General features: G+C 62.6%; 54 protein-coding genes (1 of these 54 only partly in view). 25 read left to right on the top strand and 29 right to left on the bottom strand.

From position 1 onward, the window contains the following. The 5 genes in view from metW to M5C56_RS27910 are tightly spaced (at most 59 nt apart) and all read left to right on the top strand, a layout consistent with a single transcriptional unit that may run on beyond the window. Positions 1–253: the 3' portion of a methionine biosynthesis protein MetW gene (gene metW / locus M5C56_RS27930; protein ID WP_103494442.1), read on the top strand. 368 nt of this gene lie to the left of the window's left edge; only the last 253 of its 621 coding nucleotides appear in the window; its start codon lies off the left edge, out of view; it ends in the stop codon at positions 251–253. A gap of 26 nt (positions 254–279) precedes the next feature. Further along, positions 280–714, top strand: a complete 435-nt coding sequence (locus M5C56_RS27925; RefSeq protein WP_103494443.1) for a DUF4426 domain-containing protein — start codon at positions 280–282, stop codon at positions 712–714. After that, positions 711–1,307 (top strand): RdgB/HAM1 family non-canonical purine NTP pyrophosphatase, encoded by a 597-nt coding sequence (rdgB, locus tag M5C56_RS27920; RefSeq protein WP_103494444.1) that lies wholly within the window; start codon positions 711–713, stop codon positions 1,305–1,307. The genes M5C56_RS27925 and rdgB overlap by 4 nt, the downstream gene beginning before the upstream one ends. A gap of 59 nt (positions 1,308–1,366) precedes the next feature. Continuing rightward, positions 1,367–2,506: a radical SAM family heme chaperone HemW gene (hemW, locus tag M5C56_RS27915; RefSeq protein ID WP_247263402.1), complete on the top strand. Its 1,140-nt coding sequence runs from the start codon at positions 1,367–1,369 to the stop codon at positions 2,504–2,506. A 9-nt stretch (positions 2,507–2,515) separates the two neighbouring features. Further along, positions 2,516–2,839, top strand: coding sequence for a DUF3392 domain-containing protein (locus M5C56_RS27910; RefSeq protein WP_060781995.1), 324 nt, complete (start codon positions 2,516–2,518; stop codon positions 2,837–2,839). A gap of 269 nt (positions 2,840–3,108) precedes the next feature. Here M5C56_RS27910 and trmB read toward each other — a convergent pair whose 3' ends face one another. The 4 genes from trmB to M5C56_RS27890 form a co-directional block, all read right to left on the bottom strand. Then, positions 3,109–3,834, bottom strand: a complete 726-nt coding sequence (trmB, locus tag M5C56_RS27905; protein ID WP_103494446.1) for a tRNA (guanosine(46)-N7)-methyltransferase TrmB — start codon at positions 3,832–3,834, stop codon at positions 3,109–3,111. Positions 3,835–3,843: 9 nt separating this feature from the next. Continuing rightward, positions 3,844–4,638, bottom strand: coding sequence for a thiazole synthase (locus M5C56_RS27900; protein ID WP_100944605.1), 795 nt, complete (start codon positions 4,636–4,638; stop codon positions 3,844–3,846). A gap of 65 nt (positions 4,639–4,703) precedes the next feature. Continuing rightward, entirely contained in the window at positions 4,704–4,904 is a 201-nt protein-coding gene (thiS, locus tag M5C56_RS27895) for a sulfur carrier protein ThiS (RefSeq protein WP_100944604.1), read from the bottom strand. Between the two features lie 86 nt (positions 4,905–4,990). Then, on the bottom strand, positions 4,991–5,368 hold the full coding sequence (locus tag M5C56_RS27890; protein ID WP_103494447.1) for a DUF423 domain-containing protein: 378 nt from the start codon (positions 5,366–5,368) through the stop codon (positions 4,991–4,993). 70 nt (positions 5,369–5,438) lie between these two features. On the opposite strand from M5C56_RS27890, the gene mtgA reads away from it, so the two are divergent. Further along, a complete protein-coding gene (gene mtgA, locus M5C56_RS27885) occupies positions 5,439–6,161 on the top strand; it encodes a monofunctional biosynthetic peptidoglycan transglycosylase (RefSeq protein WP_103494448.1) in 723 nt (240 codons plus the stop codon). Between the two features lie 186 nt (positions 6,162–6,347). On the opposite strand, the gene rpoH is transcribed toward mtgA, so the two are convergent. The 4 genes from rpoH to ftsY all read right to left on the bottom strand — a co-directional run bounded on the left by rpoH (position 6,348) and on the right by ftsY (position 10,521). Beyond that, positions 6,348–7,202, bottom strand: a complete 855-nt coding sequence (rpoH, locus tag M5C56_RS27880; RefSeq protein WP_100944601.1) for an RNA polymerase sigma factor RpoH — start codon at positions 7,200–7,202, stop codon at positions 6,348–6,350. Between the two features lie 129 nt (positions 7,203–7,331). Continuing rightward, positions 7,332–8,354 (bottom strand): permease-like cell division protein FtsX, encoded by a 1,023-nt coding sequence (ftsX, locus tag M5C56_RS27875; RefSeq protein ID WP_103494449.1) that lies wholly within the window; start codon positions 8,352–8,354, stop codon positions 7,332–7,334. Next, the gene (gene ftsE / locus M5C56_RS27870; RefSeq protein WP_100944599.1) at positions 8,351–9,022 is read right to left on the bottom strand and encodes a cell division ATP-binding protein FtsE; all 672 of its coding nucleotides are present in this window, start codon (positions 9,020–9,022) and stop codon (positions 8,351–8,353) included. Before ftsE ends, ftsX begins: the two co-directional genes overlap by 4 nt. After that, positions 9,019–10,521, bottom strand: a complete 1,503-nt coding sequence (gene ftsY / locus M5C56_RS27865) for a signal recognition particle-docking protein FtsY (protein ID WP_103494450.1) — start codon at positions 10,519–10,521, stop codon at positions 9,019–9,021. The genes ftsE and ftsY overlap by 4 nt, the downstream gene beginning before the upstream one ends. A gap of 174 nt (positions 10,522–10,695) precedes the next feature. Between ftsY and M5C56_RS27860 the strand changes: the two genes are divergently transcribed. The 6 genes from M5C56_RS27860 (at position 10,696) to M5C56_RS27835 (ending at position 18,186) form a co-directional block, all read left to right on the top strand. After that, the gene (locus M5C56_RS27860; RefSeq protein ID WP_103494451.1) at positions 10,696–12,048 is read left to right on the top strand and encodes a pitrilysin family protein; all 1,353 of its coding nucleotides are present in this window, start codon (positions 10,696–10,698) and stop codon (positions 12,046–12,048) included. Next, the gene (locus M5C56_RS27855) at positions 12,045–13,535 is read left to right on the top strand and encodes a pitrilysin family protein (protein WP_103494452.1); all 1,491 of its coding nucleotides are present in this window, start codon (positions 12,045–12,047) and stop codon (positions 13,533–13,535) included. Before M5C56_RS27860 ends, M5C56_RS27855 begins: the two co-directional genes overlap by 4 nt. Further along, the gene (gene rsmD, locus M5C56_RS27850; protein ID WP_103494453.1) at positions 13,535–14,149 is read left to right on the top strand and encodes a 16S rRNA (guanine(966)-N(2))-methyltransferase RsmD; all 615 of its coding nucleotides are present in this window, start codon (positions 13,535–13,537) and stop codon (positions 14,147–14,149) included. Before M5C56_RS27855 ends, rsmD begins: the two co-directional genes overlap by 1 nt. A gap of 112 nt (positions 14,150–14,261) precedes the next feature. Then, a complete protein-coding gene (locus M5C56_RS27845) occupies positions 14,262–15,608 on the top strand; it encodes a pitrilysin family protein (RefSeq protein ID WP_103494454.1) in 1,347 nt (448 codons plus the stop codon). Further along, positions 15,601–17,052 (top strand): pitrilysin family protein, encoded by a 1,452-nt coding sequence (locus M5C56_RS27840; protein WP_103494455.1) that lies wholly within the window; start codon positions 15,601–15,603, stop codon positions 17,050–17,052. The genes M5C56_RS27845 and M5C56_RS27840 overlap by 8 nt, the downstream gene beginning before the upstream one ends. A gap of 78 nt (positions 17,053–17,130) precedes the next feature. Next, on the top strand, positions 17,131–18,186 hold the full coding sequence (locus M5C56_RS27835; protein ID WP_103494456.1) for a hydrolase: 1,056 nt from the start codon (positions 17,131–17,133) through the stop codon (positions 18,184–18,186). Positions 18,187–18,213: 27 nt separating this feature from the next. Here M5C56_RS27835 and M5C56_RS27830 read toward each other — a convergent pair whose 3' ends face one another. From M5C56_RS27830 to M5C56_RS27820, 3 genes are all read right to left on the bottom strand, one after another. After that, positions 18,214–18,645 carry a hypothetical protein gene (locus tag M5C56_RS27830; RefSeq protein ID WP_247263393.1) on the bottom strand — a complete coding sequence of 144 codons (432 nt, stop codon included), beginning with the start codon at positions 18,643–18,645 and terminating at the stop codon, positions 18,214–18,216. 75 nt (positions 18,646–18,720) lie between these two features. Next, positions 18,721–19,575, bottom strand: coding sequence for a sulfurtransferase (locus tag M5C56_RS27825; protein WP_103494458.1), 855 nt, complete (start codon positions 19,573–19,575; stop codon positions 18,721–18,723). A gap of 147 nt (positions 19,576–19,722) precedes the next feature. Beyond that, a complete protein-coding gene (locus tag M5C56_RS27820) occupies positions 19,723–20,394 on the bottom strand; it encodes a TetR/AcrR family transcriptional regulator (protein WP_103494460.1) in 672 nt (223 codons plus the stop codon). Between the two features lie 174 nt (positions 20,395–20,568). On the opposite strand from M5C56_RS27820, the gene M5C56_RS27815 reads away from it, so the two are divergent. The 5 genes from M5C56_RS27815 (at position 20,569) to M5C56_RS27795 (ending at position 25,201) form a co-directional block, all read left to right on the top strand. Then, on the top strand, positions 20,569–21,999 hold the full coding sequence (locus M5C56_RS27815; RefSeq protein WP_103494461.1) for a coniferyl aldehyde dehydrogenase: 1,431 nt from the start codon (positions 20,569–20,571) through the stop codon (positions 21,997–21,999). Between the two features lie 28 nt (positions 22,000–22,027). Then, a complete protein-coding gene (locus M5C56_RS27810; protein WP_103494462.1) occupies positions 22,028–22,570 on the top strand; it encodes a twin-arginine translocation pathway signal protein in 543 nt (180 codons plus the stop codon). 50 nt (positions 22,571–22,620) lie between these two features. Beyond that, the gene (locus tag M5C56_RS27805) at positions 22,621–24,216 is read left to right on the top strand and encodes a GMC family oxidoreductase (protein WP_103494463.1); all 1,596 of its coding nucleotides are present in this window, start codon (positions 22,621–22,623) and stop codon (positions 24,214–24,216) included. A gap of 117 nt (positions 24,217–24,333) precedes the next feature. Next, complete coding sequence (coaD, locus tag M5C56_RS27800) at positions 24,334–24,813, top strand: pantetheine-phosphate adenylyltransferase (RefSeq protein ID WP_100944586.1); 480 nt, start codon at positions 24,334–24,336, stop codon at positions 24,811–24,813. Positions 24,814–24,949: 136 nt separating this feature from the next. Continuing rightward, the gene (locus M5C56_RS27795; protein WP_103494464.1) at positions 24,950–25,201 is read left to right on the top strand and encodes a YfhL family 4Fe-4S dicluster ferredoxin; all 252 of its coding nucleotides are present in this window, start codon (positions 24,950–24,952) and stop codon (positions 25,199–25,201) included. A gap of 38 nt (positions 25,202–25,239) precedes the next feature. Here the strand turns inward: M5C56_RS27795 and M5C56_RS27790 are convergent, their stop codons facing one another. The 3 genes from M5C56_RS27790 to M5C56_RS27780 form a co-directional block, all read right to left on the bottom strand. After that, entirely contained in the window at positions 25,240–25,578 is a 339-nt protein-coding gene (locus M5C56_RS27790; RefSeq protein WP_103494465.1) for a multidrug transporter, read from the bottom strand. Positions 25,579–25,647: 69 nt separating this feature from the next. Next, entirely contained in the window at positions 25,648–26,460 is an 813-nt protein-coding gene (mutM, locus tag M5C56_RS27785) for a bifunctional DNA-formamidopyrimidine glycosylase/DNA-(apurinic or apyrimidinic site) lyase (protein ID WP_100944583.1), read from the bottom strand. 49 nt (positions 26,461–26,509) lie between these two features. After that, entirely contained in the window at positions 26,510–27,322 is an 813-nt protein-coding gene (locus M5C56_RS27780) for an HDOD domain-containing protein (RefSeq protein WP_247263401.1), read from the bottom strand. Positions 27,323–27,521: 199 nt separating this feature from the next. Here M5C56_RS27780 and M5C56_RS27775 point away from each other — a divergent pair, with 199 nt between their 5' ends. From M5C56_RS27775 to ilvD, 4 genes are all read left to right on the top strand, one after another. After that, complete coding sequence (locus M5C56_RS27775) at positions 27,522–28,718, top strand: class I SAM-dependent rRNA methyltransferase (RefSeq protein ID WP_103494467.1); 1,197 nt, start codon at positions 27,522–27,524, stop codon at positions 28,716–28,718. Positions 28,719–29,110: 392 nt separating this feature from the next. Next, complete coding sequence (locus M5C56_RS27770; RefSeq protein WP_247263392.1) at positions 29,111–30,184, top strand: SagB family peptide dehydrogenase; 1,074 nt, start codon at positions 29,111–29,113, stop codon at positions 30,182–30,184. Continuing rightward, positions 30,184–31,371, top strand: coding sequence for an MFS transporter (locus M5C56_RS27765; RefSeq protein WP_103494468.1), 1,188 nt, complete (start codon positions 30,184–30,186; stop codon positions 31,369–31,371). Before M5C56_RS27770 ends, M5C56_RS27765 begins: the two co-directional genes overlap by 1 nt. Before the next feature lie 294 nt (positions 31,372–31,665). Next, positions 31,666–33,507: a dihydroxy-acid dehydratase gene (gene ilvD / locus M5C56_RS27760; RefSeq protein ID WP_103494469.1), complete on the top strand. Its 1,842-nt coding sequence runs from the start codon at positions 31,666–31,668 to the stop codon at positions 33,505–33,507. A gap of 80 nt (positions 33,508–33,587) precedes the next feature. Here ilvD and M5C56_RS27755 read toward each other — a convergent pair whose 3' ends face one another. Next, complete coding sequence (locus M5C56_RS27755) at positions 33,588–34,226, bottom strand: hypothetical protein (RefSeq protein ID WP_103494470.1); 639 nt, start codon at positions 34,224–34,226, stop codon at positions 33,588–33,590. 466 nt (positions 34,227–34,692) lie between these two features. On the opposite strand from M5C56_RS27755, the gene M5C56_RS27750 reads away from it, so the two are divergent. Further along, positions 34,693–36,084 (top strand): L-cystine transporter, encoded by a 1,392-nt coding sequence (locus tag M5C56_RS27750; protein ID WP_103494471.1) that lies wholly within the window; start codon positions 34,693–34,695, stop codon positions 36,082–36,084. Between the two features lie 118 nt (positions 36,085–36,202). Here M5C56_RS27750 and M5C56_RS27745 read toward each other — a convergent pair whose 3' ends face one another. Beyond that, entirely contained in the window at positions 36,203–36,715 is a 513-nt protein-coding gene (locus M5C56_RS27745; protein WP_103494485.1) for a dihydrofolate reductase, read from the bottom strand. Between the two features lie 140 nt (positions 36,716–36,855). Here M5C56_RS27745 and M5C56_RS27740 point away from each other — a divergent pair, with 140 nt between their 5' ends. Next, positions 36,856–38,235 (top strand): DUF2868 domain-containing protein, encoded by a 1,380-nt coding sequence (locus M5C56_RS27740; RefSeq protein WP_103494472.1) that lies wholly within the window; start codon positions 36,856–36,858, stop codon positions 38,233–38,235. Next, positions 38,228–39,601 carry a DUF3482 domain-containing protein gene (locus tag M5C56_RS27735; protein ID WP_103494473.1) on the top strand — a complete coding sequence of 458 codons (1,374 nt, stop codon included), beginning with the start codon at positions 38,228–38,230 and terminating at the stop codon, positions 39,599–39,601. Before M5C56_RS27740 ends, M5C56_RS27735 begins: the two co-directional genes overlap by 8 nt. 10 nt (positions 39,602–39,611) lie before the next feature. Here the strand turns inward: M5C56_RS27735 and M5C56_RS27730 are convergent, their stop codons facing one another. The 13 genes from M5C56_RS27730 to M5C56_RS27670 form a co-directional block, all read right to left on the bottom strand. After that, positions 39,612–40,148 (bottom strand): hypothetical protein, encoded by a 537-nt coding sequence (locus tag M5C56_RS27730; RefSeq protein ID WP_247263391.1) that lies wholly within the window; start codon positions 40,146–40,148, stop codon positions 39,612–39,614. 117 nt (positions 40,149–40,265) lie between these two features. Then, entirely contained in the window at positions 40,266–41,654 is a 1,389-nt protein-coding gene (locus M5C56_RS27725; protein ID WP_103494475.1) for an efflux transporter outer membrane subunit, read from the bottom strand. Beyond that, positions 41,651–42,661 (bottom strand): hypothetical protein, encoded by a 1,011-nt coding sequence (locus M5C56_RS27720; protein ID WP_103494476.1) that lies wholly within the window; start codon positions 42,659–42,661, stop codon positions 41,651–41,653. The genes M5C56_RS27725 and M5C56_RS27720 overlap by 4 nt, the downstream gene beginning before the upstream one ends. Further along, positions 42,658–44,823: a peptidase domain-containing ABC transporter gene (locus tag M5C56_RS27715; protein WP_103494477.1), complete on the bottom strand. Its 2,166-nt coding sequence runs from the start codon at positions 44,821–44,823 to the stop codon at positions 42,658–42,660. The genes M5C56_RS27720 and M5C56_RS27715 overlap by 4 nt, the downstream gene beginning before the upstream one ends. Beyond that, positions 44,820–46,100, bottom strand: coding sequence for an HlyD family efflux transporter periplasmic adaptor subunit (locus M5C56_RS27710; RefSeq protein WP_247263390.1), 1,281 nt, complete (start codon positions 46,098–46,100; stop codon positions 44,820–44,822). The genes M5C56_RS27715 and M5C56_RS27710 overlap by 4 nt, the downstream gene beginning before the upstream one ends. A gap of 194 nt (positions 46,101–46,294) precedes the next feature. Continuing rightward, the gene (locus M5C56_RS27705) at positions 46,295–46,447 is read right to left on the bottom strand and encodes a hypothetical protein (RefSeq protein WP_177100966.1); all 153 of its coding nucleotides are present in this window, start codon (positions 46,445–46,447) and stop codon (positions 46,295–46,297) included. Positions 46,448–46,658: 211 nt separating this feature from the next. Then, positions 46,659–47,222 carry a phosphonate degradation HD-domain oxygenase gene (locus M5C56_RS27700; RefSeq protein WP_103494478.1) on the bottom strand — a complete coding sequence of 188 codons (564 nt, stop codon included), beginning with the start codon at positions 47,220–47,222 and terminating at the stop codon, positions 46,659–46,661. Beyond that, positions 47,219–48,355 carry a TIGR03364 family FAD-dependent oxidoreductase gene (locus tag M5C56_RS27695; RefSeq protein WP_103494479.1) on the bottom strand — a complete coding sequence of 379 codons (1,137 nt, stop codon included), beginning with the start codon at positions 48,353–48,355 and terminating at the stop codon, positions 47,219–47,221. The genes M5C56_RS27700 and M5C56_RS27695 overlap by 4 nt, the downstream gene beginning before the upstream one ends. Positions 48,356–48,503: 148 nt before the next feature. Then, positions 48,504–49,526: a putative 2-aminoethylphosphonate ABC transporter substrate-binding protein gene (locus tag M5C56_RS27690; RefSeq protein ID WP_103494480.1), complete on the bottom strand. Its 1,023-nt coding sequence runs from the start codon at positions 49,524–49,526 to the stop codon at positions 48,504–48,506. A gap of 53 nt (positions 49,527–49,579) precedes the next feature. Further along, on the bottom strand, positions 49,580–51,304 hold the full coding sequence (locus M5C56_RS27685) for a putative 2-aminoethylphosphonate ABC transporter permease subunit (RefSeq protein WP_103494481.1): 1,725 nt from the start codon (positions 51,302–51,304) through the stop codon (positions 49,580–49,582). Between the two features lies 1 nt (position 51,305). Next, on the bottom strand, positions 51,306–52,382 hold the full coding sequence (locus tag M5C56_RS27680; RefSeq protein ID WP_103494482.1) for a putative 2-aminoethylphosphonate ABC transporter ATP-binding protein: 1,077 nt from the start codon (positions 52,380–52,382) through the stop codon (positions 51,306–51,308). 273 nt (positions 52,383–52,655) lie between these two features. Next, a complete protein-coding gene (locus M5C56_RS27675; RefSeq protein WP_103494483.1) occupies positions 52,656–53,519 on the bottom strand; it encodes a LysR family transcriptional regulator in 864 nt (287 codons plus the stop codon). 17 nt (positions 53,520–53,536) lie between these two features. Further along, positions 53,537–55,936, bottom strand: a complete 2,400-nt coding sequence (locus M5C56_RS27670; protein WP_247263389.1) for a heavy metal translocating P-type ATPase — start codon at positions 55,934–55,936, stop codon at positions 53,537–53,539. Positions 55,937–56,019: 83 nt separating this feature from the next. On the opposite strand from M5C56_RS27670, the gene cadR reads away from it, so the two are divergent. Continuing rightward, complete coding sequence (gene cadR / locus M5C56_RS27665) at positions 56,020–56,466, top strand: Cd(II)/Pb(II)-responsive transcriptional regulator (RefSeq protein WP_103499658.1); 447 nt, start codon at positions 56,020–56,022, stop codon at positions 56,464–56,466. Positions 56,467–56,613 lie beyond the last annotated feature (147 nt).

Below are 56,613 nucleotides of genomic sequence, written 5' to 3'. Positions count from 1 at the left end.
GAGCAAGGGTCGGATGCCGGTTTCGGAATTCCTCCCGTACACCTGGTACAACACGCCGAACATCCACTTCTGCACCTTCGAGGACTTCGAGGCACTGTGCCGCGAGCGAACCGCCAAGGTGATCAACCGGCTTGCCGTGGATCAACAGCACCGCCATGGGTGGGCCAGTAAGCTATGGCCTAATCTATTAGGTGAGATCGGCATTTATCGCGTCAGCAGCCCAGGTCTCAGCGATCACCAGATCGCGGTATAAACCGCACTGTCTCGAGGAGAATGATCATGCTGCGTTCAATTGTGTTTCTAGTGGCGGCCTGCTTCGGCGTCACGGCCATGGCCGCCGATGCCATCAAGGGCGAGCGCCAGGAAGTCTTCGGTGACCTCACCGTGCACTACAACACCTTCAACTCTACCTATATTCAGCCGGACACTGCCCAGCGTGCGGAGTTGGTACGCAGCAAGGACCAGGGTGTGATCAACATCTCGGTGGCCAAGGCCGGCAAACCGCTGGTCGCCCAGGTCAGCGGCAATGTGAAGGACCTGACCGGCAAGAGCGTCACACTGAACTTCAAGCAGATTACCGAGCAGGGCGCCGTCTACTACCTGGCGCAATACCCGGTACCGCAGCAGGAAAACCGCATCTTCGAAATCACCGTCACCGCCGGCGGTGATGCCCACACTTTCAGCTTCAATCAGGAACTTTTCCCAGGCGAATGATGAACTTCAGCCAACTGGTACTGGCCAGCCACAACGCCGGCAAACTCAAAGAACTCCAGGCCATGCTCGGTGGGTCGGTGCAACTGCGCTCGATCGGTGAGTTCAGCAGCGTCGAGCCGGAAGAAACCGGTCTGTCGTTCGTCGAAAACGCCATCCTGAAAGCCCGTAATGCGTCACGCATTTCCGGCCTGCCGGCGCTGGCCGACGATTCCGGGCTGGCGGTGGACTTCCTCGGCGGTGCGCCGGGTATCTATTCGGCCCGCTACGCCGATGGCCAGGGCGATGCGGCGAACAACGCCAAGCTGCTCGAGGCCCTGAAGGACGTCCCCACCGCCGAGCGCGGCGCGCAGTTCGTCTGCGTGCTGGCCCTGGTGCGGCATGCCGATGACCCGCTGCCGATTCTCTGCGAAGGCCTGTGGCACGGGCGCATCCTCACCGCCGCCAGCGGCGAGCACGGTTTTGGCTACGACCCGTTGTTCTGGGTGCCGGAGCGTGACTGCTCCAGCGCCGAACTGGGTCCGGTCGAGAAAAACCAGCTCAGCCACCGCGCCCGCGCCATGGCCCTGTTGCGCCAGCGCCTGGGCCTGAAATGACCCAGCCCCACGTAGCGCCGCCGCTGATCCACGGCAGCGCGCCAATCCCTCGGGCGGCCATGGCGCAGTTGCCGCCCCTGGCGCTGTATATCCATATCCCCTGGTGCGTGCGCAAATGCCCGTATTGCGACTTCAACTCCCACACCGCCAGCCCGGTGCTGCCGGAAGAGGAGTATGTCGACGCACTGCTGGCCGACCTCGACCAGGACCTGCACGCGGTGTATGGCCGTGAATTGAGTTCGATCTTCTTCGGCGGCGGCACGCCCAGCCTGTTCAGCGCCCCGGCGCTGGGGCGTTTGCTCAAGGGCGTCGAGGCGCGTATTCCGTTTGCCGGCGATATCGAAATCACCCTGGAAGCCAACCCCGGGACCTTCGAGCAGGAAAAATTCATCGCCTATCGCCAGTTGGGCATCAATCGGCTGTCCATCGGTATCCAGAGTTTCCAGGAAGACAAGCTCAAGGCCCTCGGCCGCATCCATACCGGCGGCGAAGCCGTGCGGGCGGCGGATATGGCGCGCCAGGCCGGGTTCGACAACTTCAACCTGGACCTGATGCACGGTTTGCCGGAGCAGTCCCTGGAAGATGCCCTGGCTGATCTGCGCCAGGCCATTGCCTTGAAGCCCACGCACCTGTCCTGGTACCAGCTCACCCTGGAGCCGAACACGGTGTTCTGGAACCAGCCGCCGACCCTGCCGGAAGACGACACCCTGTGGGATATCCAGGAAGCCGGCCAGGCGCTGTTGGCCGAGCACGGCTACGCCCAGTACGAAGTCTCGGCCTATGCCCAGCCCGGGCGGGCGGCGCGACATAACCTCAACTACTGGAGCTTCGGCGATTTCATCGGTATCGGTGCCGGCGCCCATGGCAAACTCAGCCACCCGGACGGGCGCATCGTCCGGACCTGGAAAACCCGCCTGCCGAAGGACTACCTGAACCCGGCCAAGGCCTTCCAGGCCGGGGAGAAAGCCCTGGCCAACGAAGAGCTGCCGTTCGAGTTCCTGATGAATGCCCTGCGCCTGACCGAGGGCGTTGACGCCGTCTTGTTTGCGCAACGTACCGGGCTTAGTCTCGACAGCTTGAACGAAGCACGCGCCGAGGCCGAACAAAGTGGCCTGTTGCAGGTCGAACCGTCACGCCTGGCGGCCACCGACCGCGGGCAGCTGTTTCTCAACGACCTGCTGCAATACTTTTTGACCTAAGGAAACCCCATGGACCTGGTACTCGACCTGCTCGCCACGGTGTCACGCTGGAGTCGCAGCAACCTGTCGGAAATCGCCCTGGCGCTGGTGGGCTGCCTGCTGGTGCTGTTTGGCGCGGATATCAAGGGTTGGATCGATCAACGCCTGGGCAGCATCGCCGGTGCCTTGCGCGTACCGCTGCTGGCCCTGCTGTGCATGATCGGCAGCGGCGCGGCCTTGATCTACGCCACGCCCTGGGTGGTGCGCGGCTTGAGCCAGTTCAACAACTACAGCCTGGCGCCGGTGTTGTTGGTGGTGCTGGTGTTGATCGGGGTGGTGGCGGATCGGCGCTGATTGGAAAGCACCACAGCCTGTAGGAGCGGCCGGTCGACGCTCGATTGGTCCGGAGCCTTTAGCGGCCTCACGGGCCTCTTCGCGGGCAAGCCCTGCTCCTACAGTACGGTGTCGTACACAAATCCTGCGCACACCAAAAATCTGTAGGAGCAGGGCTTGCCCGCGAAGCTTTTGGCGATGCCGAGGGCCTCATCGCTGGCAAGCCAGGCTCCTACAAGGGTTGCGATATGAGTGAGCACAGGCTCCGGCTCACCTCACCGCCATAGGCCTCAGGCCAATTTCTCGAACTTCAGGTCCCACACCCCATGCCCCAATCGTTCGCCACGGCGTTCGAACTTGGTGATCGGGCGCTCCGCCGGACGCGGCACGCATTTGCCGTCTTCGGCCAGGTTGCGATAACCCGGGGCGACGCTCATCACTTCCAGCATGTATTCGGCATACGGCTCCCAATCGGTGGCCATATGCAAAATCCCGCCGACCTTCAGCTTGCTGCGCACCAGCTCGGCAAAGGACGCCTGGACGATACGCCGCTTGTGGTGACGGCTCTTGTGCCACGGATCCGGGAAAAACAGCATCAGCCGATCCAGGCTGTTGTCCGCCACGCAGCGGTTGAGCACTTCAATGGCGTCGCAGTCGTAGACCCGCAGGTTTTTCAAACCCTGGGTCAGCACGCCATTGAGCAGCGCGCCAACACCCGGACGGTGCACTTCCACACCGATAAAGTCCTGCTCGGGTGCCGCCGCCGCCATCTCCAGCAGGGAATGGCCCATGCCGAAGCCGATTTCCAGCGAGCGTGGCGCGGAACGACCAAACACCTGGTCGAAATCCACCGGCGCATCGGCCAGCGGCAGGACGAACAGCGGCGTGCCCTGCTCCAGGCCCTTCTGCTGGCCTTCGGTCATGCGCCCGGCGCGCATCACGAAACTCTTGATACGGCGGTGTTGGCGCTCTTCGCCTTCTTCCGGCTGGATTGGCGTGTCGTTCGATTCAGTCATCAAAGGCTCTTACTTGATCAGACCATCCAGCGGCGAGGAAGCGCTGGCATAGAGTTTTTTCGGCATGCGACCGGCGAGGTAGGCCAGGCGACCGGCAACGATGGCGTGTTTCATGGCTTCGGCCATCAGGATCGGCTGCTGGGCGTGGGCGATGGCCGAGTTCATCAGCACCGCCTCGCAACCCAGTTCCATGGCAATGGTGGCGTCGGAGGCGGTACCGACACCGGCATCCACCAGCACCGGGATCTTGGCTTCTTCGAGGATGATCTGCAGGTTGTACGGGTTGCAGATCCCCAGGCCCGTGCCGATCAGGCCGGCCAGCGGCATGACCGCGATGCAGCCGATTTCCGCCAGTTGCCGGGCGATGATCGGGTCATCGCTGGTGTAGACCATCACGTCGAAACCTTCCTTGACCAGCACTTCGGCGGCCTTGAGGGTTTCGATCACGTTGGGGAACAGGGTTTTCTGGTCGGCCAGGACTTCCAGCTTCACCAGGTTGTGGCCGTCCAGCAGCTCACGGGCCAGGCGGCAGGTGCGCACGGCTTCGATGGCGTCGTAGCAACCGGCGGTATTCGGCAGGATGGTGTAGCGATCCGGCGGCAGGATATCCAGCAGGTTCGGTTCGCCCGGGTTCTGCCCCAGATTGGTCCGGCGCACGGCCACGGTGACGATCTCGGCCCCCGAGGCCTCGATGGCCAGGCGGGTTTCTTCCATGTCGCGGTATTTGCCGGTACCCACCAGCAGACGGGACTGATAGGTACGGCCGGCCAGCACGAAGGGCTTGTCGCTGCGAACAGTGCTCATTCGGAAATCCTCTTGAAAGGTTGAGGGCTTGCAGGGTGGATCAGGGCGTGGGACTGCAGGGGCGATTAACCGCCACCAATAGCGTGTACCACTTCGACCTGATCGCCTTCACGCAGGGCGGTGTCGGCATGCTGGCTGCGCGGGACGATATCCAGGTTCAGCTCCACCGCCACCCGCCGCCCGACCAGGTCGAGCCGGGCCAGCAACGCCGCGACGGTCTCGCCATCGGGCAGTTCAAAGGGTTCACCGTTCAATTGAATGCGCATGCGCCGGCTGCCATCATTTTTAGGGGTCAGCATTCTAGCCCGATCAGTCCGGGCGACCCAAGCCATTCGTCGACCTGGCGGTCAGCTCAAGCCGCCTGCAGGCGCCAGGCGGCCAGACCGAGGCAGAACCAGCCGATCAGGAAGCCCAGGCCGCCGAACGGGGTGATGATGCCCAACTTGCTCACACCGGTCAGGGTCAACAGATACAGGCTGCCGGAGAACAGGATAATCCCGAAGGCGAACGACAGGCCGGCCCAGGTGACCAGACGCCCCGGAATATGGGTCGCCAACAGCGCCACGCCGAACAGCGCGAGGGCGTGCACCAGCTGATAGGTCACCCCGGTGTGGAAGATCGCCAAGTACTCCGCGCTCAGGCGGTCTTTCAGGCCGTGGGCGGCAAAGGCACCGAGGGCGACGCCGGTAAAACCGAAAAAGGCGGCCAGCAGCAAAAAACCACGCAACATGACGAACTCCATTCAGGGGGCACAGGGTCTGTATAATGGCCCGCTCCCACGCCCCGGCCAAGCCATCTCTATGTTGTCATTCCTTTTCCGCCGCCTCGTCACCGTCCTGAAATGGTTCGCCATCGGCAGTGTGTTGCTGGTGCTGCTGTTTCGTTGGGTGCCGCCGCCCGGGACCGCGCTGATGGTCGAACGCAAGATCGAGTCCTGGACCGATGGCGAGCCCATTGACCTGCAACGCAGCTGGCGCCCGTGGGAACAGATCTCCGACGAGTTGAAAGTGGCGGTAATGGCCGGCGAGGACCAGAAATTCCCTGAGCACTGGGGGTTCGACTTCGATGCGATCCAGGCCGCGTTTGAACACAACGAGCGCGGCGGTTCGATTCGCGGCGCCAGCACCTTGAGCCAGCAGGTGTCGAAGAACCTGTTCCTGTGGTCGGGGCGCAGTTATTTGCGTAAAGGGCTGGAAGCCTGGTTTACCGCGCTGATCGAACTGACGTGGCCCAAGCAGCGGATTCTCGAGGTGTACCTGAACAGCGTGGAGTGGGACGACGGCGTGTTCGGCGCGGAAGCGGCGGCGCGGCATCACTTCGGCGTGAGCGCGGCGGGCCTGTCGCGCCAGCAGGCCAGCTTGCTGGCGGCGGTGCTGCCCAATCCGCGGGAATGGAGCGCCAGTCACCCGAGCACCTACGTGGCGCGCCGGGCGGGCTGGATTCGCCAGCAGATGAGCCAGTTGGGTGGGGATGAGTACCTGAGCGGGCTGAACAACTCGCGCAAGGCACCCTGGGCGTTGTGATCTCCACGGCCTCATCGCGAGCAAGCTTGCTCCTACAGTGTTGGCGGCGAGCCACAATGTTGTGAACGACGCTGGCCCTGTAGGAGCAAGCTTGCTCGCGATGAGGCCTGTCCAGACGCCGAAAATTTCGAACGTCGAAACAAAAACGCCCCGATCAGATCGGGGCGTTTTTTATTGCTTCAGTGCTCAAGCGGCAATCGACAACTTCAGCTTGTTCATCGCGCTCTTTTCCAGCTGGCGAATCCGCTCGGCCGAAACGTTGTACTTCTGCGCCAGGTCGTGCAGCGTGGCTTTCTCTTCCGCCAACCAGCGCTGGTAGAGAATGTCGCGGCTGCGCTCGTCGAGCACTTCCAGGGCTTCATGCAGGTTGCTGTTGGAGTTTTCGCTCCAATCGGCATCCTCCAGCTGACGCGCCGGGTCATACCGGTGGTCTTCCAGGTAATTGGCCGGAGACTGGAAAGCACTGTCGTCGTCGGCTTCCGCCGCCGGGTCGAAGGCCATGTCCTGGCCGGTCAGCCGGCTTTCCATCTCGCGCACTTCACGGGGTTCCACGCCGAGGCTTTCAGCCACGCGGTGGACTTCCTCGTTGTTCAGCCAGGCCAGACGCTTTTTCTGGCTACGCAGGTTGAAGAACAGCTTGCGCTGGGCCTTGGTGGTGGCCACTTTCACAATGCGCCAGTTGCGCAGGATGAACTCGTGGATTTCCGCCTTGATCCAGTGCACGGCAAACGACACCAGGCGCACACCCATTTCCGGGTTGAAGCGCTTCACGGCCTTCATCAGGCCGACGTTGCCTTCCTGGATCAGGTCAGCCTGGGCCAGCCCGTAGCCGGAATAGCTACGGGCGATATGGACGACAAAACGCAGGTGGGCGAGCACCATCTGCCGAGCCGCCCCAAGATCCTGCTCATAATAGAGACTCTCGGCCAGTTCACGCTCCTGCTCCGGCGTCAGCAAGGGAATGCTGTTCACCGTGTTCACGTAGGCTTCCAGGTTCGCACCCGGGACCAACGCGTAGACAGGTTGCAAAGAAGTGGTCATACGAAAAAACCTCCGACTCACATAACTCGTGCAGTGATGCACTGCGAAAATTGACCGGGAACCGTAGGACAAGTTCCCTAAACCACCAATACGGTCAATACAAACGAAACCACATTAATCTGACATTAACTACTTCGGTGCCAGCTCACGTAAATGCCGTGCGACCGCAATCCAAGCACCGATATACCCCAAGAGCACCGCCCCAAGCAACAATGACAGACCATCGGCCACCGGCACACCGGCCAGGGAAAAGTCGCTGCCGTAGAGACCGGCCAGCCCGACCACCGCGTCATTCAGCCAGTTCAGGCCGTAAGCCAGCACTCCCCAGGACAAAAACCCGGCACCAAAGCCATAAAGCGCGCCCATATAGAGAAAAGGCCTACGCACATAGCTATCAGTGCCGCCGACCAGTTTAATCACTTCGATCTCGGTGCGGCGGTTTTCAATATGAAGACGAATGGTATTGCCTATCACCAAAAGTAATGCAGACACCAGCAGCACCGTCAGGCCGAAGACAAAGCGGTCGCCCAGCTTGAGAATAGCCGCCAGACGCTCGACCCAGACCAGGTCCAGTTGCGCCTGTTGCACCTTGGGCAACTCGGCCAGGCGCTGGCGCAGGGCTTCCAATGTCGCCTTGTCGACTTCGTTCGGCGTCACCAGCACCACCCCCGGCAGGGGGTTCTGCGGCAATTCCTTGAGGGCTTCGCCCAGGCCCGACTGCTGCTGGAACTCGTCCAGGGCCTTTTCCTTGCTGATGTACTCGGCATCCGCGACGCCGGGCATGGCCTTGATCTGTTCGCTGAGGTGCGCGCCTTCGGTCGGGCTGGCATCCAGTTGCAGGTACAGGGAGATCTGCGCCGCGCGCTGCCAGGAGCCACCCAGTCGCTCGACATTGTTCAGCAGCAGCGACAAGCCCATGGGCAGGCTCAGGGCCACGGCCATCACCAGGCAGGTAAAGAAGCTGCCGATCGGCTGCTTGCCCAGGCGGCGCAGGCTGTCCACCAGGCTGGCGCGATGGCTTTCGATCCAGGCGCTGAGCAGGGTGCCGAAGTCCGGACCGTCGTCTTCGTTGCGTTTTTTCTTCGGCGGCTGCGGGTCGCTGGCTTTCGGGGCCACGCGTTCGGCTACCTTGGGGCTGCGAGTCGCACTCATTCGCCGGCCTCCCCGTCGCCGATCAATCGGCCGCGTTGCAGGGTCAGCATGCGGTGGCGCATGCGGGCGATCAGGGCCAGGTCGTGGCTGGCGATCAGCACGCTGGTGCCCAGGCGGTTGATGTCTTCGAACACGCCCATGATTTCCGCCGCCAGGCGCGGGTCGAGGTTACCGGTGGGTTCGTCCGCCAGCAGCAAGGCCGGGCGATGGACGATGGCACGGGCAATACCGACACGCTGTTGCTGGCCGGTGGAAAGATCGCCGGGGTAGAGGTCGGTCTTGTCCGACAGGGCCACGCGCTCCAGGGCCGAATCCACCCGCTTGACGATCTCGGCCTTGGACAGGCCGAGGATCTGCAACGGCAAGGCGACGTTGTTGAACACGGTGCGATCGAACAGCAACTGGTGGTTCTGGAACACCACGCCGATCTGCCGGCGCAGGAACGGAATCTGCGCGTTGCTGATCTGACCCAGGTCCTGCCCGGCCAGCAGCAGTTTGCCAGTGGTCGGACGCTCCATCGCCAGCAGCAGGCGCAACAAAGTACTTTTGCCCGCGCCGGAATGCCCGGTCACGAACAGGAATTCACCACGACGCACCCGAAAGCTCAGTTCATGCAAGCCGACATGACCGTTCGGATAGCGTTTACCGACCTGTTCGAAACGAATCATGAATGCTCCCGCTCAGCGAAAAGGGCCTGGACAAAGGGTTCGGCTTCGAAGGTACGCAGATCGTCGATCCCTTCGCCGACGCCGATGTAACGAATCGGCAGGCCAAACTGCTTGGCCAGGGCAAAGATCACCCCGCCCTTGGCGGTCCCATCGAGCTTAGTCAATGCCAGGCCGGTCAGCTGGACCGTCTGGTTGAATTGCTTGGCCTGGTTAATGGCGTTCTGCCCAGTCCCGGCGTCGAGCACCAGCAGCACCTCGTGGGGCGCGTCTACGTCGAGCTTGGCAATCACCCGACGGACCTTCTTCAGTTCTTCCATCAGGTTGTCTTTGGTGTGCAGGCGACCGGCGGTGTCGGCGATCAGCACGTCGATACCGCGGGCCTTGGCCGCCTGTACCGCATCGAAGATTACCGAAGCCGAATCGGCACCGGTGTGCTGGGCGATGACCGGAATCTGGTTGCGCTCACCCCACACCTGCAGTTGCTCCACCGCCGCCGCGCGGAAGGTGTCGCCCGCCGCCAGCATGACTTTCTTGCCGTCGAGCTGCAGCTTCTTCGCCAGTTTTCCGATGGTGGTGGTCTTGCCGGCGCCGTTGACGCCCACTACCAGGATCACGAAGGGTTTGTGCTGCGAATCGATCTTCAGCGGCTGTTCGACCGGCTTGAGCATCGCGGTCAGCTCGGCCTGCAACGAGGCGTAGAGCGCGTCGCTGTCGGTCAACTGCTTGCGGGCGACTTTCTGGGTCAGGCTCTGGATGATCACCGAGGTGGCTTCAACACCCACGTCGGCGGTCAGCAGGCGGGTTTCCAGCTCTTCGAGCAGGTCGTCGTCAATGGCCTTCTTGCCCAGGAACAGGCTGGCCATACCTTCGCCAATGCTGGCGCTGGTCTTGGACAGGCCCTGTTTGAGGCGGGTAAAGAAGCCGACCTTGGTCTCTTCGGAAACGGGCTTGGCCGGTTCGGCAGTCACCGGTTCAGCCACCGCAACCGGCGCCGGAACAACCACAGGCGCCACGACCGGCGCGGGTGCCGGGACTGGTGCAGGTGCAGGTGCAGGTGCAGAGACTGGAGCTGGAGCTGGAGCTGGAGCTTCGACAATCGGCGCAATGACCGGCGCTGGCACCGGTCCGGCGATGAACGGTTCAGGTGCGGCCACTTCAGCGACCGGCGCAACAGCCGTCAGCGGGATCGGCGGGGTGATATGCGGTGCCTGAACATCCTCGACCAGGGCCACCGGCTCCTCGGCCACGGGCAGGCTCGGCCAGGGCTCATGCACCGGGGCAACCGGCGCGACGGCCGGCGTTTCAACCACCGGCACGCTGAACGGCAACGGCTCGGCAGCCACCGGCAATGCCTCGCTCACTGGCGCGGGCGTGGCCTCGGGGGTAGGTTGTGGCTGTTCGACGACGGCTTCCTGCGGTTTTTTACGCAGCCAGCCGAACAGGCTTTTTTTCTCGCCAGCCGGGGCTGGGGTCTTCTTGTCGTCGTTGGAACCAAACATGGAGGACGGCTATCTCACGGTAGCGACGCGCCAAGGTGGCGCTTCGGCAAATAATATTCTGATGCGCAACAGACTGCCTTTTGACCAGATTGTTCGCGCGCAACGCAGTATCCTAGCACCTCCTCGCCCGCCGACGCTAAGATCACGCGGGCCGTACTACAGGTTTGAAAACGAATGAATGCTCTAGCCCGCCGTGCCGCTGGCCTGTTGCTCAGCACGCTTTGCCTACCCCTGGCCGCCTTGGCCGCCGACCCGCAACCGACCCACGAATTCACCCTCGACAACGGTTTGAAGGTCGTCGTGCGCGAGGATCACCGCGCGCCCGTGGTGGTCTCGCAGATCTGGTACAAGGTCGGCTCGAGCTACGAAACCCCGGGCCAGACCGGCCTGTCCCACGCCCTGGAACACATGATGTTCAAGGGCAGCTCCAAGGTCGGCCCGGGCGAAGCCTCGCTGATCCTGCGGGACCTCGGCGCGGAAGAAAACGCGTTCACCAGCGACGACTACACCGCCTATTACCAGGTCCTGGCCCGCGACCGCCTGGGCGTGGCCCTGGAGCTGGAAGCCGACCGCATGGCCAGCCTGCGCCTGCCGGCCGACGAGTTCAGCCGGGAAATCGAAGTCATCAAGGAAGAGCGCCGCCTGCGCACCGACGACAAGCCCATGGGCAAGGCCTTCGAGCGCTTCAAGGCGATGGCCTACCCGGCCAGCGGCTACCACACGCCGACCATCGGCTGGATGGCCGACCTCGATCGTATGAAGGTCGAAGAACTGCGCCACTGGTACCAGTCCTGGTATGTGCCGAACAACGCCACCCTGGTGGTGGTCGGCGACGTCACCCCGGATGAAGTCAAAACCCTGGCCCAACGCTATTTCGGCGCCATCCCCCGGCGTGACACACCGCCGGCGAAGATCCCGCGGGAACTCGACGAGCCCGGCGAACGCCTGATCACCCTGCATGTGAAGACCCAGTTGCCGAGCCTGATGCTCGCCTTCAACGTGCCGAGCTTCGCCACCGCCGAAGACAAGCGTTCGGTCACCGCCCTGCGCCTGATCGCCGCCCTGCTCGACGGCGGCTACAGTGCGCGCCTGCCGTCGCAACTGGAGCGTGGCGAAGAGCTGATCTCCGGCGGCTCGTCGAGCTACGACGCCTACACCCGTGGCGACACCCTGTTCCTGCTTTCGGCCACCCCCAACAGCCAGAAGAAAAAAACCCTGGCCGACACCGAGGCCGGCCTCTGGCGCCTGCTCGACCAACTGAAAACCCAGGCACCGAGCGCCGAAGAGCTGGAACGCGTACGTGCCCAGGTGATCGCCGGCCTGGTCTACGAACGTGACTCCATCACCAGCCAGGCCAGCGCCATCGGCATCCTGGAAACCGTCGGCCTGTCCTGGAAAATGATGGACACCGAACTGGCCGACCTGCAAAGCGTCACGCCGCAGGATCTGCAGAAAGCCGCCCGTACCTATTTCACCCGCGAGCGCCTCAGCGTCGCCCATGTATTGCCCGAGGAGAGCGCCCAATGAGTCAGTCCAAGGGGCCACGTTTCGCCCTGCTCGCCCTGACCCTCGCCGTCGCGGCGGGCGGTATCGGCTTTTATCTGTTCGATGCGCGTAATACCCAGGCCAGCCAGGCCCTGGACGCTGCCAAGTCCGGCCACAAGCTGCAATCGCTGGCGGAGCTGGACGGCAAGGCGCCGGCGCACCGCAGCCTGAACGTACAGACTTGGAAAACCGCCGAAGGCGCCAAGGTGCTGTTCGTCGAAGCCCATGAACTGCCGATGTTCAACCTGAACCTGACCTTCGCCGCCGGCAGCAGCCAGGACGGCAACGCCTCGGGCCTCGCCGCGCTGACCAACGCCATGCTCAACGAAGGCGTGGCCGGCAAGAACGTCGGTGCCATCGCCCAGGGTTTCGAAGGCCTCGGGGCTGACTTCGGCAACGGTTCCTACAAGGACATGGCGATTGCTTCGCTACGCAGCCTCAGCGCCCCGGACAAACGCGAGCCGGCACTGAAGCTGTTCGCCGAGGTGGTGGGCAAGCCGACCTTCCCCGCCGACTCCCTGGCGCGGATCAAGAACCAGCTGCTGGCCGGCTTCGAATACCAGAAGCAGAATCCCGGCAAGCTGGCGAGCCTGGACTTGTCCAAGCGCCTGTATGGCGATCATCCCTACGCGCATCCCAGCGAAGGCACGGCACAGAGCATCCCGCCGATCACCCTGGAACAGTTGCGCGCCTTCCACGCCAAGGCCTACGCGGCCGGCAACGTGGTGATCGCGCTGGTCGGTGATCTGTCTCGCAGCGAAGCCGAAGGCATCGCCAGCCAGGTCTCCGCCGCCCTGCCCAAGGGCCCGGCCTTGCCGAAGATCGCCCAGCCGGCCGAACCGAAAGCCGGCGTCGGGCATATCGAGTTCCCGTCCAAGCAGACCACCATCCTGATGGCCCAACAGGGCATCGACCGCACCGACCCGGACTACGCGGCCCTGTCCCTGGGCAACCAGATCCTCGGCGGCGGCGGTTTCGGCACCCGTCTGATGAGCGAAGTGCGGGAAAAACGCGGCCTGACCTATGGTGTCTATTCGGGCTTCTCGCCGATGCAGGCCCGCGGCCCGTTCCAGATCAACCTGCAGACCCGCGCCGAAATGAGCGAAGGCACGCTCAAGCTGGTGGACGACGTGATCGCCGACTACCTGAAAAACGGCCCGACCCAGAAGGAAGTCGACGACGCCAAGCGCGAAATGGCCGGCAGCTTCCCGCTTTCCAATGCGAGCAACAGCAGCATCGTCGGCCAACTGGGCCTGATGGGTTTCTATGACCTGCCGCTCGACTACCTGGAAAACTTCGTGCAACAGACCCAGGCGCTGACCGTCGAGCAGATCAAGTCCGCCATGAACAAACACCTGAGTGTCGACAAGATGATCGTCGTCACCGCAGGGCCCACGGTGCCGCAAAAGCCCCTGCCGCCACCGACTGACAAACCCGCCGAGCAGCCGCTCGGGGTTCCGGAGCATTAATGGCCAGCCCATCGCGTCCCAGCAAGAAACCCGCTCACCCCCATAACGGTGTGAATCAACTGCGTATCATCGGTGGCGAATGGCGCAGCCGACGCCTGAGCTTCCCGGATGTCCCGGGGCTGCGGCCGACCCCGGACCGGGTGCGCGAAACCCTGTTCAACTGGCTGGCGCCCTATGTCGCCGGGGCCAAGGTGCTCGACCCGTTCGCCGGTAGCGGCGCCCTGTTCCTCGAGGCCCTGTCCCGTGGCGCGGCCATGGGCCAGGCACTGGACGCCAGCAACCTGGCGGTGGCCAACCTGCGCGAACACCTGGGCACCCTGCGTTGCAGCGTCGGCCAGGTGCAGACCGCCGACGCCATGCGCTACCTGGAAACCCAGGCGGCCACGGCCTTCGACCTGGTGTTCCTCGACCCGCCGTTCAACCAGAACCTGCTGCCCGGCATCTGCGCCCTGCTGGAAGAGCGCCAGTGGCTGGCCGACGACGCCTGGGTCTACACCGAGAGCGAAAACGCCCCCTCGGGCCTCGGCCTGCCGGGCAACTGGCGCCTGCACCGCGAGCAGAAGTCCGGGCGTGTCCACTACGCGCTATGGCACCGCAGCGTAGCCAGCCAATAACCTGAGCGGCGGTTCGAGCCAAGCCTCGGGCCGCCCTCACTATCCCGCTACCGCCAGACCCTCCGTCATCCGGATCAAGGTGTTCCTTTGCAATTCAAAAGGCCCCTGAAGGATGAAACGCCCCTCCTCCCGGCGTGCACTCGGCTTGCTTTTCCTGCCAGTCATCGCCCTCGCCACCCCCTCGTCCAGCACCCACGAACGGATGCTCGCCAACGGTTTGAAAATCATCGTGCGCGAAGATCATCGTGCCCCCGTCGTGGCGGCCCAGCTTTGGTACAAAGTCGGCTCCAGTCACGAACCGCCTGGCGAATCCGGGCTTTCCCATGCCCTGGAACACCTGTTGTTCCAGGGCAGCAGCAAAGTCTGCCCCGGCCAGGCGTTCGAGGTCATGGAACGCCTGGGCGCACGGATCAACGCCTTCACCAACCATGACAGCACCACCTACGAATACCTGATGCCACGCCATGCCCTGGGCGTCGCGCTGGAAATCATGGCCGACCAGATGAGCACCGCCCGACTTTCGCCCGCCGCCTTCCGGCGTGAAATCGAGGTGATCAAAAACGAGCGGCTGCAGAACGTCGACGACACCCCCGGGACACTGCTCGACGAGAAGATGCGCAGCATCGCCTTTACCACCAGCGGCTATCGCACCTCGACCATCGGCTGGCAACACGACCTGCAACGCATGAACGTCCAACAACTGCAACGCTGGTACGCCACCTGGTACGCGCCGAACAACGCCACCCTGGTGGTGGTCGGCGATATCACCCCCGGGGAGGTCGAAACCCTGGCCCGGCGCTACTTCGCCGACCTGCCCGGCCGAACGCTGCCAGAGACCAAGCCCCCGCTGGAGCTGAACGAGCCGGGCGAGCGACGGATCATGGTCCAGACCCGTAATGAGTTTCCCAGCCTGATCATGGCGTTCAACGTGCCCAGCCTGGTCACCGCCGCCGATCCGCATACCGCGCACACCTTGCGCCTGCTCAACGAACTGCTTGGCGTCGGCTCCGGCTCGCGGCTTTTCAGGGAGTTGAAGTTCCATGAAGAGCTGGTCACCCGGGCTCACTCGCGCTATGAGGCATTCAACCGGGGAGACGCCTTGTTGAAGATTGTCGTTGATCTGGACACCCAGAAAAATCCCAGCCTGGACGACCTTCAGGCACGCCTGTGGCAACTGCTCGACGAGCTCAAACAGTCGCCTGTCAGCGCGCAGGAGCTTGAGCGCGCGCGCACCCGGATGATGGCGCGACGCGTCTTTGCCCTCGACTCCCTGGAAAACCAGGCGCAGACACTCGGCGGCCTGGAAAGCGCCGGCCTGTCGTGGGCCCTGGAAGAACAGGAAGAAGCACATCTGAAGGCTGTCACGCCCCTGGACATTCAACACGCCGCGCAAACCTACTTCACCCGCGAGCGGCTCAGCGTAGCCCTGGCCAGCCCCGGGCAAACCCACCATGAATAGGGCCAACCCGGTGTTATCGAGCCTCCTGCCGGCACTGCTCGCCAGCCTTGCCATTCCTGCTGCCGGCGGCGACCTGTCGAGCGTCAATCCCCTGCAATCGTCGAACGAGGTCCAGCACCTGGCACCCACACCCACGACCCGGGTTGTCCGCGGCTGGAAAACGCTCAACGGGACCAAGGTGCTCTTTGTTGAAACCCATGGCCTGCCGTTGCTCGATGTGGCCGTGAGCTTTGCCGCGGGCAGCCGTTACGACGGCGAGCAACCCGGCCTGGCGGCCATGGCCCTGAGCCTGCTCAACGAAGGGTCGGAGGGCAAGGATGTCGACACGATCCTGACCGCATTCGACAGCCTGGGGGTGAAGATCGGCAATGGCATCGACCGTGACCATGTTTTTTTCACCCTGCGCAGCCTCAGCGACGAAGGCGTCCGGACACCGGCCCTGCAGTTGTTGAGCGAGGTGTTGAGCAAGCCCAGCTTCACCAGCGATGCCATCCGCCGGGTCAAGAGCGAGATCATCGACCGGCAAATGCGCGAGGATGCAGCCATCGACACCTGGGTCAGTCATCGCCTTGCACCGCCGCTCTACCCACGGCACCCGTATGCCCAGCCCCTCTATGGCACCCGGGAAAGTATCGGGGAAATCACTGCCGAGCAGCTGCGCGGCTTTCACCGCAAGGCTTACAGCGCGGGCAACGCCATTATCCTGCTGGTCGGTGATCTCTCGCTGGAGCAGGCGCAGAGCATCAGCGTGAAGATCTCCGACGCCTTGCCCAAAGGTCCGGCATTGCCACCCACCGCCAGCGCCCGACGTGAAGACAGCGTCGTCGGCACCTTCCATATCGAACGGCCGACCACCCTGATTCATCTGGATTTCGCCCAGATCGCCCCGCCTCGGAATCATCCCGATTACGTCGCTCTCTACGTGGCCAGCCTGATTTTTGGCGGAGGCTTCGACAGCCGCCTGATGAAAGTCCTGCGCGAGCAGCATGGCGTCACCTATTCGGCGCAGGCTCAACTCAAGAACTGGCAAGCCCGCGGCCCGTTCCACATCAACCTCTCGACGCCTCCCGAATACCGCGAAGCCGTGATCCGGCGGGTCAAGGGGATGTTCGAACAGCTCCTGAAAGACGGCCCGACCGAGCAGGAACTGCAGAACATCAAACTGAGCCTGCGCGGTGATATGGCGCTCAATGGCGCCAGCAATGCGGATATCCTCCAGGCGCTGTTGGTGATCGCCCGTCACGACCTGCCACTGAGCCTGACGGACTATGCCGAACAGGCGCAGCAACTGACCCGCGAAATGATCAAGGCTGCCTTGAGCGCACATTTCAACGCCGACAGTTGGGTGGTGACCAGTACCGGCCCGAGCGCCCCCCAGCAAGCCTTGCCCGATCTCCAGGTTCGGGGGCCCAGTTGCCAGCCTCGCGCCCTGCCGCCGGGATAAAAAGCTGCGGCAATGGACAGGACTGTGGCAACTTAGGTATATCGCACACATACGCGTGGCTGCCATGATCGCTTGTTCATGGCAGCACCAGCGCCGCCCATTTCCACTTCGAGACTCGCTGCGTTGCCGTCATTTTCCCAGCCCACTGACTTGCCGGGCTTCACCCCCGCTCCGGGCCTGGGCAACCCACACCTGCAAACCTTGTGGGGACCGCTCTGGCGCAAGACCGTCCACCTCGACCGTCGGCGTGAACGCCTGTGGCTTGACGACGGCGACTTCCTCGACCTTGACTGGCACGGCCCGCATGCCGCCGAGACGCCGCTGGTGCTGATCCTCCACGGGCTGACCGGTTCGTCGAACTCGCCTTATGTCGCCGGCCTGCAACAGGCGCTGGGCAACCAGGGCTGGGCCAGCGTGGCGCTGAACTGGCGGGGCTGTTCGGGAGAACCCAATCTACTGGCGCGCAGCTATCACTCCGGGGCCAGCGAAGACCTGGCAGCCACGATCGCCCACCTCAAGGCCCAACGCCCGCTGGCGCCGCTCTATGCCGTCGGCTACTCCCTGGGTGGCAACGTGCTGCTCAAGCATCTGGGGGAAAGTGGCCAGGACAGTGGCCTGCAAGGCGCCGTGGCGGTGTCGGTGCCGTTTCGCCTGGACCAGTGCGCCGATCGCATCGGCCTGGGCCTTTCGCGGATCTACCAGGCGCATTTCATGCGCGAGATGGTGGCCTATATCAAGAACAAGCAGCGCCAGTTCCAGCATGACGGGCGGATCGAGGGCCTGACGACCCTGAGCGACCTGGGACCGCTGACGGGGATGCGTACCTTCTGGGATTTCGACGGACGGGTCACCGCGCCATTGCACGGTTTTGCCGATGCCCAGGATTATTATCGCCGCGCCTCCAGCCGCTATTTCCTTGGAGCGATTCGCACCCCGACGCTGATTATCCAGGCCAAGGACGATCCCTTCGTGTTTCCCCACAGCCTGCCGGAGCCTGATGAGTTGGCGCCGGGCACCCAATTCGAATTGCAGGCCAGGGGTGGGCATGTGGGGTTTGTCGACGGCTCGCTGGGCAAGCCGACTTACTATCTGGAGAGGCGCATTCCGCAATGGCTGGCCGATAGGCAATATTGAACGGAATGCGCGATGCCTTTCTATCGATCAGGCATATTCGTGGTAGCTGACAGCGCCAAGCGGCGTGGCGATATCATTCACTAGTGGCACCAGCACTTGCCCATCCGAATAGCCATCTGGCTGATCCTCGACCCAGGCAAAAACTTCGGCTTCGAGTTCCGCATCCACCAGCCAGTCTTCCAGCATTTCAATCTCACGGTCTTGCAAGGACGCTTTTTTGTCCAGCAGCACACTACGGCCCAGCGCGAGCATCTTGTGATGGGTATTGTTCGCCAGGGTTTCAAAGTGTTTGGCGAGAGGTTCCATCTGCCCGCTGTATCGTGGCTCGGCAGGGGTTCGCGCCCCTGCCGATTCGCCCAGTTCCTCTACCGACCTCGGATCGAGTTGATTATTCAACACGGCCTGTCCCATAAAAATCTCCTGTATCCGTTCTATCAAAGAGGTTTCTACAGCGTGCATCGCTCCACGCTCATGGGGATTAAGCCGGTTACGGAGTCCGGCCTGTAGGTAGATAAATCTCGGCCGCCGGGATAATCAGTCGCCCATCGCCACCGCTCGCTGCGGATCGGTAATCCACTCGCTCCACGAACCGGCATACAAGGTTCCCAACGGATAACCCGCCAGGCACAGGGCAAACAGGTTATGACACGCCGTCACCCCGGAGCCGCAATACGCCACCAGTTCCCGTGGCGAGCGATCCCCCAGCTTGGCGGCGAAACGCTGCTTGAGCTGTTCCGCAGGCAGAAAACGCCCATCCGCGTCCAGGTTCTCGTTGAACGCCGCACACTGTGCGCCGGGAATATGGCCGGCCACCGGATCGATCGGCTCCACTTCACCACGGAAACGCGGCAGGGCACGGGCGTCCAGCAGGGTCATCGACGGCTGCCCGAGGCGCTGCTGCAAGTCTTCGACGCTGATCTGCAGCGCCGCGTCCGGCGTCCCCTCGAAGGTTCCACGACCGGCGGTGGGTGGATTCAGGCTCAGTGGTTGACCGGCCGCATGCCAGGCTTTCAACCCGCCATCGAGCAGGAACACGCCGTCGCGCTTGCCCAGCCAGGCCAGCAGCCACCAGGCTCGGGCGGCGTACATGCCCGGACCGTCGTCATAGAGCACGACCTCGCTGTCGGCGCTGATACCCCAGGCTCGCAGGCGCTCGACCAGAGTCGCCGGGTCAGGGAGCGGATGACGCCCGGTCAGCCCCTTGATCACCGGGCCACTCAGGTCCCGCTCCAGATCGGCGTGGTGTGCGCCTTCGATATGCCCCTGGGCATAACTGCGCTGCCCGTAATCCGGGTCTTCAAGGGCAAAACGGCAATCCAGGATCACCAACCCGGGCCGGGCCTGGCGTTCGGCCAGTTGCCGGGGGCTGATCAGTTGCGCAAGGGACATGGCGAACGCCTCCTAAGTGAAGTGAATACAAAACAATTGTAGGAGCGAGCTTGCTCGCGATGGTGGTCCAGGCGCCGCGGGGTGCCAGGACACCCGCGCCATCGTTGACGTCCATCGCGAGCAAGCTTGCTCCTACAACACCATAACCTAGCTTCCCTCATCCAGGGCCTGGGCCAACGGCACATAAAACTCACTGAGCAACTTGTCCACCGCCGCCCGCGACTGCACGGTGACAAACCCCGACTCCAGCACCAGCACCTGATAGACCCCACGCTTGATCGATTCTTCGCTCAGGTGATGGGCATTCTCGCGGGTAGTGCTCAGGAAACGCACCCAGGAGGTCAGGATAATCCAGGCATTGAGGGTCAGGGCCTCGATCTGCACGGCATCCATCCCCAGGATCCCGGCCGCGACAAAACCCGCGTAGATCGCCTGGCCCTGGATCAGGCAGCGCTGGGAAAAGCGTCGGTAACGGGCGGCCAGTTCGGCATCGCTTTCCAGCAGATGTTCGAGGTCGCGGTGCAGGAAGCGATAACGCCACATCGCCGCGAGCAAGGCCTTGAGGTAGAAACGCTTGTCGTCGATGGTCGCAGCGCGACCCTGGGGCGGGCGCAGAAAGCTGTCGACCAGGGCTTCGTACTCGGCAAACAGCACGGCGATGATCGCCTGCTTGTTGGGGAAGTGGTAGTAGAGGTTGCCTGGCGAAATGTCCATGTGCGCCGCGATATGGTTGGTGCTGACACTGCGCTCGCCCTGCAGATTGAACAGATCCAGGCTGTTCTGGACGATACGCTCGCTGGTTTTTATTCGAGGGGCCATGACTTCAGCTTTACTTCCAGAAGACGGTATCGGCCATCTTACGGCCTATCCGGCCGCGGATAAATCGCCATGATTCTCAGCCGCTATCAGAACGCACAGGCACTCCCTGTTGACTTTCTGGAGCATTAGCTCTAAACATTTGTTTAAAAATAAAATCACACACCGGAGCGCGCCATGTCTGCCGAAATCGCCTACCTACAGGAGTCGCAGCAGCAACTGGACCAACTCCAGCGCCAGTTTCAAGCGCAGCGCCAGGCTTACGCCGCGCACCCCATGCCTCCCGCCGAGCAACGCCGGCAATGGCTCGACAGCCTGCGCCAACTGCTCAGCGACGAACGCCAGGCGCTGATCGACGCCATCAGCCAGGACTTCGGCAACCGCAGCGCCGATGAAACCCTGCTCGGCGAACTCATGCCCAGCCTGCACGGCATCCAACATGCCCGCCGCCACCTCAAGGGCTGGATGAAACCGTCGCGCCGTCGGGTCGGGCTGGCCTTCCAGCCGGCCTCGGCCAAAGTCGTCTATCAGCCATTGGGAGTGGTCGGCGTGATCGTGCCCTGGAACTACCCGCTGTTCCTCAGCGTCGGCCCACTGGTGGGCGCGTTGGCGGCGGGTAACCGGGTGATGCTCAAGCTCAGCGAGTCGACCCCGGCCACCGGCCTGTTGCTCAAGGAACTGCTGGGCCGGGTATTCCCGGAAGACCAGGTGTGCGTGGTACTCGGCGAAGCCGAGATCGGCATGGCCTTTTCCAAGCTGCCGTTCGATCACCTGCTGTTCACCGGTGCCACCAGCATCGGCCGACACGTGATGCGCGCGGCGGCGGAAAACCTGACCCCGGTGACCCTGGAACTGGGCGGCAAGTCGCCGGCCATCGTCTCCCAGGACGTGCCCCTCAAGGACGCCGCCGAACGCATCGCCTTCGGCAAGACCCTCAACGCCGGCCAGACCTGCGTGGCGCCGGACTACGTGCTGGTGCCGGAAGATCGGGTCGGGGCCTTCGTCGAAGCCTACCGACAGGCAGTGCGCGGCTTTTATCCGACCCTGGTCGACAACCCGGACTACACCAGCATCATCAACGACCGCCAACTGACACGGCTCAACGGTTATCTGAGCGATGCCACCAGCAAGGGCGCACTGCTGATTCCGCTGTTCGACCAGGGCCAGGGTCGGCGCATGGGCCACAGCCTGCTGCTGAACGTCAGCGATGAGATGACCCTGATGCAGGACGAGATCTTCGGCCCGTTGCTGCCCATCGTGCCGTACAAGGGCCTGGATGAGGCCTTTGCCTACATCAACAACCGGCCCCGCCCCCTGGCGCTCTACTACTTCGGCTACAACAAGGCCGAACAGCAACGGGTGCTCGATGAAACCCATTCCGGCGGCGTCTGCCTGAACGACACCCTGCTCCATGTGCCCCAGGAAGACCTGCCCTTCGGCGGTATCGGCCCCTCGGGCATGGGCCATTACCATGGCCACGAAGGCTTCCTGACCTTCAGCAAGGCCAAGGGCGTGCTGACCAAGCAGCGCTTCAACGCGGCGCGGCTGATCTATCCGCCCTACGGCAAATCGATCCAGAAACTGATCCAGAAACTCTTCGTTCGTTGATGTTCCACTGCCCAGGTGAATAACAAGAATGCCAAGCCTGTCTGAATCTCCCGTACTGAGCCGTCGCAGCGTGCTGAAAGTCGGCCTCTGCGCCGGCGCCTTCCTCAGCAGCGCCGGGCTGGTCGCCAGCCTCAGCGGCTGCTCGGCCGGCCATCCGGCCAGCGGTTTTACCGTGTTGCAGGCCAATGACCTGCCGTTTTTGCAGGCGCTGATCCCGGTGATGCTCGAAGGCGCTGTCGCCGCCGAGAAAATGCCCGCCGCCATCGACCAGACCCTGGCGAGCCTGGACTACAGCCTCGACCACCTGTCGCCGGAAATGCTCAAGCTGACCCGGCAACTGTTCGACGTTCTCGGCATGGGCATCACCCGTGGACCGCTGACCGGCATCTGGGGCAGTTGGGAAAATGCCAGCAATGCGCAGATCCACGGCTTTCTCGAGCGCTGGGAAAACAGCTACCTGAGCCTGCTGCGCATGGGCCACGCGTCACTGCTGCAACTGGTGATGATGGCCTGGTACAACCGCGCCGAAGCCTGGGCGCACTGCGGTTATCCAGGCCCACCGAAAGTCTGATCCTTGTAGATGCCCGGTTTCTGACAAAACAACAATAAAAGAGGCTGCACATGCCCGTACCCGATCTGTTTCGCGAAGGCCTGGCCCGAGGCTGGAAAACCTACAACGGCGCTCGCCTGGAGCAGGACCTGACGCTGGAGGCCGATGTCGCCATTATCGGCAGCGGCGCGGGCGGCGGCACTACCGCCGAAATCCTCAGCGCCGCCGGCTACAAGGTCCTGCTGATCGAAGAAGGCCCGCTGAAAACCAGCAGCGACTTCAAGATGCTCGAAGACCAGGCCTACACCAGCCTCTATCAGGAAGGCATCGGCCGCATGAGCAAGGACGGCGCCATTACCATCCTCCAGGGCCGCGCCGTCGGCGGTACCACACTGATCAACTGGACCTCGAGCTTCCGCACTCCGGAGCAGACCCTCGAACACTGGGCCAAAGAGCACAACGTCAAGGGCCATGGCAGCGCCGAGATGGCGCCCTGGTTCGAGAAAATGGAACAGCGCCTGGGTGTCGCCCCCTGGGTCATGCCGCCCAACGCCAACAACGACGTGATCCGCAACGGCTGCGAAGCCCTCGGCTACAGTTGGAAAGTCATCCCGCGCAACGTGCGCGGCTGCTGGAACCTGGGTTACTGCGGCATGGGCTGCCCGACCAACGCCAAGCAGTCGATGCTGGTCACCACCATCCCGGCAACCCTGGAGAAAGGCGGCGAGCTGCTCTATCTGGCCCGGGCCGAACGCTTGCAGATCGAAGGCGACCAGGTCACCGGCCTGTTCTGCGTGGCGATGGACGAACGTTGCGTGGCCCCCAATGGCCGGACAATCCAGGTCAAGGCCCGGCATTACGTGCTGGCGGGCGGCGGCATCAACAGTCCGGGACTGCTGTTGCGCTCCAAGGCACCGGATCCCAGCGGCCAACTGGGCAAACGGACCTTCCTGCACCTGGTGAATTTCTCCGCTGGGCAGTTTTCCGAAGTCATCAATCCATTTTACGGCGCGCCCCAGTCGATCTATTCCGACCATTTCCAGTGGAATGCCGGCGTCACCGGGCCGATGTCCTACAAACTCGAAGTCCCGCCCCTGCAACCGGCCCTGGCCAGCACCCTGCTGGGCGGCTTCGGCACGCAAAACGCCCTGCGCATGCAACAACTGCCGCATACCCACATGATGCTGGCGCTGATGCGCGACGGTTTCCACCCGGACAGTCCCGGCGGCAGCGTGGAACTGCGCGGCGACGGCACGCCGGTGCTCGACTATCAGGTATCGGCCTATGCCTGGGACGGCCTGCGCCGGGCGTACCACAGCATGGCCGAGATCCAGTTCGCGGCGGGCGCCAAGTCGGTATTGCCGCTGCACGCCGATGCCGACTACGTGAACACCCTGGCCAAGGCCCGGGAACTGATCGACGAACTGAGCCTGGAGCTGTACCGCACGCGCCTGGGCAGCGCCCACGTCATGGGCGGTTGCGCCATGGGCGAAGAGGCGAAAAGCGCGGTCACCGACAGCCTCGGCCGCCACCATCAGTTGCGCAATCTGTCGGTCCACGACGGCTCGCTGTTCCCCACCAGCATAGGCGCCAACCCACAGCTTTCGGTTTATGGCCTTACAGCCAAGCTGGCGACCGCCCTCGCGGAGCGCTTGAAAAACCCGTGAAAAAGAGGACTATTCGTCGCGTCTATAGTGCTTTCTTCCCGGTATCCTGACTTGGCCGACCGGAAAGGCTGCGATACCATCCGACTCCCCTAAACGGATACCCGCCAGGACGACGCGATGAACCGAGTGTTGTACCCAGGTACCTTCGACCCGATTACCAAGGGTCATGGCGACTTGGTCGAGCGCGCCGCGCGCCTGTTCGACCACGTGATCATCGCCGTGGCAGCCAGCCCGAAGAAGAACCCGCTGTTCCCCCTGGAGCAACGTGTGGAGTTGGCCCGCGAGGTCACCCAGCACCTGCCCAACGTGGAAGTGGTGGGGTTTTCCACCCTGCTGGCGCATTTTGCCAAGGAACAGAACGCCAATGTCTTCCTGCGTGGCCTGCGCGCCGTGTCGGACTTCGAATACGAGTTCCAGCTGGCAAACATGAACCGTCAGTTGGCTCCGGACGTCGAGAGTCTGTTCCTCACGCCGTCGGAGCGTTATTCATTCATTTCGTCGACCCTTGTCCGGGAAATCGCGGCCCTGGGCGGCGATATCACCAAGTTTGTCCACCCGGCGGTGGCCGACGCACTGACCCTGCGCTTCAAGAAATAACGCCCGGCGCAGGCTCTGTCGAGGCTGGCTATTGCGGCCGCCTCGACGGGCGCGCGTGCACTGCGCGCGCCAATGCGGCACAATTGGCGCATTAGTTTTCATGTTGCCCGGGCCTGCCGCCCGGGCCGGAGTGCCCATGTCCCTGATCATCACCGACGATTGCATCAACTGCGACGTCTGCGAACCCGAGTGCCCGAACGCCGCTATTTCCCAGGGCGAAGAGATCTACGTGATCGACCCGAACCTGTGTACCCAGTGTGTCGGCCATTACGACGAGCCGCAATGCCAGCAGGTCTGCCCGGTGGACTGTATCCCACTGGATGAAGCCCATCCGGAAACCGAAGATGAGTTGATGATCAAATACCGGAAGATCACCGGTAAGGCTTGAGCCGGATTTTATCGGGTCAAGGCAGGTACGGCGGCAGCTTACTGATCGCCGTCAAACCCTTCCGCCGTGCAACCCAGGCAACGGGCAAAGGCCGCTTTCCCGGGGGCGAGCACCAGTGACTTGCCGGCCTTGCCCATGCCGTCGACACCACCGAATGCGGTAAACGGCAACGACACCACGAACACCGCCGTACCCACCAGGGTCGCGCCCACCAGCAAGGGACGGGCGATGATCAGGTCGGCGATCATCGCGTAGGCCGGTGGGTTCTGGATCGAGTAGGTCGGGTCGCCGCTGCTGCCATCGTCCGCCAGCACCGGCAACGCCTGCAGACCAAAACTCAGGGCCACAACCAGGGCCAGGGTGCGAAACGGGTTCATGGCACTATCCTTCAACAAAGCAATGGATGGCAAAGTCTTAACTATAACAGCGTCCGCCCGCTTGTCAGGTCAGCTCTGGCAACGTGGACAATACACGCTGGCCCGCTGCCCCAGACGAATCTCACGCAAGACAGTGCCACAGACCTTGCAGTGCTCGCCACCACGCCCGTAGACGAAGAGTTCCTGCTGGAAATAGCCGGGTTGGCCGTCGCCGCCGATAAAGTCGCGCAAAGTGGTGCCGCCCCGTTCGATGGCCGCCGCCAGGATACGTTTGATCTCGATCGCCAGCGCCAGATAGCGCCCCCGGGAAATGCTCCCGGCCTCACGGCGCGGGTCGATGCCGGCGGCGAACAGCGCCTCGGTCGCATAGATATTGCCGACCCCCACCACCACCGCGTTATCCATGATGAACGGCTTCACCGCCATGGAACGCTTGCGCGACAGCTGGAACAGCCGCTCACCGTCGAACAGCTCGGTCAGCGGCTCCGGCCCCAGGCGCGCGAGTAATTCGTGATTGAGCGGGTCCAGGCTCCAGAGCATCGCACCGAAACGCCGTGGATCGGTGTAGCGCAAGGCCAACCCGGATTCCAGCTCGATATCCACATGCTCGTGCTTGGCCGCCGGCAAGCCGGCTTCCACCAGGCGCAGGTTGCCCGACATGCCCAGGTGACTGATCAGGGTCCCGACCTCAGCATTGATCAACAGGTATTTGGCCCGCCGCTCCACCAGCACGATGCGCTGCCCGGACAGGCGCACATCGAGGTCTTCCGGGATCGGCCAGCGCAACCGACGGTCGCGTACGATCACACGGCTGACCCGCTGGCCTTCCAGATGGGGCGCAATACCGCGCCGGGTGGTTTCGACTTCAGGTAATTCAGGCATGGCGGCCCCAGGTCAGGCAATAACGGGCTCGGCGACGACGCTCGGACGCTTAGTGAGTACCGAGTTCGCGGATGTTCTCTCTGAGGTTCTCGAAGTCATAGTCGGACAGGCCGACATAATCGAGCACCAGATGGCCGATGGCCTTCCATTCGTGGTCTTCGGCTTCGTTGCCCAGCACCCGATGGGACGCACAGATATGTTCAGCCATTTTCAGGATGGCCAGCAGGTTCTTCAACTGGCTGTTGCGGGTCGATTCGTCGCTGAAGATCGCCAGGGCATTGTGGTGATTGGCGATGGCGTTGGTCACATGCTCCGGCAGGCGCCAGGATTTGGCCGTGTAGTAGCCGACCACCGCATGGTTGGTGTTCAACTCGGCGTTTTCCGTGTCCACCACCCGCTGCTCCGGGCCAGCATTGGCGTAGGCCCGCTCCAGCACCGCCATATAGTTGGGGAAACGCTTGATCATCAGCGGAATGCCGCAATCGTGGAACAGCCCCAGGGCATAGGACTCATCGACCGCCTGGGCGCCGGTACGCTTGGCCAGGGTCAGGCTGGTCATGGCCACGTCCTGGGCGGTGTCCCAGAAACGATTGAGGGTGACGATGGTTTCATCAGCCATCTCACCCTTGATCGATTGCGCGTTGATCAGGTTGATGATCGAGCGGCTGCCCAGCAGATTCACCGCGCGCTGGATCGAGGCGATCTTGTTCGACAGGCCGTAATACGGCGAATTGACGATTTTCAGCAGCGCGCCGGAGAGGCCCGGGTCCTGGCTGATCAGCCGCGCGATCACCTCCAGATCCGGGTCAGGCATGTACTGCTCCATCTGCAAATCCACCATGATTTGCGGCTGGGGAGGCACGCTAATGCCTTGCAGGGCCTGCTGGATCTGTTCAGGTGAAAGTTCTTGGGACATGGGTACACACTCCGGGCGAGTGAGGGATTCTAGCGGAAAACCTGTACGCCATGGGCCAAGTGTACAATCGCTTACATGAAACATCGCACGCCGGGGACGCCCAACTCCCGCTATAATCCCGCTCTTTTTTCCCCGGAGCGACGTCATGTCCCTGCCTAGCCTACGCCTTAAAGCCAACGCCGACCGACGCCTGCGCAACGGTCACCTGTGGGTCTACAGCAACGAAATCGACGTGGCGGCCACTCCACTTCACGGCTTCAAGGCCGGCGACCAGGCCCTGCTCGAAGCTGCCGGCGGCAAGCCGCTGGGCATCGTCGCCATGAGTCCGAACAACCTGATCTGCGCGCGCCTGCTGTCGCGCGACATCAAGTTGCCGCTGGACAAGTCGCTGCTGGTGCACCGCCTCAACGTGGCCCTGTCCCTGCGCGAGCGGCTGTTCGACAAGCCGTTCTATCGCCTGGTCTACGGCGATTCCGACCTGCTGCCGGGGCTGGTGGTGGATCGTTTCGGCGATATCCTGGTGGTCCAGCTCGCCTCGGCGGCCATGGAACAGCACAAGGATGAGGTGATCGCGGCGCTGGTCCAGGTCCTGAAACCGAGCGGCATCCTGTTCAAGAACGACTCCGCGGCCCGTGACGCCGAAGGCCTGGAGCGTTATGTCGAGACCGTGTTCGGTCTGGTGCCGGAGTGGGTCGCCCTGGAAGAGAACGGTGTTAAGTTCGAAGCGCCGGTGATGGAAGGCCAGAAGACCGGCTGGTTCTACGACCACCGCATGAACCGTGCGCGCCTGGCGCCGTATGCCAAGGGCAAGCGGGTGCTGGACCTGTTCAGCTATATCGGCGGCTGGGGCGTGCAGGCAGCGGCGTTCGGTGCCAGCGAAGTGTTCTGCGTCGATGCCTCGTCCTTTGCCCTGGACGGCGTGGAACGTAACGCGGCGTTGAACGGTTTTGCCGAGAAGATGACCTGTATCGAAGGTGACGTGTTCGAAGCCCTCAAGGAACTGAAGGCCTCCGAAGAGCGTTTCGACGTGATCGTGGCCGACCCGCCCGCCTTCATCAAACGCAAGAAAGACCTGAAGAACGGCGAAGGCGCCTATCGCCGCCTGAACGAGCAGGCCATGCGCCTGCTGAGCAAGGACGGGATCCTGGTCAGCGCCTCGTGCTCGATGCATCTGCCGGAAGATGACCTGCAGAACATCCTGCTGACCAGCGCCCGTCACCTGGACCGCAATATCCAGCTGCTGGAACGCGGCGGCCAGGGCCCGGACCATCCGGTACACCCGGCGATTCCGGAAACCCGTTATATCAAGAGCATCACCTGCCGCTTGCTGCCTAACAGCTAAGTGATAACCCGCACCGCCTTGGCTCAAGGCGGTGCGGGCACCCTGACTGACACTTTGAAGTTCCAAAGATACTGTGTAGTCCCTATCGGATAACAGCTCCGACTATTCCCATGCGCGTCCAATAAATGGAAGTGGCCGACAATCACATCGGACACGACCTACGCAAATGCTATTGCCAACCAGCTCCATCAGCCTATTATCAATCTGCCACCTCTAATAACGAGGTGATAAACATCAACAACAGACAGGTAATATGAGCATGGAAAAAATCAATCTTGAGCACAAAACTTCCGTTGGGTTCCACGTGATGCTCGGAACCTCAAAATAAACCCTGAGAAAGGTTGGGTCGACGCCCGTTTTCGGCCCAACCTCAAATAAAGGGGGTCTATTTCATGTATATCAATCCGAGCCTGCTCGTTCTAATAAAGCCTCCTGCCCTGGTGATCTGGAACTATCAATCACACGAGCAGTACTCAATAGACAAACAGCATTCAAGCCGGCTGATCGAGCTTATCGAGGCTCCCGTCCGCTTCGATCCGACACACCCGATTGATTCGACGCTCCTGGCCACTGGCATTCTCAGTGAAACGCCTTTTGCCGCCAACGACTGGGGCTGGGATGACCTGTCGCGGATTTTCCATATCGGTACCAAGGATCTGCTACCAGGCGCCCGCCTGCAAAACGCCGAGGAATGGGCTAGGCACTACCTGTCCGAGTGCCAGGAGGTCATGGGCCGTCCAGCGCCAGAACCGCATCGATATGCCCGTGCATTACCCCAGGACATGATTTATCTGCCGACGCCTTGCGTCGATAAAACCACCGACTTCAAAAACGTATTGCTGGAACGAAAAACCTGTCGTGACTTTTTCAAAAAGAGTGTTTCGCTTCATACGCTCAGCCACCTTCTCTATCTGTCCCTGGGTTATTTGAAAGAACGCGAAGGCGACTGTCACGCCTCGATACCCCAGGCGTTCAAAGCCCGCCGCAGCAGTCCATCGGGTGGCGGACTGAACAGTACCGAAGGTTACTTGTATGCCTACAATATAAAGGGGCTTGGCCCCGGCTTTTATTATTATCACCCCGACAAACATGCCCTGACGTTGATAAAGCGTATCAGCGCGCCGTTGGCGACGTTCGTGCAAGGTCAACACTTCATCAACAACTTGCCTCTTGGTCTGTTTATCACTTCTCGATTCGACAAGATGTGGTGGAAGTACCCACACTCCCAGGGTTACCGGGTTTCACTGCTCGAAGCCGGGCATATTTCACAAACCCTGCAACTGACCGCCACGGCCCTGGGCATGAAGACCTGGGTGACGGCCGCCTTGAGCGAAGAAAAAATCGAACAGGCCCTCGGGTTGAATAACCTTTGTGAACAACCACTGCTTTTTGTCGGAGCCGGTTACAGCAACGGAGAGGCTCTGTGCGATGAACTCAAACAGCTACTCGCCGCGGAAAGCCACTGATGCAAGAGCCCTCCCCAGCCCTGGGCGCCGCCGGCTATAAATACTCCTGCCTGCTGCTGCTCAGCTGTATATCGCTGATCAGCTTTTTCCCGCTCAATGTCCTGCTGCCGGCCTTTCCTGCCCTGGCCGAGCAATTCAATACCTCGACGACCGGCATCGCCTTGGCGATCAGCCTGTTTACGCTGGTGTTCGCCTTCTCACAGTTTGTCGCCGGGCCGCTCTCCGATAAATTCGGCCGCAAGGAAATCCTGCTGGGCTGCCTGGCGATTTCCTGCCTGGGCTCCCTGGGCTGCACTCTGGTCCAGGACTACACGGCCTTTCTGTTTTTTCGCGGTGTCCAGGCACTGGGCTGTGGTTTTTTTGTGCTGGGCCTGGCCCTGGTCGAAGACCTGTTCAACCCGGCGGACCGCGCGCCCATCCGCATTTACTACATGAGTTTCAGCGGCCTGTTCGTGGCCCTGTCGCCCCTGCTGGGCTCCTGGCTACAGACGTCCTTCGGCTGGAAAAGCAGCTTCTACGCCTTTTCCTTTATCGCAGCGGGTATTTTCCTGCATGCGCTCTGGGTTCTCCCCGCAAGATCCGCACAGCCGTCCCGAGGAAACCCATCGATACGCCAGTCCATAAAAACCGTCCTGAGCCACGCCGACTTCCGCCGTTACTGGCAGATAGCAGCACTGGTGTTTTCCGCCTACTTCGCGCTGATCAGTGTGTCGCCGCTGATTTTCATGGATGACCTGAAGCTCTCCGAAGTCCAATACACCCTCGTCCTGTTTATCTATGGCCTGGCCTATCTGTGCGGCGGCCTGCTCGCCTCCACACTGCAAAAACGCCTGGGTGTTCGAGCGCAGATCAATACGGGCCTGATCCTGTTGGGCGGCTCCGGCCTGCTTCTGCTACTGATCATGCAACTGCAGATTGTCTCGACCGCGACCCTGCTTCTGCCCATGTGCCTCAGTGCCATTGCCGTTACCGTCACCCGCCCTGTGGCCATCTCGGCGGCGATGCTGCTGTTCTCCGCCAACGCCGGCACGGCGGCCTCGACGGGCAACAGCCTGATGTTCATCGCCGCCGCCGCGACCACTGCGGTCGTGGCCAAGGCAGGCGTCGACTTGCTGTCGGCCATCGCGGCGGTTTTCATTATTTTCAGTGTCTTCGGCCTGCTGAGCAGCGCCCGGCTCAATCGCTGAATCGCCAAACGCAGCCCGGAAACACAAGTGCCCCCTCGAATCCAGAGCGCCCGGCTGAACCCAAGCTTCACACCCTTGAGCGCCCGCCCCATTCCTTCCCGCCGCCAGCGGTGTAGAATCGCGCTATTCATCGCCAGTCATCCCCCGGCGGGTTTATGAGCTCAGGCCCAGGCGCGCGGCGATCCCGCGAGGCCAACGGCAGCTTTCGGGCACCCGGCTATTTTTCGGTGTGCACCAGAGGCCCATAGAAGCTCACTTCCCTTTGTGTACCTGATTAGCCGCCCGGAGTGCTCCATGCCTGATTACCGCTCGAAAACATCCACCCACGGCCGCAACATGGCCGGTGCCCGCGCCCTGTGGCGCGCCACGGGGATGAAAGACGCCGACTTCAAGAAACCGATCATCGCCGTCGCCAACTCCTTCACCCAGTTCGTTCCCGGCCATGTCCACCTCAAGGACATGGGCCAACTGGTCGCCCGCGAGATCGAACGCGCCGGCGGCGTGGCCAAGGAATTCAACACCATTGCCGTGGATGACGGCATCGCCATGGGCCACGACGGCATGCTCTATTCGCTGCCGAGCCGCGAGATCATCGCCGACTCCGTCGAATACATGGTCAATGCCCACTGCGCCGACGCCATCGTCTGCATCTCCAACTGCGACAAGATCACCCCCGGCATGCTGATGGCTGCCCTGCGCCTGAACATCCCGGTGATCTTCGTTTCCGGCGGCCCGATGGAAGCCGGCAAGACCAAACTGGCCTCCCACGGCCTCGACCTGGTGGACGCCATGGTCATCGCCGCCGACTCCAGCGCTTCTGACGAGAAGGTTGCCGAGTACGAGCGCAGCGCCTGCCCGACCTGCGGTTCGTGCTCCGGCATGTTCACCGCCAACTCGATGAACTGCCTCACCGAAGCCCTGGGCCTGGCCCTGCCGGGCAACGGTTCGGCCCTGGCGACCCACTCTGATCGCGAGCAACTGTTCCTCCAGGCCGGCCGCACCATCGTCGAGCTGTGCCAGCGTTACTACGGCGACAACGATGACTCGGTGCTGCCGCGCAATATCGCCAATATCAAGGCGTTCGAAAACGCCATGACCCTGGACATCGCCATGGGCGGTTCCACCAACACCATCCTGCATCTGCTGGCCGCCGCCCAGGAAGCCGAGATCGATTTCGACCTGCGCGATATCGACCGCCTGTCCCGGCACGTGCCGCAACTGTGCAAGGTCGCGCCGAACATCCAGAAGTACCATATGGAAGACGTGCACCGCGCCGGCGGCATCTTCAGCATCCTTGGCGAACTGGCCCGTGGCGGCCTGCTGCACACCGACCTGCCGACCGTGCACAGCAAGACCCTGGCCGAGGGTATCGCCAAGTGGGACATCACCCAGACCAGCGATGAAGCGGTGCACACCTTCTTCAAGGCCGGCCCCGCCGGTATCCCGACCCAGACGGCGTTCAGCCAGTCGACCCGTTGGGAAACCCTCGACGACGACCGTGAAAACGGCTGCATCCGCAGTGTCGAGCACGCTTATTCGAAAGAAGGCGGCCTGGCCGTGCTCTACGGCAATATCGCCCTGGACGGCTGCGTGGTGAAAACCGCCGGTGTCGACGAGTCGATCCACGTGTTCGAAGGCAACGCGAAGATCTTCGAAAGCCAGGACAGCGCCGTGCGCGGCATCCTCGCCGACGAAGTGCAGGCCGGCGACATCGTGATCATCCGTTACGAAGGTCCGAAAGGCGGCCCGGGCATGCAGGAAATGCTCTACCCGACGTCCTATCTGAAGTCCAAGGGCCTGGGCAAAGCCTGCGCCCTGCTGACCGACGGGCGTTTCTCCGGCGGCACTTCGGGCCTGTCCATCGGCCATGCTTCTCCGGAAGCGGCCGCGGGTGGCGCGATTGGCCTGGTCCAGGACGGCGACAAAGTGCTGATCGACATTCCGAATCGCTCGATCAACCTGTTGGTCAGTGATGAGGTGCTGGCGGCACGTCGCGCCGAACAGGACAAGAAGGGCTGGAAGCCGGTGGAAGTGCGTCCACGTAAGGTGACCACGGCCTTGAAAGCCTACGCGTTGCTCGCCACCAGTGCCGACAAGGGCGCGGTGCGCAACAAGGCGATGCTCGACGGTCTCTAAGGCATATATATGTCAAAAAGAACCGGCGCCCAGGCGCCGGTTCTTTTTGAAAGCATGTTTCTGGAGCGTCGATGAGTTCATTACATGGCATCAAAACGCATGATATGCACGTTGTTTGTGCTCCCCGTATAGAGATCCATCACCTGCTTATTATTAAAGTACCCCGCTAACATTCTAATCATCCCATCGACACCACTAAACTCGGCGGCGCCCGCATTACAATCAAAGAAAACCGTCGAACCTGAGCGACTACAAACAGCTGTTACATAATGACCGGGAATACCTATCAAGTAATATCCTGGCTCAGACATGACAATTCTCGATATCCGTTCCTGGCAGGGCCATGTCAAGACAGGATACATTTTCACAAATTTCAAGCCAACGACAGGTCCCAAGCGAGTACAGTTAATTGCCAATGCCTGAGCACTTGCCTGGCTAGCCGTCTGACCAACACCATCGACATGAACCTCCGCCAATCCGTTTTGAATCTTGAGCCCAAACTCTAATAAAGCGGACCAACTATATGATTTTGCATCCGTCAAGCTACGCAGCCCATGCTTGGCATAGAGCCCCAAAAAAATCATGCTTATCCCGCCACAAATACCTTGGCGGATAATTGAGCTTTGCTCGGCCCTGATTAGCTTTCCTTGACTGAATTTTTCTTTTTTAATGGCACCTGCAGACTTGGCCGCACACAAGAACACATTCGAAATACCCACAGCTTATCGCCTCCCAGCTCAACTCAGCTTATTTAAAACTGAACAGCATCCCTATAAAATCAAAAGCGTTATAGACGCAGCGACCCTGGGCCGGCTCCGTACACAACACGGTCTAAAGCTCGAAATAAATATTATTTAGTCCTCATCCGAACTTCAAGCCTTCCGTCAGCCACCCAAAAAGAAAAGCAATACTTAATATTTATAAGATAAGTCCGATTGCGAACTTCCCAAGTTTCAATTTATTAGTATCAAACAGCAACAACCCCTGGCAAATGTCTATGACAGTCTTCATCCATGCTTCCCCGTGTTCCGGTCACGTCACCACCTCCAAGCGCCAGCGGCTTATTCCAAAAACGATGGAAGCCATTCCACATCGATATTAAATCCATATTTATCAAGCTGTTAGGCTTACCGGTTCACAATTGCCTACCAGGGTAATTGGCACCTATCGTTTTCCGGAGCTTCAATGAATCTGCCGCTGATTCTCAACCTGCTGGTGTTCCTCGCCCTGCTGCTGGGCCTGGCCCAAACCCGTCGTACCACCTTCAGCCTGGCGAAAAAAGTGCTGCTCGCCCTGGTGTTGGGCGTGCTCTTCGGTGTCGCCCTGCACAGCATCTACGGTGCCGGCAACCCGGTGCTCAAGGCCTCCATCGGCTGGTTCGACCTGGTCGGCAACGGCTATGTGCAATTACTGCAGATGATCGTGATCCCGCTGGTGTTCGCCTCGATCCTCAGCGCCGTGGCCCGCCTGCACAACGCCACATCCCTGGGCAAGATCAGTTTCCTGACCATCGGCACGCTGCTGTTCACCACGGCCATCGCCGCGCTGATCGGTATCGGCCTGACCAACCTGTTCGGCCTGACTGCCGAAGGCCTGGTGGCCGGTACCCAGGAATTGGCCCGCCTGCAAGTGATCCAGAGCGATTACGCGGGCAAGGTCGCCGACCTGAATGTGCCGCAGTTGCTGCTTTCGTTCATCCCGCAGAACCCCTTCGCGGACCTCGCCCGAGCCAAGCCGACCTCGATCATCAGCGTGGTGATCTTTGCCGCCTTCATGGGCGTGGCCGCGCTGCAACTGCTCAAGGATGATGCCGAGAAGGGCCGGAAGGTGGTGAATGCCATCGACACCCTGCAAGCCTGGGTCACCCGTCTGGTGCGCCTGGTGATGAAACTCACGCCCTACGGCGTGCTGGCGCTGATGACCAAGGTAGTCGCCGGCTCCAACCTGCAGGACATCATCAAGCTGGGCAGTTTCGTGGTGGTGTCGTATATCGGCCTGGGCTTGATGTTCGTGGTCCACGGCCTGCTGGTGTCCCTGGCCGGGATCAACCCGCTGCGCTTCTTTCGCAAGATCTGGCCGGTGCTGACCTTTGCCTTCACCAGCCGCTCCAGCGCGGCGAGCATTCCGCTGAGCATTGAAGCCCAGACCCGCCGGTTGGGGATTCCACAATCGATTGCCAGCTTTGCCGCCTCGTTCGGCGCGACCATCGGCCAGAACGGGTGTGCCGGGCTGTATCCGGCAATGTTGGCGGTGATGGTGGCACCGACGGTGGGGATCAACCCGCTGGATCCGCTGTGGATCGCGACCTTGGTGGCCATTGTGACCTTGAGTTCGGCCGGGGTGGCCGGGGTCGGTGGCGGCGCGACGTTCGCCGCGCTGATCGTGCTGCCGGCGATGGGCTTGCCGGTGTCACTGGTGGCGTTGCTGATTTCCGTCGAGCCACTGATCGACATGGGCCGCACGGCGTTGAATGTCAGCGGCTCGATCACTGCCGGGGCGATTGCCAGCCAGGTGATGCAGCAGACCGACAAGGCGCTGCTGGAGGCTGAAGAGCATGGGGAATTGGCGCAGGCTTGAGTCCTGCCGCGCCTGATAGATCGCCTTCGCGGGCAAGCCCTGCTCCTACAGGTTGTTGTCGTACGCAAGATTTGTGTCCGACACGGTCATGTAGGAGCAGGGCTTGCCCGCGAAGCTCTTAGCGTTTTTCCCAGACTTCGAAACTGAACGCCGGCTTACCCTCAGCCGCCGGGTGCGGTTCATCCGACACCAACCTCCACAGGCTTTCATCGATCTGCGGAAACCAGGCATCCCCCTCCGGGCTCAGCGCCACACGGGTCAGGTACAGCCGATCCGCCTGCTCCAACCCCTGGGTATACAACTGCGCCCCGCCGATCAGCATCAGCTCGCTCGCGCCCTGCTCCAACGCCCACTGTTCAGCGCGCACCAGCGCCGCCGCAAGCGACGGAAAAACCTCCGCGCCTTCCAACTGCAAACCGGCCTGGCGACTGACCACCAGGTTCAACCGGCCCGGCAATGGCCGTCCCAGCGAATCCCAGGTCTTGCGCCCCATGATGATCGGCTTGCCGAGGGTCGTGGCCTTGAAGTATTTGAAATCCGCCGGCAAATGCCAGGGCATGCTGTTGTCGACGCCGATCACGCGGTTTTCACCGAGGGCCGCGATCAGGCTTAAAGGAAGAGTTCTGTTCATGCCGCCGAGGATACCAGAGCCCATGGGCCGACTCGGACATACGCCGACAAAATTAACTCAGCCATTCCACAAGGGACAGCGGGATGCAGCTACCCGCCACAGCGGTTATGCTTCCAGCTCACTTGAGCCCAGGACGCCGCGTGACTGAACCGACTCCCCTGCACCGCCTCTGGCTGACCGAGACGGTGCGCCTGCGCGAAGAACAGGCAGGCCCGCTGGAAGACCTCGAAGCCAATCGCCGCGCCCGCGCCGCGGGGGGCGACCTGCCGACCCGCATCCAGAACCGCGCCCTCTGGCTGGCCGAGCGCGATGGCCTGCTCAACGCGTTGCACCATTGGTTGCAAGGCGCGCGATTGGCGCTGCTGGTCCTCGCGGTGCTGGTGATCGTCAGTGGCGCCGGCATGGCTTTCGCCGCCCTGGGCAACGGCCAGACGCCGGTCAATGTGTTCTGGGCCCTCGGCAGCCTGCTCGGCCTGAACCTGCTATTGCTGCTGAGCTGGGCCCTGGGCCTGGTCTTCGCCGGTGAACACGCGGCCAGCTTCGGCCGCCTCTGGCTGTGGCTCAGTGAAAAACTCGCCCGCGATGCCCAGGCCGCGCAATTGGCGCCGGCCCTGTTGTTGATGCTCCAGCGCCGACGCCTCAATCGCTGGGCCATCGGCTGCGTGGTCCACGGCCTGTGGTTGCTGGCCATGCTCAGCGCCCTGGTCTTGCTGCTGATGTTGATGTCGACCCGGCGCTACGGTTTTGTCTGGGAAACCACCCTGCTGCGCGGCGACACCTTTGTCGTGGTGACCCAGGCCCTCGGCGCCCTGCCCGCCTTGCTCGGCTTCAACCTGCCCGACCCGGAGATGATCCGCGCCAGCGGCAATACCGCGCTGAACCTGGAGAACGCCCGGCACGCCTGGGCCACTTGGCTGGTGGGAGTGCTGGTGGTCTATGGCGTGTTACCGCGCCTGCTGCTGGGCGGGTTTTGCCTGTGGCGCTGGCGCCGTGGCAGCCGCGCCCTGAGCCTGGACCTCAACCTGCCCGGCTACGCGCAACTGCGTGAACGGCTGATGCCCAGCAGTGAACGCCTGGGGGTCAGCGATGCGGCACCCGACGCGCTGCACAACGCCGAGACCGGCACCACCGCGCTGGAGAGCGAAGGCGCCTTGCTGGTGGCCATCGAACTGGACAACCAGCGCCCCTGGCCGCCGACCTTGCCGAAAACCATCAAGGACGCCAGTATCCTCGACAGCCGCGAATCGCGGAACAAGCTCCTCGAACAATTGACCCGCTTCCCGCCCGCACGCCTGGCAATCGCCTGTGACCCACGGCGCTCGCCGGACCGTGGCAGCCTCGGACTGATCGCCGAACTGGCCCGCAGTGCCGGCGCGACCCGGGTCTGGCTGCTGCAGGCGCCACCCGGCCAGGCCCTGGATGCCGATCGACTCGGCGACTGGCACAGTGCCCTGCAACAACTGGAACTGCCTTTCGCCGACAGTGCTCCGCTGAACTGGCTGGAGACCGGTCATGACTAAAGCCCTGAAACTGGCCGTGGTCGGCCACACCAATGTCGGCAAGACCTCACTGTTGCGCACCCTGACCCGCGACGTCGGCTTTGGCGAAGTCTCCCACCGCCCCAGCACCACCCGCCATGTGGAAGGCGCGCGGCTGTCGGTGGACGGCGAAGCCCTGCTCGAACTCTACGACACCCCGGGCCTGGAAGATGCCATCGCCCTGCTCGACTACCTCGAACGTCTGGATCGACCTGGCGAACGTCTCGACGGCCCGGCCCGCGTCGCCCGTTTTCTCGATGGCAGCGAAGCCCGCCAGCGCTTCGAACAGGAAGCCAAGGTGCTGCGCCAGTTGCTGGCTTCGGATGCCGGGCTTTATGTGATCGACGCCCGCGAGCCGGTGCTGGCCAAATACCGCGACGAACTGAGCGTCCTCGCCAGCTGTGGCGAGCCGCTGTTGCCGGTGCTCAACTTTGTCAGCAGCGCCGAACAGCGCGAGCCGGAGTGGCGTGAAGCCCTGGCCCGCCTGGGCCTGCACGCCTTGGTGCGCTTCGACAGCGTGGCCCCGCCGGAAGACGGTGAGCGGCGGCTGTATGAAAGCCTGGCGCTGTTGCTCGAAGGCGCGCGCCCTCAGCTGGAACGACTGGTCCTCGACCTGGAGGCCCAACGGCGGGCGCGGCGGCAGAGCGCCAACCGCCTGATCGCCGAACTGCTGATCGACTGTGCGGCCTGTCGGCGCAGCGTGGTCAGCGCCGCCGACGCGCAAAGCCAAGCCATCGGCGAACTGCGCCAGGCCGTGCGCCAACGGGAGCAACGTTGTGTCGAGGCTTTGCTCAAGCTCTACGGATTCCGCCGTGGCGACGCGGCGGCCGGCGACCTACCGTTACTGGACGGGCGCTGGGGTGACGATCTGTTCAACCCTGAAACCCTCAAGCAACTCGGTGTAAAGGTCGGTGGTGGGATTGCCGCAGGCGCAGCGGCGGGTGCTGGTATCGACCTGCTGGTGGGAGGTCTGACCCTAGGCGCGGCCGCCCTGGCCGGAGCCCTCGCCGGCGGCGCCCTGCAAACCGTCCGCGGCTATGGCAGCCGCCTGCTGGGCAAACTCAAGGGCCAACGGGAACTGACCGTCGACGACAACGTGCTGCGCCTGCTGGCCCTGCGCCAACGGCAACTGCTGCAAGCCCTGGAGGCACGTGGGCATGCGGCGATGGAGAGCATCAAGATGAGCCTGCCGGTGGATACCCGTTGGCGTGAGGGCAAGTTGCCCGAGGCCTTGCACAAGGCCCGGGCACATCCGCAGTGGTCGTCGCTCAACCCCCAGGCCCGGTTGAACCAGCCAGAACGCCAGGAGCAAATCGATTTGCTGTTACAGCGTCTGGCTGAGACCTGAAGCAGGACGTTCAGCTATACCACTTGAACTTCAGAAAGGTCCGGCCCATGGACTTGATCCACTCCTCTTCGGCCCGGCTGACAATACCCTCACCGTCGGCATCGAAATAAACCACCGAATCCAGCGTCCCATTATTGTCGGTGTCATGGGCCGAGGCCTTGAAGACCAGGGTCTGGTTTCTCGGCGTCCCCGTCCCTTCATGAAGATGCAACCTCACCACATTCGGTGACTTGTCGTTGTGGTAGTTCTCGGCAAACACCTTGATATAGCGCTGCCAGCTTTTCCCTCGATTGAACCAGCCAAGCTTCAGGAACTGGTTGGCAAAGGCCCTGAGCAGCTTTTCGTCCTTGGCGTTGTCCCTGCCATCACCATTGACGTCACCACCGAACTGCAAGTCCGTCACCCCATCGGCGGTCATATCGACCGACGCCGCCTTGAGCACCAGCTTGTCAGGCTTGCCGGGCACTTCCTCATAAAAGCGCAGCAACACCGTATCGGCCCGACCATTGCCGCTGCGATCCTGGGCGGTCATTCTCAAATAACGCATAAACAACTCCTTTCCATGTGAGCCACTACCCTAGTGCAGCGCATCTTTCAGCCACCAGACCAGGATTCCTGAGCCTGTGTACGAAACCGCGCCGTGTGCTGAGAGGCACGGCAACGCTCAGGACCACCCACCGCCCAGGCTCTTGTACAGGGCGATACGGTTGCTCACCTGCAACAAGCGGGTCCTGATCAGGGCTTGTTGCGCCGTGCTCAGGCCGCGTTGGGCATCGAGCACTTCGAGGTAGCTGTTCAAGCCATCCTGATGGAGCAGTTGCGCCAACTCGACGCGGCGCGACTCGTTCAGCACCAGCCGTTGCTGTGCATTGAGCTGCCGATTGAGCGGCTCGTTCGAAGCCAGCGCATCGGCCACTTCACGAAAGGCCTGCTGGATCGAACGCTGATACTCGACCACGGCGATATCACGCTGCACCTTCGACAGCTCGAGCTGCGTGAAGCGCCGACCGATATCGAACAGCGGCAAGCTCACGGCGGGGGTGAAGGACCAGCCCTTGGCCTCGCCGGAAAACAGCTCACTCAACTGCGGGCTGCTGACGCCGAAGAAACCGGTCAGGGAAATGCTCGGCAGAAAGGCCGCCCGGGCGGCACCGATATTGGCGTTGAAGGCCTTGAGCCGGGCTTCGGCGGCGCGAATATCCGGGCGTCGCACCAGCAACTCGGAAGGCAGGCCCGGGGCAATCTCCGGCAACGTTGGCCCTTCGCTCCACTCCCCGAAGGACAGACGCGCGGGATCAAGCGTCGTGCCCACCAGCAACTCCAGGCGGTTCAGCGCCAGCCCCTGTTGACGCGCCGCGTCGGCCATCTCGGCCTCCAGGGTCAACGCCAGCGTATCGGCCTGACGCAACTCCAGTTCGCTCGCCAGTCCCAATTCCTGGCGGCGGCCGATCAGCCGTTTCGACTCGCCCGCCCGCTCCAGCAACTGTCGGTTCTGCCGGTGCAATTCAAGATAGGCACGGTACTCGTAGTAAGCCGTCGCGACCTCGCCGACCAGGCTGATCCCCACACTCAGGGCATCTTCTTCACGGGCCACCAGGCGTTGCCCGGCTTCGGTTTTCAACGCCCGGACGCGGCCCCAGAGATCCAGTTCAAAGGCGGTGATCCCCAACCTGAACTGCCCTTGTTCGCGGATCACCGCCTTGCCAGTGGGCGAGTCCGCGGCGGAAATCTTCTGCCGTTGCACCGAACCGTCGATCCCGCCACTGGGCCATTGATCGGCGGTGGAAATCCCATACAGCGCCCGGGCCTCGTCGATGCGCAGGACAGCCACCTGCAGATCATGGTTATGGACCCGCGCCAGCTCGATCAGCCTTTGCAGCTCGGGGTCGGGAAAAACCTTGTGCCAGTCCGGTAACGGCACGGCATCGCCCTGTGGACTCGCGTCTCGCCAGTGCTCGGCCACGGTTGGCGACGGCTGCTGGTAATCGGGAATAAACGAACACCCGGCCAATAGCAGGACAACCAGCATCAGCCCCGGGCTGCGCCTCATCATCCGAGCCCCCGCCGTTGCAGCAGACCCGGCAGTCCCGAGGACTTCTCCTCCGAAGTCTTTTGCCGCTGATAGAAAGCCTCCAACCGCGACAAGTAGAACCAGTGCTCGGGAGCCTCGGCAATAAACGACTCCATCGCCCGCGCCCATTGCGCCTGCATATCCGGTGCGGCGGCCCGGGTGATCCACCGAATCACATGCAGCTCACCGCAGCCGCCAAGCTCGGCACGATGCCCTGCCAGCAGCACGTCGCATTTCATTTTCGCCGCCAGGAACATCGGCCCCTTGACGAATTGCGCGGCGCGGCCGAACAGGTGGCCGTCCACCGGCTCGCCGGAACGTACTCCACTGAAACTCACCGGCAGGTCGGCAAAGATGATCACCTGATCGCCGCGCTTGAGCGCCCGGGCAATCGCCAACGCGGTCTTTGGCGCGTTGCTGTCGAGAATATCCACGCGATGCCCGAAGGCTTCCAGGCTCTTGAGGGAGCGCCGGGTCAGGGGATCGTTGAAGTTCCAGATCGGAATGATGAAACGCTTCGGCGCCGGGCAACGCTCGATCATGCAGGCCACCGCCATCCAGTATTCCCCGGTGTGCGCCAGCACGATGATGGTCGAGCGCACCCGCGTACGCGGCCAGTGTTGCTGCGGATCGTTCCAGGCAATTGCCCGAATCCAGGCCCGCAACCGCTTGGGATAATCGCGAGGGTAAAGCACCTGGTAGATCGCGCACTGCAACTGGATGGCGCTGTAGCGACAAGCCACTAGCCGACAGGCGCGGGGCTCCAGTCCGAACAATTCGAGGTTCTGCCGACAGGCGTTGTAGTCCGGGCCGCGCCACGCGGAGGGCAGCCGCAGCAGCATGGCCGGCAACAGCGGCAAGCAACGGTGCGCAACCTTCAGTCGAAAGATCAGCGCCAGTCCTTTCACCAGGCGCGCCCGCAACCCGGCCTTGCAGCGCATCCACCACAGCCAGCGGCGGATCGGCCAGCCCGGACGAAACGGAGTCATCGCACCGCGCCGCTCAACGGCCGCAAACGCCCCTGGTGCATCAGCAGTACCCTGTCGCAGGCCAGGGCCACGGCCTTGTCGTGGGTCACGATCACACACAGCATGGGCAAGCGGCGCACGGTCTCGATAATCACATCGCGGGCACTGGGGTCCAGATGGGAAGTCGGCTCATCGAGCAACAACAGTTCCGGGCGCCGATACAGTGCCCGGGCGATCAACAGGCGTTGCTTCTGGCCCGAGGACAATTGCACGCCCATGGGTCCGAGCAAGGTATTGAAGCCATTGCTCAGTTTCAGGATGCTTTCCAGCAACCCGGCCTGCTCGACACAGCTCTGCAAACGCGTGCCGTCCAGCGGGTCGCTGTCCATCAGGATGTTCTCGATCACCGTCCCGGCGATGATCTCGTCGTGGGCCGTGACATAGGCGACGCTCTGGCGGTAGCGGCGCAAACCGAAATGCCGCATCGCCTGGCCGTTGATCCTGAAGCGTCCGGTGTCCAGGGCATAGAACCCGGCGAGCACTTTCAGGAAGGTGCTCTTGCCGCAGCCCGAAGGGCCGAATATCGCGATGCGTCGGTTCGGGCTTTCCAGGCTGAAACTCAGGTCCTCGAAGGTCGGCCGGTCGAACGAGCTGTAGCGAAAGCGCGCGCCTTCGATCTGGATCGAGCGCAAGGGTTGCTGCTGGCCAAGGGGATCGGCGCTGTACACACTCGACTCCACCTGCTCGACCGGCTCATCGACGATTTCCTCGACCCGCTTGAGCTCGACCTTCACCAGCCGCAGGTTCATATAGCTGTCGACCACCTTCAGCGCGCAGCCCATGAACATGTCCTTGTAGAGGACAAAGGCGAACAGGTCGCCGACGCTGTTCTCGCCGTGGAGCACGGCCAGCGCACCGAGGGCGCTGACCAGCAGCGAATGGCCATGGGACAACCCTTCGTGCACCACCTGGTTCATCGCCTGCAAACGCTGGACGCCGGCGCGGGCCATTTCGGTGTCGGTGTGCTGGTTGCTCCAGTTCGCCAGCTTGGCCGCTTCGTAGTTGTAGAGCTTCATCGACTCGACATTGCCCAGGGTGCCGAGCAGGGTCACGTTGCGCGCCGTCTCGGCTTCGATCGAGGTCTTGTGGTGTTTCTCCATGACCGGCAGGGTCACGCCGCGAAACAGAAAGAACAGCAGGCACAACAGCAACGACAGGGCCGCCAGCTTGGCGTTGATCAAAGCCATCAGTGCGAGAAACGCCACGCCGAAGGCCAGGTCGATGGATATGTCCATCCAACCGGCGGTGAACTGCACGAAGGCTTTGTCGGTGGCCTGGGTCCGCCGCAGGATATCGCCGGGGGCGCGGCGCTCGAAATAACTCACCGGCAAGCGCAGCAGCCAGGCGATCACCCCGGTGGACAGGTCCTGGCTCAGGGCAACGCGCAGGCGCATATCGAGGACCGCCCGCAGCCAGGCGGCGAGGCTCTTGAACAGAAAGATCCCGCCAAAGACATAGAGGATCAGAAACAGGAAATCCTCGTCGTTCTTCGCCACCACTTCATCGATGGTCAGGGAAAACAGCTTGGGCGCGGCAATGGCTCCGAAGTAGCCGACCACCGACAGCAGGCCCATGGGCACCAGGTAACGCAACAGCCAGGTGTTCTTGCGCAGCACGCCGAGCGGGCCGAAGGTACCGGGAACACGCCGATGGACCTGGGTGGTGAAGCCCAGCCCCGGCAGCATTTCCAACGCCGCGCCGCTGAACATCGACAGCGCTTCTTCCCAGGTATAGAAACGCCGCCCCACCGCCGGATCGACGATATGCAGTCCTTGGCGATTGGTGGATTGCAGCACGACGAAGTGCATATTGTTCCAGAACAGGATCGACGGCGTGCGCAGTTGCCCCACATCGTGCAGTTGCAAGCGCAGCGGGCGGCAGCTGAAACCCAGCTCCTCGCTGACCTTGATCACCTGGAACAGCGACATGCCGTCCCGCGCCACCCGGTAGCGCTGGCGCATCTCGCGCAAGCTCAGGGCCTTGCCGTGATAACCGGCGACCATGGCAATCGAGGCCATGCCGCATTCGGACATTTCGTCCTGGAGAATCACCGGGACCGTGCGCTGGAACAACTGCCGCGAGCGGGCCAGGGCCTCGCGCAGGGATTGCTTGAGGCGGCTCATGCGGATTTATCCACAGGCCGCGCCGGGGTGCCCAGCGTCGGCAGATAATCCGGATTGCCCGCCAGCCCACGGAGCACCGGCAGGAACAGCCATTCCATCAGGTTCAGCCGCTCCAGACGCAACGAACCGCTGAGGGTCATGCCGTCCTTGAGCCAGTCCTGGCGGATCTTGGTTCGTGGGTCGGAAAAGTCGAGCTTCACCTCGGCGCGATAAGTCGGCCCCGGTTCCTCGCCATCGGTCCTGGCACCGAGCGCGGCTTCCAGGTAGGTACTGGCGGTGCTACGGACAATCTGCCCCCTGATCACGCCATAACGCTCATAGGGAAACGCATCGACCCGCACGATGACTTCGGTGCCAGCGCCGGCAAAACCGATGGCCGCCGGACTGACATCGAGGACCACCACCGGCGCCTCGTGCAGCGCCCGGCTGATGCGCAGCAACATCATCGGCTGGCCGCCCTGGGCACGGGCGCCGGGGAACACCGAGACAGCATCGACCACGCCCTCGACGGGGGACAACAGGACATATTCCTGGCTCTTGTTGAGGTTCTCCAAACGCTCGCGCAAGTCATGGCGTTGCCGGGCGAGATCGCTGAGGCGGCTGCTGAGAGTGTGATCGGCTTCGCTGCCGCGCTGCTCCAGTTCGAGGATCCGTTGCTGCGCGCTGGCCTGGGCCAGGTCGTTATTGGCCAGGTCCTGGAGCACCGCCTCGTGCTTGACGATCGCCTCGTTCAGCGCCGCCACGGACACCGCGCCTTCGGCCGCCAGGCGTTCATGACGCTGGCGATTTTCCTGGGCAATCGCGGCCCGACGCTGGATCGAGCGCTTGATGGTGGCGGTGAGTTGCAGATCCTTGTGCAGTTGTTCGATCTGCAATTGCAGGAGTTTTTTCTGGGTTTCATGGGCCGAACGGGCCTGGCGGTCATCGCCCGTGGCATCGTCCAGCAAACTGCCCAGGCGCTCGGCGCTTTGGGCGGAAAGGGGTTTGTCGCTGCCTTCGTTGAAGCTTTCCGGCTCCAGGGTGCGGATACGCACCAGGGGCTGGTCCTTGCTCACCGAGTCGCCAGCCTCCACCAGCACTTCGCGGATATGGGCGGGGCGTTCACTGGTGATGCGCACCACATCGCGGGTCAGGATCCGGCCCGGGACATCTTCTTTCTTCGCGTAGTTGCCGATAAACAGCAGGACCAGGCCACCGGCGAAAAACAGGCAGACGAACCAGGCGAAGACCACGGGTGCCAGCGCCGTTCGCGGCGCGACCTTGCCCAACTCAAGCATAGGTGAACTCGTGCATGGCAACCGACGCGACAGGGCTCGCGCCAGTGAGGGAATACAGCTCTGAGGACACAACGCACCCTGTAGGAACCGGCTGGCTGGCGACGCGACCGCAAGGTCTCGCGTTGCCCATCCGGACGCCATCGCCGGCAAGCCGGCTCCTACAATGGGCGATAGCTATCGCCCTGGCAGCGGGATCAGCTGGCTTTCTTCAGGCCTTCGGAGATCCAGTCGACCGCTTGGTCGAGGAGCGGACCGAAATCGGTGAAGAACCCGGAACCACGAACGTCCTGGGTCTCTTCGAGGGTCATTTCCTGAAGGGTGTTTTCTTGTTGGGTTGCTTCCAGCATAGATGTAGACCTCGGCATTATTATTGGATGAAGACAACATCGAGTCGTGCGGCGAGAGCACCGTCGAATCGAACTTTCAGACAGCTCCGCAACGGCGCGCCGTGCTTGAACTGCGAGAGTCATCTTCAGCCAAGGTCGTATTTATTTATATCCGAATAGTCTCTGGCATCCCACGTCAAATCCGCATGGACCTGTGGTCACTTTTCCAGAATCAACGTAGGAACTTCTCCGCCTTGTCGCGCAACAGCCGCAGATCAATCACCGGCACGGCCTTGAGCTTGGCCTGCTCGTCCCAATGGCGCATCCGCAGGCTCACGGCACACAGCGGATCCTGCTCGAACTGCCGAGCCTCTTCTTCCGTCATGACACCGCCCTGGTACTCCAGGGTACGCCGGCTCGCTTCGCTCAAGCAGTCGTAGTATCCGGGCTCACGCAATGTCAGAAAACGCTTGGCCTGGACGTGATATTCCACCAGTCGCGCCAGCCGTTCGCTGAAGCCCGCCCGACGCAGATAGTCCGCGCCGAGGCGCTCGTGACTGACCACGCCATAGCCGCCCATATCCCCCGTCGGTTGCTCGCCGGACGGGCAGATATGCCCGATATCGTGGAAGAACGTCGCCAGCACCACTTCATCGTCGAAGCCCTCGGCCAGCGCCAGCTGCGCGGCCTGGGACATATGCTCCAACTGGGACACCGGCTCACCGATGTAGTCGGCGCTGCCGAACTGCTGGTACAGGCCGAAGACCTCATCCAGCACCTGCTCGACGGGCTTCATGCCGACTCCCCCAGCAAATGGGCGATATTGCCTTCGGCCAGGGCCGGACCGACGCTCATGCCAACCCCGGTGTGCATCAGCGCGGCACTCACGCCCGGCACGGCCTGGAGGAACGAAAACGGTCCCGGCCCCTTGGAGCCGTAGACTCCCTGCCAACGCTCCAGCACCTGCACCTTGCAGCCCAGGGTCTGCTCGGCCAGTTCCAGCAGCCAGGTATCGACCTGTTCGGCATTGAACGGCGAGGCATCGCTGCCGTAGTGGTGGGAGTCGCCGATGATCAGGTCGCCATAAGGCGTCGGGCTGATCAGCAGGTGGATACCGTGTTCATGCAGGTGCGGGCTATCGCGCAGGATCTCGGCCTGGACGGCCGCCGCTTCCGGCAGATCGGCAAAGGCGCCGTAGTGCACGCAGCTGAGGCCCGTGAGCAGCGCGTGTTGCAGGTTCAGCTCGACCTGGGGTCGGGCGCGGAGCATTTGCAGGCGGCAGATGCCCGGTTGCAACTGGCTGATGGGCTCGGCCAGCAGGGTCTGATAATCGTGGCCGGAACAGACGATGATCTGTTCCCCACGGAAGGTGCCGGCGGTGCTGTGCAACTGGCCGGACTCGACTTCGCGGACCAGGGTCGAGAAGTGGAAGGTCACGCCCAGGTCCCGTTGCAGGTACTCGATCAGCGTCGGGATCGCTTCGCGGGAATAGAGCTGTTGGTCGTCCAGACCGTGCAGCGCGGCGCGGTGATGGCTGAATTGGCCGCCGTAGAGATCGTTCAGCGCCGCGCCGCGCAGCAGTTCGACGCGGTAGCCCTGTTCCCGGGCGCGACCGGCGCAGAAGGCGTCCAGCAGATGTTCTTCGGCTTCGGTACGGGCGAACAGGTACGAGCCGTTGCGCTTGAGGGCGAAACCGGCCTGTTGTGCCCAGTGAGCCCAGATATCGCGGCTGGCGCGGGACAGCTCGGACATGATGCCCGGCGGCTGGCCGGTGACCAGGGCCTGGCCGAAGTTGCGCACCGAAGCGCCCAGGGGCGTGGCGCTGCGCTCGAAGACCGTGACCTTGAGGCCGCGTCGGGCGGCGGCGTAGGCGTGGGACAGGCCGAGGATTCCAGCGCCGACGATAAGGATGTCGTTGTGGTTTGTCATGAGGTGGGTCCTGAGGGGAATGGCCGCTGCGCGGTTCGCGGGCAAGCCCTGCTCCTACAGGTTCGCGTCGTACGTACATGATGTGTCCGACACAGACTTGTAGGAGCAGGGCTTGCCCGCGAAGAAGCCCGCGAGTCAAGCAAGGATGTTACTGAGGCAACTTCTCCGACTTGCCGTCATAACGCTTGCGCCATTCGGTGAGGATTTCGTCGCGGTTCTTCGACGCCCAGGCAAAGTCGTTCTTGATCAGGCGCTGCTCGTAGTCCGCCGGCAACTCGGTCTGCGGCTTGGCAATACCTGGCTGTGCCAGCACGGCGAAGTTTTCCTTGTACAGCTCCATGGCCGCAGGGCTGGCCGAGAAATCCGCCAGCTTCTTCGCCGCCTCTTCATGGGGGGTGCCCTTCATCACCGCAGTCGCCTCGATCTCCCAACCCAGGCCTTCCTTCGGCAGGATGATGTCCAGTGGCGCGCCCTGACGCTTCAGCTGCACCGCCGGGTATTCGAAGGAAATACCGATCGGGAATTCACCCGACGCCGCCAGCTTGCACGGCTTGGAACCGGAGTGAACGTACTGGCCGATGTTCTGGTGCAGCTCATCCATATACTTCCAGCCCTGCTCCTGGCCGAAGGTCTGCAACCAGGCGCTGACATCCAGGAAGCCGGTACCGGACGAGGCCGGGTTCGGCATCACGATCTTGCCCTTGTACTCGGGCTTGGTCAGGTCCTGCCAGCTCACCGGTTTGGTCAAATGCTGCTTCTCAGCTTCGACGGTGTTGAAGCAGATGGTCGCCGCCCAGACATCCATGCCAACCCAGGACGGCGGGTTCGCCGCATCGCGATAGTGGTTGCCGATCTTGCCCAGGTCCTTGGGTGCGTAGCTTTGCAGCATGCCCTGCTGATCGAGGATCGCCAGGCTGGAAGCCGCCAGGCCCCAGACCACGTCAGCCTGCGGCCGCGCCTTCTCGGCCAGCAGCTTGGCGGTGATGATGCCGGTGGAATCGCGCACCCACTTGATTTCCACGTCCGGGTTGGCCCCTTCGAAAGCTTTCTTGTAGGCGGTCAACTGCTCGGACTCAAGGGCCGTGTACACGGTCAGTTCGGTTTTCGCGGCAAAGGCATTCAGGCTGAAAGCAGTGAGGACAGCAGCGGCAAGAGCCAGGGGCTTGAACATGGTGCGGTTCCTTGATGAGTGTGGTTGGGTTGGGCAAATGGGTTGTGGCGGGATCAATGCCCGGGCTCGGTCTGCCGCCAGGCCTGGGAGCGGCGCAACACGCCGCGCGACGCCCAGGCCAGCAGCAGCGAGACGGCCACCGAGGTAAACAGGATCAGGCTCGACATGGCGGCGGCACCGCCGACATTGCCGGCGTCGTCCATGTTCAGCACCGCCACCGCCGCGAGGATGGTGTCGGGGCTGTAGAGAAAGATCGCCGCCGACACCGTGGTCATCGCCGAGACGAACAGGTAACGCACGATGTCGAGCAACGCCGGCAGACAGATCGGCAAAGTGACCCGCAGGTAGTGCCGGTAGAGCGGCGCCTTGAGCGACAGGGCGGCGGCTTCGAACTCGTTGTCGAGCTGGCGCAACGCGGTGGTGGCGGTCATCTGCGCGGTGGTCAGGTAATGGGCGATGGTGCAGACCACCAGCAGGGTCATGGTCCCGTAGAACACATTCAGCGGGTTGCCGTTGAGGTTGAAGAAGAACACGTAGCCCAGGCCCAGGACCAAACCCGGGACCGCCATCGGCACGAAACCGAGGATGCGCAAGGCCAGGTTCAGGCCGCGTTGGCTGCGGGTTTTCTCCATCAGGTAGGCCCCAGTGAAAATCAGCCCGCTGCCGATCAGCGCCGTGCTCAGGGCCAGGGTCAGGCTGTTGCGGTAGGCCAGCCAACCGCTGCCGGTGGTCGCATTGAAGGCGTAGTGACTGAACGACAGCGACAGGTTGTACGGCCAGAACTTCACCAGCGACGAGTACACCGCCATGCCGAATACCAGCAGCAGGGCCGCGCAGATCAACAGCACGATCGCCAGGTAGCAGGCGTCGCGGCAGCGTGACGGTGCCGGTTTGAATACCTGGGCCCGCCCGCTCATGGCCTCGCCATGACGGCGGCGCAGCCAGGCATCAACGGCAAAACTGAACAGCGCCGGCAACAGCAGGATCATGCCGATCAAGGCGCCACGCCCGAATTGCTGCTGGCCGACCACCGCCTTGTAGGCTTCCAGCGCCAGCACCTGATAGTCGCCGCCCACCACCACCGGCACGCCGAAGTCGGTGATCGTCAGGGTGAATACCAGGCAGAAGGCGGCGAATACCGCCTGGCGGCTGGCCGGCCAGGTGATGCTGTGAAACGCCTTCCAGGGACTGGCGCCCATGCTCGACGCGGCGTCGAACAACCGCGCATCGGCCAGGGACAAGGCCGAGATCAGGATCATCAGGGCATGGGGAAAGGTGTAGATGACTTCGCCCAGGACCATGCCCCAGAAACCGTAGATATTTTCCGACAGCAGGCCACGCAGCAGGCCCTGGTTACCGAACAGGTAGACCAGGGCGATACCCGGCAGCATCGACGGGGCCATCAGCGGCAACAGGGACAGGGCGCGCCACAGGGATTTGCCGGGAATCAGGGTCCGTTGCAGGGCGTAGGCAAACAGATAGGCCAGGGGTACGACGATGGCCGCCACACTGAGGGAAACCTTCAGGCTATTACCCAGCAGCCAGTGGAAATTGTCGCTGTTCACCAGTTCCTTTGCCGCGATCCAGCCACCGCCCTGCCCGGCTTCACTGCTGAAACCGCGCCAGAAGATCGCCAGCAATGGCAGCAGCACCGCCACACCCAGCAGACAGAGCCAGAGCAGCTTGCCGCCGACCACGAACAGACGGTCGCCGAGGCCGACCCGGGCAGTCTTCACGCTCGACTGCCGGGACAGAGCCAGGCTGATTTCAGCGGCCATCTCAGGCAAACACCTGGAGGCTGCGCGGCGGCAATGCCACCCAGATATCCGGCGCACCGAGGCGTGGCATGTCCTGCGGACCGATTTCGGCCAACAGCGCATGACCGGGCAACTGGTTGAGTTCGAAGCTCATGCGGCAGCGATTGCCGAGGAAGGTGATCTCGCGAACCCGGGCCGGAAACAGGTTTTCCTCATGCACCGGCGGGTTGACGTTGATCGCCTCGGGGCGGCAGAACAGCCGACCGGAAGCCGCCCGTGCGGTGCCATCGGCCAGGCGCACATCCATGCCACCGACCCGCGCATGGCTGCCGCTGCTGCGCTGGAACGGCAGCCAGTTGCCCTGGCCGACAAATTCGGCGACGAACGGCGTGGCCGGCCTGTCGTAGATTTCCTGGGGCGTGGCGTACTGCTCGACCTTGCCGTTGTTCATCACGGCGATGCGGTCGGCCATCAGCATGGCCTCGTCCTGGTTGTGGGTGACCATCAGGGTGGTCACGCCGAGGTTGCGTTGCAGCTGGCGCAGCTCGGTGCACAGATGCTCGCGGACCCGGGCGTCGAGGGCCGACATCGGCTCATCCAGCAGCAACAACGAGGGCGCCGGGGCCAGGGCGCGGGCCAGGGCCACACGCTGTTGCTGGCCGCCGGAGAGTTGCCCGGGGTATTTCTTTTCGCTGCCGAGCAGGCCGACCAGTTCCAGCATCTGACCGACACGCTTGCGGGTGACCTCGCGACCGCTGCCGGCCAGGCCGTAGGCGATATTCGCCTCGACCGTCAGATTCGGGAACAGCGCGTAGGACTGGAACAGGATGCCGTAGTCGCGGGCTTGGGGTGGCAGATCGGAGACATTGCGTTCGCCGAGGAACAGCTCGCCGTCGTCCTGACGTTCAAGGCCGGCGATGCAACGCAGCAAGGTGGTCTTGCCGCAGCCGGACGGGCCAAGTAGACAGACCAACTCGCCGGCGGCCACGTCCAGGGAGACGTTGTCCAGCGCGGTGAAGGCGCCGAAGCGCTTGCGCACCCCACGGACCTTCATCGGGGCGCCGGGGTTGGCCAGGGCGTTGGCGATCGAGTTGTTCATGGACGGACCTCATCTAGCGGATGAGGGTCATGCTAGGGAGGGAATGCGTAGGCTATGTGGCAATAAGGCCAAAGTTGCCGATAGTGGTATTGGTAGATTTGGGTTGAAGACTTGAGTCGCCTGGGCCGACGCCTTCGCGGGCAAGCCCTGCTCCTACAGTCCTGTGTCGTTCACAGGTTTTGTGTATGACACCGGACTGTAGGAGCAGGGCTTGTCGGATCGCCGCACCGCCGCGAACCGCCGCGCAGCAGGCGGCCATTCACCACCGAACTATCAGGCCGGCGCCATTTCCTGCGCCAACCCCAGAAACGCCGCCGGCAAACGCGCCGCCTTGCGTTCCTTGAGGCAATACAGGTACTCGGCGATCTGCGGCGCGTTCTCCAAGCTCAGAACCCGCAACTGCGGGTCATGCGGGACTTCCTGGCGAGCAATCAGGCTGATGCCGATATTGCGCAACACCGCCTCACGGATCGACTCGCGACTACCGATCTCCAACAGCGGCCCGAAACTGACCCCGGCACCGTGCAAGAACTCTTCGGTCAGGCGACGGGTGGTCGAGCCCACTTCGCGCATCAACAGGCAATGCCCGGCCAGCGCGCTCAGCGGCACATGATCATGTACCGCCAGTGGATGATTGCGATGCACCGCCAGCACCAGCGGATCACTGCCCAGCACCCGGCGGATCAACCGCGGGTCCTCCAGCAACTGCGACGAAGCCGCCACATCGACCCGATAATCCTCCAGCGCCTCCAGCACCTGCTGGGAGTTGCCGATCTCCACCGACACTTCCACCTGCGGCAGACGTTCGCGAAAGGCCTTCACCAGATCGAGGATGTAATACGGCGCCGTCGCGGCAATGCGCAAGGTGCCCTGCACCTGCCCGGCGTTGCGCAGGAAAAACTCGATATCGGCTTCCTGCTGCAACAGCGCCTTGACCATCGGCAGCAAGCGCGCGCCGTCTTCACTGACACTCAAGCGCCGACCGCCGCGATAGAACAACTCGACCGAATACTGGCTTTCCAGATGACGGATCTGGGTGGTCACCGTGGGCTGGCTGAGCCCGAGCTTTTTTGCCGCCAGGGTGATGCTGCCCAGGCGGGCGACCATATAAAACGCCTTCAGCTCGGCACTCAGCACATCACCCTCTCATTCGTTTACTTGCGCAACAGGCGCAACCCATTGAACACCACCAGCAGGCTGACGCCCATATCGGCGAACACCGCCATCCACATGGTTGCCAGCCCCAGGAAAGTCACCGCCAGGAAGATCGCCTTGATCACCAGCGCCAGGGCGATATTTTGCCTGAGGATACGCGCGGTCTGGCGCGAAAGGCGAATGAAAGCCGGAATCTTGCGCAGATCATCGTCCATCAGGGCGACATCGGCGGTCTCAATGGCGGTGTCGGTACCGGCAGCGGCCATGGCAAAGCCGATCTCGGCACGGGCCAGGGCCGGAGCGTCGTTGATACCGTCGCCGACCATGCCGACCTGATGGCCACGAGCATACAGCTCTTCGATGGCCTGTAGTTTATCGGTGGGCAACAGATCGCCACGGGCCTCGTCGATCCCGACCTGGGCGGCAATGGCCGAGGCGGTGTGGATATTGTCCCCGGTCAGCATCAGGGTCTTGATCCCCAGCGCGTGCAACTCGCGGATCGCCTCACGGCTGGAAGCCTTGACCGTATCGGCCACGGCGAACAGCGCCAACGGGCCAGAGGCGTCGAGCAACAGAACCACAGTCTTGCCTTGTTTTTCCAGGGCGAAGAGTTTTTCTTCCAGGGCCGCCGAGCAGAGACCGAGGTCTTCCACCAGGCGATGGTTGCCCAAGTGATAACCCTTGCCGCCGACCTCGCCGCGCACACCGCGCCCGGCCAGGGCTTCGAAGGCTTCGACGTCACGCAGCGTCCACTGTTTGTCCTGCGCATCCTTGGCAATCGCCAGGGACACCGGGTGATCGGAACGCGCCGCGAGGCTGGCGGCGATCAAAGGCGCGGTCTCGACGAACAGTGGGTTGAGGACCAGATAGTCGGTCAGTACCGGCTTGCCGTGGGTGATGGTCCCGGTCTTGTCCAGGGCCAGGTAATCAAGCTTGTGCCCGCTTTCCAGGTACACCCCGCCCTTGACCAGAATGCCCTTGCGGGCGGCGGCGGCCAGGCCGCTGACGATGGTCACCGGGGTCGAAATCACCAGAGCACATGGGCAGGCGACCACCAGCAGGACCAGCGCCCGGTAGATCCAGTCGAACCACAGGCCGTTCATGAACAGCGGCGGCAGCACCGCCACCGCCAGGGCGAAGGCGAACACCGCCGGGGTGTAGATTTTCGCGAAGGTATCGACGAACCGCTGGGTCGGCGCCCGCGCGCCCTGGGCCTGCTCGACGGCATGGATGATCCGCGCCAGGGTCGAATTGCCCGCAACGGCCGTCACCCGATAGTCCAGTGAACCCGCCTGGTTGATGGTGCCGGCAAAGACCTTGTCGCCCGGATTCTTCTCGATGGGCAGGCTTTCGCCGGTGATCGGCGCCTGATCGACGCTGGAGCTACCGTAGACCACTTCGCCATCGAGGCCGATGCGCTCACCAGGACGTACCCGGACCAAGGCACCCAGTTCGATGCTTTTAACCTCACGTTCAACCCACTCGCCGTCATCCTGGCGCACCGTGGCCTTGTCCGGCGTCATCTGCATCAGGCCGCTGATGGCGTTGCGCGCGCGGTCCAGGGACTTGGCTTCGATCAGTTCGGCGATGGTGAAGAGGAACATCACCATCGCCGCTTCCGGCCACTGCCCGATCAGCACCGCGCCGGTCACGGCGATGCTCATCAGCGCGTTGATATTCAGGTTGCGATTCTTCAGGGCGATCCAGCCCTTTTTATAGGTGGTCAGGCCGCCGCTGAGGATGGAAACCAGCGCGATGATTGCCACCACCCAGGTCGGGGCCACGGCGGTGAAGTGAATCACTTCGGCGACCAGGGCGCCGACACCGGACAAAGCCAGGGGCCACCAGGGTTTCTTCACCGGCGGCTGGCTTGGAGTTTCGGCGCTTGCGCCCTCTTCCAACGGCTCGGCCTGCATGCCCAGGGACTTGATGGCGTCGACAATCGGCGTGGTCGACGACAGGTCATGGGTCACACCGAGGATCCGGTTGATCAGGTTGAACTCAAGCTGCTGCACGCCCGCCAGCTTGCCGAGCTTGTTCTGGATCAGCGTCTGCTCGGTGGGACAGTCCATGGCTTCGATTCGGAAACGGCTCAACCGTGCGTCGGCGCTGGTGGTCTCGCTGAGTTTGATCAGCGCGGGGGCCTCGGCAGTCGAACAGCAGCTGTGGGCATGCCCGGCCGCCCCATGGGAGTGGGAAGCCTTTACCGGCTGGAGGACACGGAAAGACCGAGGCGCGGGCTTATCGGCCTGACCGTGGTCATGGCCGTGGTCGTGACTATGCTTGTGATCGTGATCGTGATCGTGATCGTGATCGTGATCGTGATCGTGATCGTGATCGTGGCCAGCATGGGCGTGATCGCCGGCAGGCTTGTGCGAAGTGTGGATGGAGTCGCTCATGGGTGCGTCCCTGAAAGTGCTTGTTGCCAAGTGAACACCCTGTAGCCACTATAGGGTCAAGCACCCTTTTCGGAGATCGAACGATGAAGATTGGCGAACTGGCGAAACTCACCGACTGCCAGGTGGAAACCATCCGTTATTACGAGAAGGAAAACCTGCTGCCGGAACCAGCGCGCAGCGAGGGCAACTACCGCCTGTACACCCAGGCGCATGTGGAGCGCCTGACCTTTATCCGCAACTGCCGCAGCCTGGACATGACGCTGGAGGAGATTCGCAGCTTGCTGGGGCTGCGGGACAGCCCGCAGGATCAATGCGAAAGCGTGAATGCGCTGATTGATGAGCATATCCATCACGTCAAGGCACGGATCGACGGGTTGCTGGCGTTGCAGACGCAGTTGCTGGATCTGCGCCAGCGTTGTGGCGGCGGGCCGGATCTGGATCAGTGCGGGATTTTGCAGCGGTTGGAAGTCAGCGGCAGTGTGGTGGCGGCTGAAGAGCATTCACATGTCGGAAGAAGCCACGGGCATTGAGGGCCTATTCGCGGCGGTGCGGCGTCCCGACAAGCCCTGCTCCTACAGGTTTGTGTCGTACACCAAATCTGTGATCGACGACATACTGTAGGAGCAGGGCTTGCCCGCGAAGAGGCCCTTGAGCCTTGCGGTGCCCATCCGGACGCC

The sequence above is a fragment of the Pseudomonas sp. MWU13-2862 genome, assembly GCF_023242495.1.
Taxonomy (GTDB): domain Bacteria; phylum Pseudomonadota; class Gammaproteobacteria; order Pseudomonadales; family Pseudomonadaceae; genus Aquipseudomonas; species Aquipseudomonas gingeri_D.
This window is presented reverse-complemented; position numbering and strand designations above follow the sequence as displayed.

Bases quoted from the DNA above. Each gene is read 5' to 3' on its own strand.
- M5C56_RS27925 (WP_103494443.1), top strand. From the start codon at position 280: ATGCTGCGTTCAATTGTGTTTCTAGTGGCGGCCTGCTTCGGCGTCACG.
- rdgB (WP_103494444.1), top strand. From the start codon at position 711: ATGATGAACTTCAGCCAACTGGTACTGGCCAGCCACAACGCCGGCAAA.
- hemW (WP_247263402.1), top strand. From the start codon at position 1,367: ATGGCGCAGTTGCCGCCCCTGGCGCTGTATATCCATATCCCCTGGTGC.
- M5C56_RS27910 (WP_060781995.1), top strand. From the start codon at position 2,516: ATGGACCTGGTACTCGACCTGCTCGCCACGGTGTCACGCTGGAGTCGC.
- trmB (WP_103494446.1), bottom strand. From the start codon at position 3,834: ATGACTGAATCGAACGACACGCCAATCCAGCCGGAAGAAGGCGAAGAG.
- M5C56_RS27900 (WP_100944605.1), bottom strand. From the start codon at position 4,638: ATGAGCACTGTTCGCAGCGACAAGCCCTTCGTGCTGGCCGGCCGTACC.
- thiS (WP_100944604.1), bottom strand. From the start codon at position 4,904: ATGCGCATTCAATTGAACGGTGAACCCTTTGAACTGCCCGATGGCGAG.
- M5C56_RS27890 (WP_103494447.1), bottom strand. From the start codon at position 5,368: ATGTTGCGTGGTTTTTTGCTGCTGGCCGCCTTTTTCGGTTTTACCGGC.
- mtgA (WP_103494448.1), top strand. From the start codon at position 5,439: ATGTTGTCATTCCTTTTCCGCCGCCTCGTCACCGTCCTGAAATGGTTC.
- rpoH (WP_100944601.1), bottom strand. From the start codon at position 7,202: ATGACCACTTCTTTGCAACCTGTCTACGCGTTGGTCCCGGGTGCGAAC.
- ftsX (WP_103494449.1), bottom strand. From the start codon at position 8,354: ATGAGTGCGACTCGCAGCCCCAAGGTAGCCGAACGCGTGGCCCCGAAA.
- ftsE (WP_100944599.1), bottom strand. From the start codon at position 9,022: ATGATTCGTTTCGAACAGGTCGGTAAACGCTATCCGAACGGTCATGTC.
- ftsY (WP_103494450.1), bottom strand. From the start codon at position 10,521: ATGTTTGGTTCCAACGACGACAAGAAGACCCCAGCCCCGGCTGGCGAG.
- M5C56_RS27860 (WP_103494451.1), top strand. From the start codon at position 10,696: ATGAATGCTCTAGCCCGCCGTGCCGCTGGCCTGTTGCTCAGCACGCTT.
- M5C56_RS27855 (WP_103494452.1), top strand. From the start codon at position 12,045: ATGAGTCAGTCCAAGGGGCCACGTTTCGCCCTGCTCGCCCTGACCCTC.
- rsmD (WP_103494453.1), top strand. From the start codon at position 13,535: ATGGCCAGCCCATCGCGTCCCAGCAAGAAACCCGCTCACCCCCATAAC.
- M5C56_RS27845 (WP_103494454.1), top strand. From the start codon at position 14,262: ATGAAACGCCCCTCCTCCCGGCGTGCACTCGGCTTGCTTTTCCTGCCA.
- M5C56_RS27840 (WP_103494455.1), top strand. From the start codon at position 15,601: ATGAATAGGGCCAACCCGGTGTTATCGAGCCTCCTGCCGGCACTGCTC.
- M5C56_RS27835 (WP_103494456.1), top strand. From the start codon at position 17,131: ATGGCAGCACCAGCGCCGCCCATTTCCACTTCGAGACTCGCTGCGTTG.
- M5C56_RS27830 (WP_247263393.1), bottom strand. From the start codon at position 18,645: ATGCACGCTGTAGAAACCTCTTTGATAGAACGGATACAGGAGATTTTT.
- M5C56_RS27825 (WP_103494458.1), bottom strand. From the start codon at position 19,575: ATGTCCCTTGCGCAACTGATCAGCCCCCGGCAACTGGCCGAACGCCAG.
- M5C56_RS27820 (WP_103494460.1), bottom strand. From the start codon at position 20,394: ATGGCCCCTCGAATAAAAACCAGCGAGCGTATCGTCCAGAACAGCCTG.
- M5C56_RS27815 (WP_103494461.1), top strand. From the start codon at position 20,569: ATGTCTGCCGAAATCGCCTACCTACAGGAGTCGCAGCAGCAACTGGAC.
- M5C56_RS27810 (WP_103494462.1), top strand. From the start codon at position 22,028: ATGCCAAGCCTGTCTGAATCTCCCGTACTGAGCCGTCGCAGCGTGCTG.
- M5C56_RS27805 (WP_103494463.1), top strand. From the start codon at position 22,621: ATGCCCGTACCCGATCTGTTTCGCGAAGGCCTGGCCCGAGGCTGGAAA.
- coaD (WP_100944586.1), top strand. From the start codon at position 24,334: ATGAACCGAGTGTTGTACCCAGGTACCTTCGACCCGATTACCAAGGGT.
- M5C56_RS27795 (WP_103494464.1), top strand. From the start codon at position 24,950: ATGTCCCTGATCATCACCGACGATTGCATCAACTGCGACGTCTGCGAA.
- M5C56_RS27790 (WP_103494465.1), bottom strand. From the start codon at position 25,578: ATGAACCCGTTTCGCACCCTGGCCCTGGTTGTGGCCCTGAGTTTTGGT.
- mutM (WP_100944583.1), bottom strand. From the start codon at position 26,460: ATGCCTGAATTACCTGAAGTCGAAACCACCCGGCGCGGTATTGCGCCC.
- M5C56_RS27775 (WP_103494467.1), top strand. From the start codon at position 27,522: ATGTCCCTGCCTAGCCTACGCCTTAAAGCCAACGCCGACCGACGCCTG.
- M5C56_RS27770 (WP_247263392.1), top strand. From the start codon at position 29,111: ATGTATATCAATCCGAGCCTGCTCGTTCTAATAAAGCCTCCTGCCCTG.
- M5C56_RS27765 (WP_103494468.1), top strand. From the start codon at position 30,184: ATGCAAGAGCCCTCCCCAGCCCTGGGCGCCGCCGGCTATAAATACTCC.
- ilvD (WP_103494469.1), top strand. From the start codon at position 31,666: ATGCCTGATTACCGCTCGAAAACATCCACCCACGGCCGCAACATGGCC.
- M5C56_RS27750 (WP_103494471.1), top strand. From the start codon at position 34,693: ATGAATCTGCCGCTGATTCTCAACCTGCTGGTGTTCCTCGCCCTGCTG.
- M5C56_RS27745 (WP_103494485.1), bottom strand. From the start codon at position 36,715: ATGAACAGAACTCTTCCTTTAAGCCTGATCGCGGCCCTCGGTGAAAAC.
- M5C56_RS27735 (WP_103494473.1), top strand. From the start codon at position 38,228: ATGACTAAAGCCCTGAAACTGGCCGTGGTCGGCCACACCAATGTCGGC.
- M5C56_RS27730 (WP_247263391.1), bottom strand. From the start codon at position 40,148: ATGCGTTATTTGAGAATGACCGCCCAGGATCGCAGCGGCAATGGTCGG.
- M5C56_RS27725 (WP_103494475.1), bottom strand. From the start codon at position 41,654: ATGATGAGGCGCAGCCCGGGGCTGATGCTGGTTGTCCTGCTATTGGCC.
- M5C56_RS27720 (WP_103494476.1), bottom strand. From the start codon at position 42,661: ATGACTCCGTTTCGTCCGGGCTGGCCGATCCGCCGCTGGCTGTGGTGG.
- M5C56_RS27715 (WP_103494477.1), bottom strand. From the start codon at position 44,823: ATGAGCCGCCTCAAGCAATCCCTGCGCGAGGCCCTGGCCCGCTCGCGG.
- M5C56_RS27710 (WP_247263390.1), bottom strand. From the start codon at position 46,100: ATGCTTGAGTTGGGCAAGGTCGCGCCGCGAACGGCGCTGGCACCCGTG.
- M5C56_RS27705 (WP_177100966.1), bottom strand. From the start codon at position 46,447: ATGCTGGAAGCAACCCAACAAGAAAACACCCTTCAGGAAATGACCCTC.
- M5C56_RS27700 (WP_103494478.1), bottom strand. From the start codon at position 47,222: ATGAAGCCCGTCGAGCAGGTGCTGGATGAGGTCTTCGGCCTGTACCAG.
- M5C56_RS27695 (WP_103494479.1), bottom strand. From the start codon at position 48,355: ATGACAAACCACAACGACATCCTTATCGTCGGCGCTGGAATCCTCGGC.
- M5C56_RS27690 (WP_103494480.1), bottom strand. From the start codon at position 49,526: ATGTTCAAGCCCCTGGCTCTTGCCGCTGCTGTCCTCACTGCTTTCAGC.
- M5C56_RS27685 (WP_103494481.1), bottom strand. From the start codon at position 51,304: ATGGCCGCTGAAATCAGCCTGGCTCTGTCCCGGCAGTCGAGCGTGAAG.
- M5C56_RS27680 (WP_103494482.1), bottom strand. From the start codon at position 52,382: ATGAACAACTCGATCGCCAACGCCCTGGCCAACCCCGGCGCCCCGATG.
- M5C56_RS27670 (WP_247263389.1), bottom strand. From the start codon at position 55,936: ATGAGCGACTCCATCCACACTTCGCACAAGCCTGCCGGCGATCACGCC.
- cadR (WP_103499658.1), top strand. From the start codon at position 56,020: ATGAAGATTGGCGAACTGGCGAAACTCACCGACTGCCAGGTGGAAACC.